The sequence below is a fragment of the Acinetobacter sp. YH12108 genome (assembly GCF_013419055.1).
In the GTDB taxonomy this organism is placed as follows: domain Bacteria; phylum Pseudomonadota; class Gammaproteobacteria; order Pseudomonadales; family Moraxellaceae; genus Acinetobacter.
Window position 1 is genome coordinate 1 of the sequence record NZ_VPAW01000028.1, and the last position, 45,399, is coordinate 45,399.

58 protein-coding genes and 1 pseudogene are annotated in these 45,399 nt (G+C 37.4%); 38 read left to right on the forward strand and 21 right to left on the reverse strand.

Translation table 11 applies throughout. The features are described from left to right. Nucleotides 1-127: 127 nt before the first annotated feature. From FTU46_RS14215 to FTU46_RS14240, 6 genes and pseudogenes are all read right to left on the reverse strand, one after another. Nucleotides 128-1,609 (reverse strand): annotated as a pseudogene (locus FTU46_RS14215) (DEAD/DEAH box helicase); the annotation flags it as partial. Nucleotides 1,610-1,624: 15 nt separating this feature from the next. Then, nucleotides 1,625-3,160, reverse strand: coding sequence for a site-specific DNA-methyltransferase (locus tag FTU46_RS14220; RefSeq protein WP_024160885.1), 1,536 nt, complete (start codon nt 3,158-3,160; stop codon nt 1,625-1,627). 172 nt (nt 3,161-3,332) lie between these two features. Beyond that, a complete protein-coding gene (locus FTU46_RS14225) occupies nt 3,333-3,641 on the reverse strand; it encodes a hypothetical protein (protein ID WP_024160884.1) in 309 nt (102 codons plus the stop codon). 5 nt (nt 3,642-3,646) lie between these two features. Then, a complete protein-coding gene (locus FTU46_RS14230) occupies nt 3,647-4,153 on the reverse strand; it encodes a thermonuclease family protein (protein ID WP_005006141.1) in 507 nt (168 codons plus the stop codon). An 85-nt stretch (nt 4,154-4,238) separates the two neighbouring features. Next, nucleotides 4,239-5,093: a transglycosylase SLT domain-containing protein gene (locus FTU46_RS14235; RefSeq protein ID WP_024160883.1), complete on the reverse strand. Its 855-nt coding sequence runs from the start codon at nt 5,091-5,093 to the stop codon at nt 4,239-4,241. Nucleotide 5,094: 1 nt separating this feature from the next. Beyond that, nucleotides 5,095-5,901, reverse strand: a complete 807-nt coding sequence (locus FTU46_RS14240; protein ID WP_024160730.1) for a hypothetical protein — start codon at nt 5,899-5,901, stop codon at nt 5,095-5,097. A gap of 59 nt (nt 5,902-5,960) precedes the next feature. Here FTU46_RS14240 and FTU46_RS14245 point away from each other — a divergent pair, with 59 nt between their 5' ends. From FTU46_RS14245 to FTU46_RS14260, 4 genes are all read left to right on the forward strand, one after another. Then, nucleotides 5,961-6,383 carry a hypothetical protein gene (locus tag FTU46_RS14245; protein WP_024160731.1) on the forward strand — a complete coding sequence of 141 codons (423 nt, stop codon included), beginning with the start codon at nt 5,961-5,963 and terminating at the stop codon, nt 6,381-6,383. Between the two features lie 80 nt (nt 6,384-6,463). Further along, entirely contained in the window at nt 6,464-7,003 is a 540-nt protein-coding gene (locus FTU46_RS14250; protein ID WP_024160732.1) for a hypothetical protein, read from the forward strand. Between the two features lie 34 nt (nt 7,004-7,037). Continuing rightward, nucleotides 7,038-7,778: a hypothetical protein gene (locus FTU46_RS14255; RefSeq protein WP_044111932.1), complete on the forward strand. Its 741-nt coding sequence runs from the start codon at nt 7,038-7,040 to the stop codon at nt 7,776-7,778. Nucleotides 7,779-7,895: 117 nt separating this feature from the next. Next, nucleotides 7,896-8,642, forward strand: coding sequence for a hypothetical protein (locus tag FTU46_RS14260; protein WP_024160733.1), 747 nt, complete (start codon nt 7,896-7,898; stop codon nt 8,640-8,642). Nucleotides 8,643-8,710: 68 nt separating this feature from the next. On the opposite strand, the gene FTU46_RS14265 is transcribed toward FTU46_RS14260, so the two are convergent. Both FTU46_RS14265 and FTU46_RS14270 read right to left on the reverse strand, forming a co-directional pair. Further along, nucleotides 8,711-9,502, reverse strand: coding sequence for a TraX family protein (locus tag FTU46_RS14265; protein ID WP_043041422.1), 792 nt, complete (start codon nt 9,500-9,502; stop codon nt 8,711-8,713). Then, nucleotides 9,478-10,128 carry a hypothetical protein gene (locus tag FTU46_RS14270; RefSeq protein ID WP_024160879.1) on the reverse strand — a complete coding sequence of 217 codons (651 nt, stop codon included), beginning with the start codon at nt 10,126-10,128 and terminating at the stop codon, nt 9,478-9,480. The genes FTU46_RS14265 and FTU46_RS14270 overlap by 25 nt, the downstream gene beginning before the upstream one ends. 201 nt (nt 10,129-10,329) lie before the next feature. Between FTU46_RS14270 and FTU46_RS14275 the strand changes: the two genes are divergently transcribed. Then, entirely contained in the window at nt 10,330-11,169 is an 840-nt protein-coding gene (locus FTU46_RS14275) for a hypothetical protein (RefSeq protein ID WP_227553478.1), read from the forward strand. 145 nt (nt 11,170-11,314) lie between these two features. On the opposite strand, the gene FTU46_RS14280 is transcribed toward FTU46_RS14275, so the two are convergent. Genes FTU46_RS14280 through FTU46_RS14290 form a run of 3 tightly spaced genes read right to left on the reverse strand, consistent with a single transcriptional unit; the run spans nt 11,315 to nt 14,531 of the window. After that, the gene (locus tag FTU46_RS14280; protein WP_024160737.1) at nt 11,315-12,982 is read right to left on the reverse strand and encodes a DEAD/DEAH box helicase; all 1,668 of its coding nucleotides are present in this window, start codon (nt 12,980-12,982) and stop codon (nt 11,315-11,317) included. Continuing rightward, nucleotides 12,982-13,350, reverse strand: coding sequence for a hypothetical protein (locus FTU46_RS14285; protein WP_005006108.1), 369 nt, complete (start codon nt 13,348-13,350; stop codon nt 12,982-12,984). The genes FTU46_RS14280 and FTU46_RS14285 overlap by 1 nt, the downstream gene beginning before the upstream one ends. Further along, nucleotides 13,347-14,531, reverse strand: coding sequence for a SprT-like domain-containing protein (locus tag FTU46_RS14290; RefSeq protein ID WP_134253125.1), 1,185 nt, complete (start codon nt 14,529-14,531; stop codon nt 13,347-13,349). Before FTU46_RS14290 ends, FTU46_RS14285 begins: the two co-directional genes overlap by 4 nt. Nucleotides 14,532-14,934: 403 nt before the next feature. Here FTU46_RS14290 and FTU46_RS14295 point away from each other — a divergent pair, with 403 nt between their 5' ends. Both FTU46_RS14295 and FTU46_RS14300 read left to right on the forward strand, forming a co-directional pair. Further along, nucleotides 14,935-15,579, forward strand: a complete 645-nt coding sequence (locus FTU46_RS14295; RefSeq protein ID WP_227504916.1) for a type I-E CRISPR-associated protein Cas6/Cse3/CasE — start codon at nt 14,935-14,937, stop codon at nt 15,577-15,579. A 146-nt stretch (nt 15,580-15,725) separates the two neighbouring features. Further along, a complete protein-coding gene (locus FTU46_RS14300) occupies nt 15,726-16,739 on the forward strand; it encodes a hypothetical protein (protein WP_308912460.1) in 1,014 nt (337 codons plus the stop codon). Nucleotides 16,740-16,881: 142 nt separating this feature from the next. Here the strand turns inward: FTU46_RS14300 and FTU46_RS14305 are convergent, their stop codons facing one another. Continuing rightward, entirely contained in the window at nt 16,882-17,070 is a 189-nt protein-coding gene (locus FTU46_RS14305; RefSeq protein WP_024160741.1) for a hypothetical protein, read from the reverse strand. 160 nt (nt 17,071-17,230) lie between these two features. Here FTU46_RS14305 and FTU46_RS14310 point away from each other — a divergent pair, with 160 nt between their 5' ends. Next, nucleotides 17,231-17,575 carry a hypothetical protein gene (locus tag FTU46_RS14310; protein WP_038350037.1) on the forward strand — a complete coding sequence of 115 codons (345 nt, stop codon included), beginning with the start codon at nt 17,231-17,233 and terminating at the stop codon, nt 17,573-17,575. Next, nucleotides 17,575-17,844: a hypothetical protein gene (locus FTU46_RS14315; RefSeq protein WP_038350036.1), complete on the forward strand. Its 270-nt coding sequence runs from the start codon at nt 17,575-17,577 to the stop codon at nt 17,842-17,844. Before FTU46_RS14310 ends, FTU46_RS14315 begins: the two co-directional genes overlap by 1 nt. 79 nt (nt 17,845-17,923) lie before the next feature. On the opposite strand, the gene FTU46_RS14320 is transcribed toward FTU46_RS14315, so the two are convergent. Further along, nucleotides 17,924-18,250, reverse strand: coding sequence for an H-NS family nucleoid-associated regulatory protein (locus FTU46_RS14320; protein WP_024160744.1), 327 nt, complete (start codon nt 18,248-18,250; stop codon nt 17,924-17,926). Between the two features lie 186 nt (nt 18,251-18,436). On the opposite strand from FTU46_RS14320, the gene FTU46_RS14325 reads away from it, so the two are divergent. From FTU46_RS14325 to FTU46_RS14345, 5 genes are all read left to right on the forward strand, one after another. After that, entirely contained in the window at nt 18,437-19,261 is an 825-nt protein-coding gene (locus FTU46_RS14325; RefSeq protein WP_038350035.1) for a hypothetical protein, read from the forward strand. A gap of 227 nt (nt 19,262-19,488) precedes the next feature. Beyond that, entirely contained in the window at nt 19,489-19,917 is a 429-nt protein-coding gene (locus tag FTU46_RS14330; RefSeq protein ID WP_024160746.1) for a hypothetical protein, read from the forward strand. Beyond that, nucleotides 19,917-20,810 carry a hypothetical protein gene (locus tag FTU46_RS14335; protein ID WP_038350034.1) on the forward strand — a complete coding sequence of 298 codons (894 nt, stop codon included), beginning with the start codon at nt 19,917-19,919 and terminating at the stop codon, nt 20,808-20,810. The genes FTU46_RS14330 and FTU46_RS14335 overlap by 1 nt, the downstream gene beginning before the upstream one ends. 41 nt (nt 20,811-20,851) lie before the next feature. Further along, nucleotides 20,852-21,277 (forward strand): hypothetical protein, encoded by a 426-nt coding sequence (locus tag FTU46_RS14340; protein ID WP_038350033.1) that lies wholly within the window; start codon nt 20,852-20,854, stop codon nt 21,275-21,277. 93 nt (nt 21,278-21,370) lie between these two features. Beyond that, nucleotides 21,371-21,865 (forward strand): hypothetical protein, encoded by a 495-nt coding sequence (locus FTU46_RS14345; RefSeq protein WP_024160749.1) that lies wholly within the window; start codon nt 21,371-21,373, stop codon nt 21,863-21,865. Here the strand turns inward: FTU46_RS14345 and FTU46_RS14350 are convergent. Beyond that, nucleotides 21,857-22,117, reverse strand: a complete 261-nt coding sequence (locus FTU46_RS14350; RefSeq protein ID WP_024160750.1) for a hypothetical protein — start codon at nt 22,115-22,117, stop codon at nt 21,857-21,859. The two genes, FTU46_RS14345 and FTU46_RS14350, sit on opposite strands and share 9 nt — an antisense overlap. 358 nt (nt 22,118-22,475) lie before the next feature. On the opposite strand from FTU46_RS14350, the gene FTU46_RS14355 reads away from it, so the two are divergent. Then, nucleotides 22,476-23,012, forward strand: a complete 537-nt coding sequence (locus tag FTU46_RS14355; protein ID WP_038350032.1) for a hypothetical protein — start codon at nt 22,476-22,478, stop codon at nt 23,010-23,012. Nucleotides 23,013-23,116: 104 nt separating this feature from the next. Here FTU46_RS14355 and FTU46_RS14360 read toward each other — a convergent pair whose 3' ends face one another. After that, nucleotides 23,117-23,572, reverse strand: coding sequence for a hypothetical protein (locus FTU46_RS14360; RefSeq protein ID WP_005028529.1), 456 nt, complete (start codon nt 23,570-23,572; stop codon nt 23,117-23,119). 197 nt (nt 23,573-23,769) lie between these two features. On the opposite strand from FTU46_RS14360, the gene FTU46_RS14365 reads away from it, so the two are divergent. The 9 genes from FTU46_RS14365 to FTU46_RS14405 all read left to right on the forward strand — a co-directional run bounded on the left by FTU46_RS14365 (nt 23,770) and on the right by FTU46_RS14405 (nt 29,830). Then, on the forward strand, nt 23,770-23,982 hold the full coding sequence (locus FTU46_RS14365; protein WP_005006071.1) for a hypothetical protein: 213 nt from the start codon (nt 23,770-23,772) through the stop codon (nt 23,980-23,982). Nucleotides 23,983-24,051: 69 nt separating this feature from the next. Continuing rightward, nucleotides 24,052-24,810, forward strand: coding sequence for a Fic family protein (locus FTU46_RS14370; protein ID WP_005006069.1), 759 nt, complete (start codon nt 24,052-24,054; stop codon nt 24,808-24,810). A 144-nt stretch (nt 24,811-24,954) separates the two neighbouring features. After that, nucleotides 24,955-25,518 (forward strand): hypothetical protein, encoded by a 564-nt coding sequence (locus FTU46_RS14375; protein ID WP_057694171.1) that lies wholly within the window; start codon nt 24,955-24,957, stop codon nt 25,516-25,518. Nucleotides 25,519-25,561: 43 nt separating this feature from the next. Next, nucleotides 25,562-26,092 carry a hypothetical protein gene (locus tag FTU46_RS14380; protein ID WP_005006061.1) on the forward strand — a complete coding sequence of 177 codons (531 nt, stop codon included), beginning with the start codon at nt 25,562-25,564 and terminating at the stop codon, nt 26,090-26,092. Between the two features lie 250 nt (nt 26,093-26,342). Further along, nucleotides 26,343-27,185 carry a hypothetical protein gene (locus FTU46_RS14385; RefSeq protein ID WP_033917490.1) on the forward strand — a complete coding sequence of 281 codons (843 nt, stop codon included), beginning with the start codon at nt 26,343-26,345 and terminating at the stop codon, nt 27,183-27,185. A gap of 12 nt (nt 27,186-27,197) precedes the next feature. Further along, a complete protein-coding gene (locus FTU46_RS14390) occupies nt 27,198-27,512 on the forward strand; it encodes a hypothetical protein (protein WP_024160757.1) in 315 nt (104 codons plus the stop codon). 72 nt (nt 27,513-27,584) lie between these two features. Continuing rightward, the gene (locus FTU46_RS14395) at nt 27,585-28,061 is read left to right on the forward strand and encodes a hypothetical protein (protein ID WP_005006052.1); all 477 of its coding nucleotides are present in this window, start codon (nt 27,585-27,587) and stop codon (nt 28,059-28,061) included. Nucleotides 28,062-28,236: 175 nt separating this feature from the next. Then, nucleotides 28,237-29,334, forward strand: coding sequence for a phosphohydrolase (locus FTU46_RS14400; protein ID WP_005028536.1), 1,098 nt, complete (start codon nt 28,237-28,239; stop codon nt 29,332-29,334). 157 nt (nt 29,335-29,491) lie between these two features. Then, nucleotides 29,492-29,830, forward strand: coding sequence for a hypothetical protein (locus tag FTU46_RS14405; protein ID WP_005006049.1), 339 nt, complete (start codon nt 29,492-29,494; stop codon nt 29,828-29,830). A gap of 69 nt (nt 29,831-29,899) precedes the next feature. Here the strand turns inward: FTU46_RS14405 and FTU46_RS16885 are convergent, their stop codons facing one another. Further along, nucleotides 29,900-30,397: a cold shock domain-containing protein gene (locus FTU46_RS16885; RefSeq protein ID WP_087554211.1), complete on the reverse strand. Its 498-nt coding sequence runs from the start codon at nt 30,395-30,397 to the stop codon at nt 29,900-29,902. 152 nt (nt 30,398-30,549) lie between these two features. Here FTU46_RS16885 and FTU46_RS14415 point away from each other — a divergent pair, with 152 nt between their 5' ends. The 6 genes from FTU46_RS14415 to FTU46_RS14440 all read left to right on the forward strand — a co-directional run bounded on the left by FTU46_RS14415 (nt 30,550) and on the right by FTU46_RS14440 (nt 34,623). Further along, nucleotides 30,550-30,984 carry a DUF6573 family protein gene (locus tag FTU46_RS14415; protein ID WP_005006045.1) on the forward strand — a complete coding sequence of 145 codons (435 nt, stop codon included), beginning with the start codon at nt 30,550-30,552 and terminating at the stop codon, nt 30,982-30,984. A 72-nt stretch (nt 30,985-31,056) separates the two neighbouring features. Next, on the forward strand, nt 31,057-31,401 hold the full coding sequence (locus tag FTU46_RS14420; protein WP_257221226.1) for a hypothetical protein: 345 nt from the start codon (nt 31,057-31,059) through the stop codon (nt 31,399-31,401). A gap of 343 nt (nt 31,402-31,744) precedes the next feature. Next, nucleotides 31,745-32,275, forward strand: coding sequence for a hypothetical protein (locus FTU46_RS14425; protein WP_005028543.1), 531 nt, complete (start codon nt 31,745-31,747; stop codon nt 32,273-32,275). A gap of 220 nt (nt 32,276-32,495) precedes the next feature. Further along, nucleotides 32,496-33,137 (forward strand): hypothetical protein, encoded by a 642-nt coding sequence (locus tag FTU46_RS14430; protein WP_033917500.1) that lies wholly within the window; start codon nt 32,496-32,498, stop codon nt 33,135-33,137. A 39-nt stretch (nt 33,138-33,176) separates the two neighbouring features. Then, entirely contained in the window at nt 33,177-33,983 is an 807-nt protein-coding gene (locus FTU46_RS14435; protein WP_257224663.1) for a hypothetical protein, read from the forward strand. A 31-nt stretch (nt 33,984-34,014) separates the two neighbouring features. Next, nucleotides 34,015-34,623, forward strand: a complete 609-nt coding sequence (locus tag FTU46_RS14440) for a hypothetical protein (RefSeq protein ID WP_024160765.1) — start codon at nt 34,015-34,017, stop codon at nt 34,621-34,623. A 44-nt stretch (nt 34,624-34,667) separates the two neighbouring features. On the opposite strand, the gene FTU46_RS14445 is transcribed toward FTU46_RS14440, so the two are convergent. Both FTU46_RS14445 and FTU46_RS14450 read right to left on the reverse strand, forming a co-directional pair. Continuing rightward, a complete protein-coding gene (locus tag FTU46_RS14445; protein ID WP_000422636.1) occupies nt 34,668-35,447 on the reverse strand; it encodes an aminoglycoside O-phosphotransferase APH(3')-VIa in 780 nt (259 codons plus the stop codon). A 100-nt stretch (nt 35,448-35,547) separates the two neighbouring features. Continuing rightward, nucleotides 35,548-36,516 (reverse strand): IS30 family transposase, encoded by a 969-nt coding sequence (locus FTU46_RS14450; protein WP_012308653.1) that lies wholly within the window; start codon nt 36,514-36,516, stop codon nt 35,548-35,550. A 396-nt stretch (nt 36,517-36,912) separates the two neighbouring features. Here FTU46_RS14450 and FTU46_RS14455 point away from each other — a divergent pair, with 396 nt between their 5' ends. From FTU46_RS14455 to FTU46_RS14480, 6 genes are all read left to right on the forward strand, one after another. Further along, complete coding sequence (locus FTU46_RS14455; protein WP_024160769.1) at nt 36,913-38,061, forward strand: hypothetical protein; 1,149 nt, start codon at nt 36,913-36,915, stop codon at nt 38,059-38,061. Nucleotides 38,062-38,250: 189 nt separating this feature from the next. Then, nucleotides 38,251-38,406, forward strand: a complete 156-nt coding sequence (locus FTU46_RS14460; protein WP_005006030.1) for a hypothetical protein — start codon at nt 38,251-38,253, stop codon at nt 38,404-38,406. Between the two features lie 38 nt (nt 38,407-38,444). Next, on the forward strand, nt 38,445-38,870 hold the full coding sequence (locus tag FTU46_RS14465) for a hypothetical protein (RefSeq protein ID WP_024160768.1): 426 nt from the start codon (nt 38,445-38,447) through the stop codon (nt 38,868-38,870). Between the two features lie 330 nt (nt 38,871-39,200). Further along, a complete protein-coding gene (locus FTU46_RS16770; RefSeq protein WP_228160841.1) occupies nt 39,201-40,157 on the forward strand; it encodes a hypothetical protein in 957 nt (318 codons plus the stop codon). A 22-nt stretch (nt 40,158-40,179) separates the two neighbouring features. Continuing rightward, nucleotides 40,180-40,641 carry a hypothetical protein gene (locus tag FTU46_RS14475; protein WP_046127872.1) on the forward strand — a complete coding sequence of 154 codons (462 nt, stop codon included), beginning with the start codon at nt 40,180-40,182 and terminating at the stop codon, nt 40,639-40,641. A gap of 51 nt (nt 40,642-40,692) precedes the next feature. Next, nucleotides 40,693-40,941: a hypothetical protein gene (locus FTU46_RS14480; RefSeq protein WP_033917550.1), complete on the forward strand. Its 249-nt coding sequence runs from the start codon at nt 40,693-40,695 to the stop codon at nt 40,939-40,941. A gap of 134 nt (nt 40,942-41,075) precedes the next feature. Here FTU46_RS14480 and FTU46_RS14485 read toward each other — a convergent pair whose 3' ends face one another. Both FTU46_RS14485 and umuD read right to left on the reverse strand, forming a co-directional pair. Continuing rightward, the gene (locus tag FTU46_RS14485; protein WP_038350012.1) at nt 41,076-42,365 is read right to left on the reverse strand and encodes a Y-family DNA polymerase; all 1,290 of its coding nucleotides are present in this window, start codon (nt 42,363-42,365) and stop codon (nt 41,076-41,078) included. Next, entirely contained in the window at nt 42,362-42,880 is a 519-nt protein-coding gene (gene umuD, locus FTU46_RS14490; protein ID WP_033917549.1) for a translesion error-prone DNA polymerase V autoproteolytic subunit, read from the reverse strand. Before umuD ends, FTU46_RS14485 begins: the two co-directional genes overlap by 4 nt. Nucleotides 42,881-43,869: 989 nt before the next feature. On the opposite strand from umuD, the gene FTU46_RS14495 reads away from it, so the two are divergent. Further along, nucleotides 43,870-44,325, forward strand: coding sequence for a hypothetical protein (locus FTU46_RS14495; RefSeq protein WP_033917523.1), 456 nt, complete (start codon nt 43,870-43,872; stop codon nt 44,323-44,325). A gap of 57 nt (nt 44,326-44,382) precedes the next feature. Here the strand turns inward: FTU46_RS14495 and FTU46_RS16775 are convergent, their stop codons facing one another. Continuing rightward, nucleotides 44,383-44,973 carry a DNA cytosine methyltransferase gene (locus FTU46_RS16775; RefSeq protein ID WP_227504911.1) on the reverse strand — a complete coding sequence of 197 codons (591 nt, stop codon included), beginning with the start codon at nt 44,971-44,973 and terminating at the stop codon, nt 44,383-44,385. A 131-nt stretch (nt 44,974-45,104) separates the two neighbouring features. Here FTU46_RS16775 and FTU46_RS14505 point away from each other — a divergent pair. Continuing rightward, nucleotides 45,105-45,399 (forward strand): transposase (locus FTU46_RS14505; RefSeq protein ID WP_180087618.1); only part of this gene is annotated, 295 nt, incomplete at its 3' end.

Genomic DNA, 45,399 nt, shown 5'->3' on the forward strand with positions numbered 1-45,399 from the left:
AAATGCCTTTGTGCACTGGAAAATGGGATGTTTACCATCGGTTGGATAATGGGAGCCGGATGAGCTGAGAGGTTCATGTCCGGTTCTGCGAGGGGCTAAGGGTGAAATTCCCTTGGTCTACTCACCCTTCAAACGGGACAGAGATCATAGTTTCAGGGATCTTTTGTTTCGTTGCTGTACCATCGCCTCCAAGCCCAAGATTGTACTGAGGTTTAGCGACAATTGTTGCATCAGCCTCCCACTTCTCAAACCCCATATTTTGAATCATGCGATCTTTAAGTAACATCGTAGCTTGTGCAATAGAACTCGAAATGACATGAGCATACGCTTTATTTAACTCGTCATTTTGACGCAGTTTAGCGTATGGCATCCGTAAAACACGGCCTAATAATTGCTCAACATCAGTTGCAGAATTTATGTTTTGCAAACTTGCTAACACGTATGCAAAAGAACAATCCCAACCTTCCTTTAATGCCTCTACAGTGATTACAATCTTGACTTTGCTTTTAGGGCTAAATAGATTTTCATCTTCAAGCTCTTTGGTACCACCAGTAGAAATAGCAATCCAGTCGTTAGTAATATTTTCATATTCACTTAATAAATGTTCTTTAACAACATTTACATTAGCATCACCATTTTTATCCTGAGCTTGTATTAGCAATATTGGTCGGATATATTCCCTTTCATTTTGTGCCAGTACTTCTAGTTTCTGGCGTTGTATTAGCGCATCGCGAATACAATCTTGCCAACTACCAGTATGTTCAGTCAGAACTACAGGAAGTTTAATCATCTCTTCTGATTTTAATTCTGCTGCCGATACTGAATAAAGCACATTATTGTCTTTTGGAGTAGCTGTAAGCTCAATCAAACAACTTGGATTCAACGTTTTTAATGTAGTAAAAAACGTTTTACCACCCCGGTTCTTATGAGCTTCATCGACAATGATGATCGGTCTATGTAAATGAAAAAAGTTAACCAAGGAATGCTTTACACGGCCTATATCACGTTGCGTTAGAAATGTTTGATATTTCAAAGTATCTTCTGATACTCGATCCATGCCTTCAGTTTGGAAGTCAGTAAGGCTCGTAAAATGTTCACTTAATGATTCATCAAATGCATAAGCATTGCGTTGATAAGTCTTTTCCTTGTCGATATTGAACGCTTGAATCGTTGTCACAATCACAATGCATGATTGATTCACATCATGCTTGTTCAAAGTTTGTAGACTTTCAATGTCACATACTTTGATGCGATCGCCGTAATACCCTTGTAATGCTTTTCTATATGGATGTGTAGCATCAGATAACGCCAAAAGTGTTTGTTGGCGAATCATATCTGTTGGTACAAGCCATAGTACAATTGGAGAATCTGTATTTACGTAGTTACGCGCAGCAATCGCAATACTATGTGAAGCAAGTACGGTTTTACCCCCTCCAGTTGGTACGCGTAGACATACACTAGGAATTCCATCTAAGCGATCATTATATTTAATGTCTTCACCGACACACTTATTAAAAGCTTTTTCAGCACCTAATGAGGCAGCTAAAGTTAGGTAGTTCTCTAAAGATTGTAAAGACTGGCTTTGATAGTTTTTTAATTGAAAAGTCATGAGGAACCTTACGTATTAATTGCCATATAACGAATATGGAATCTGTTTAAACTCAATATTTAATTCATCTAATTTGGTTTTACCTAGTCGTGATGCTTCACCAATAATCACACGCTTACCTTCACTGGTATGGCAATCATTGAGGAAGTTTAATATAGAATGTGTGAGTACATTCCCACTATTAGGCCGTCTATCACCTAAAATGCCGTTATATAGTAAGAAATAAGATACGCCGTCATGAACACCTAAGAATGGACTCTCAAGGCTTACAGCACTATTGAATGCTGATTTAGTTTCGAGCCACCAAATATAACTAGCTAGGTCCATAAACTTAACATCAGAATTTAAAAATCCCTGATCATCAAAAACGGCGTTGCCTAGTTTATAAAAACTAAAACCTCCACCACCTTGCCACTCCACGGATTTAGATATGCCACCTTGCTCACCTTCAATGACTTTTTCTAAACGCGGGATAACGTGAGTTTGAGCATGATCACCCATTTCGATACCAATGTAGTGTCTTTCCATTTTGTGAGCTACAGCGGCGGTAGTCGCTGAACCTAAAAATGAATCAAGAACCATATCCCCTTTATTTGTCGCAATATAGAGTATTTTTTCCATCAATCTTTCAGGTTTTGGGCTAGAGAATGTTTCATCTTTTCCATACAAAAGTTGACTTTCTTTTTTTGCCTCATCGGTATGTCCATGATCTTCATGGTTCCACCAAGTCCAAGGCACTACACCTTTAACTTCAGATAAGTATCTAATAATATTAGGTTGTGAATCACCATTTTTACCAAAATATATTCGCCCTTCTTCTAACAATCTATCATATGTTGCTCTTGAAACACCCCAACACCTTCCCTCTGGAGGTCTGAAAGATTTACCTGATGGGCTCACAATTTCATAAAATTGCTCTGGTGTAGCATGTCCAGCTTGCGCTGTCATAGGAATACCACGCCATCTGCCTTTAGGATCATTATTTGGGTTTTTATATACTTTTGCTTGCGTTTCATTCATAGGAACTAGATTACGAACTTTTTTAAACTCCATTGAGTTTTTAGCATATACAAGCAAGTGGTCGTGAGCATCTCCAATAGCTTCACGGTTTTCTCTCGAATATCTTTTTTGCCATACGATGTTTGCTACAAAGTTTTTTCTTCCAAAGATTTCGTCACACATGACCTTTAAATAATGTGATTCGTTATCATCAAGAGTAATCCAAATAGAACCATCTTCAGTTAAAAGCTCCTTTAGTAATTGCAAACGTGGATACATCATTGTAAGCCATTGAGCGTGTTCTAATTTATCATCATAGTGCTCAAAAGCTGATTGACTGTTATACGGTGGATCAATAAAAACACATTTAACCTTACCGCCATATAAAGGTAGTAAAGATTTTAAGATTTGTAGATTATCACCCTGAATAATAAGGTTTTCTTTGGCTGTATCGGTATCACCAAATGATTTCTGGAATTTTAAAAGATGGAATGGAACTTGGCTTGCTGTTTCTTCGGCTTGGTTACGATTAACCCAATCGAGTAAAGGCATAAAAATCACAATTATAGGTTTAAATTAATAACCTATTATCAACTATTTATTTATTTTATATCTATAAGAATGATGAAAATATTTAATTTAACCCATTAAAAAACCACTAAATAGCTTAGTGGCTTGTTCTGTTTTGGTGATTAATTGGATTCCGTGGATATGACAATAGATGTCATATAAAACCTTCTTTGAACTGTCGCCCTTCCAGCGACTCTAAGTGCATTTCAAGGAAATCTATTGCCACTTCTGAGTAATTTGCGTTGGCTGAACAATTCACCAACTTTTCATCACAAAGACATTTTCCCAAATTTGCCAACTGAGTAACCAACTCATTTCGTACAGAAGCCAAGCTGAGAGCTTCAATCTGAGCTTGCAGTTCTTCACTGAAAAACTGCAGTTCCATACGATTACCACATTGTTGTTGCAGTACATATTTATTTAATACCGCTACGGCTTTAGCGGTATTTAATTCACCGTTCATCAATATTACTTATTGTGACGGTACTGGCTTGGATAAACAGGGTTTGGATCAGCCCATAAACCAAGGCGTTGAGAACGTGCGTTGCTTTCAGCACTCAAAATAATTTTATCTTTGAGATATTCACGATAAGCCCATGCATAGCCATCTTTAACTTGCTTATAGTTAACACTATTCACGATGTTTAAGTTAGGCACTTGGTTTGTACGCATCTGAAAAATGGTACCAAGAGTACGACCGTAGCGGTCCTTACTATTTTCTTGCACATACACAATCGTTTCATGCAAGAAACTGATGTTCTGACGCGATTTCTGACCAAAAGCTTGACTCTTTTCTGGTGCATCAATCTGGTTGAAGCGAACACGGATCTGCTCATTGTTGTTGTTTAAAACGGTGATAGTGTCGCCGTCAGAAATACGTACAACTTTGCCAACAAAATCGGCTTGAGCTGCAGTAGCAACAACAGACATGGATAAGGTTAAAGCTAAACTTTTTAAAGTTGTATTAAGGTTCATTTTGAATCCTTAGTGGGTAAAGAATAGGTAAATTATATCGCATTACATAACTGGAATTTTTTTCTTAAAAAATATATTTAGCTGATTAGTTAGGATTTATCCCCTTTCTCTCAAGCCAGTTTTTCCATTGAAGTGCATACGCAACTAAACCAGGTTGTTTCGCCGTGCCATTGCGATATATCGCATTAAAAGATGGCGTCCATGAATGGTAAGCAGCTGCTCTAACCCAAAAATCGGTTGACGGTTTTGTGGCTAATCGATTTCGCAAGATCTTGGCTGCAAGTCGCGCATTCAGACATCCATCAGTACGCACATAATGGCTGTTATAACTTTCAAACATACCGCCACGTTTAAAGTGTATGGTATTGATTTGGAATTGCCCCATATCCAATGAAAGGTTTTTGTTTTGCACTGTTTGTCCATTGGTACCACGCTCTTTGCTATGTATACCCAATAAAACATACAGCGGAACACCTTCTGACCGCGCAGCATGAATAACACAACTCAAAGTAGCGACTCTACCCGGTACGGTTTGATCGTAAGATGCACTCGCTTGATTGTATTGCGTAGTTGGATAGGTATAAGTAACAGGACGGATATTCTGGCGAACGGGTTGTTGTTGTGGTGCTGGTGCTTGCTGGCCACTAGGTTGTGGTCCATTTTGTGCAACTGCCGTGCGCTCAGTGCTAGTCGAAGTTTCTTCAGTTTTTTTCGGTGTGTACTTCACGCCCAAGTAACGACTCGTAAAGCCTCTTTGCTTTGCTGGCGCCGTTTCTTGCTGAGTGTTGGTCATGACCTGAAATGGTCGATATGGTGTACTTGATCCATTAGAATTGACATGGTTTGCATATGAACCTAGAGCCTCAGAACTTTGAGGCAATTGAGCATAAGCAACGCTTGATCCTAATAGAGTCGCAAATAGCGTTGGTTTTAACAGCATATTAATCAGCACCTTTATCGTTGTTGTTGAAATTGTCGATTAGGTGCTGTTTACGGTCAGCTAACTTATTCAGTGTTTCAACTGGCAATGGGTTTTTGCCGTCATACCACGATAAGCTATATTTTTTTGGCGCATAGCGGAACCATGCCAAGAATGGCGAATTCGGTAAGAATAAAAGACCAGTACGGACTTGCCATGCACGATAAGCTGAATTGATGCTAACCATGTATAGATAAAACACCAATAATACACCTGGTACAACAAGCATTGGATATAGCGCTTTAAAGAACATATAAACTACGTACAAGCCTGTAAACATAGATAATGCTAAATACAAATAAGAAGAAAACTGATGGTTTTTAATAAGCTTGTCTATTTCATCATTACTCATTGAAGCTAAACGTTCTTGCCCTCTTGGGTAGTGAGTATTAGCAATGAGTTTTTTCAGTTGTTTAAAATTGTTAGGTGCGACAATTTCATATTCACATAAAGGGTGTGCACATACCCAATTCACGTTGCCTTTATAAGAACGTGGAATCCTGTTGTCATGCATTAAAATCGATTTACCGCATTCGGGGCATGTTGGCGACAGCATTGATCTAATATTAGATAAATGCGGTAAAAACCCTTTTCTAGCTGAACTCCAGTGGCTTTTACGCCCGAAATCAAAAAAGACTCGCTTTAAAATACCTGATTTACGGGGTTGATTAGCTTCAATTGCCTGTTTAATGGCAGCTTCATCTAAAACCTCATTGGTAATATTTACCTTTTGTGTAGCACTATCAGAACTATTTTTATCTGAAGACATACTTTTACCTACGGACTTTTATTATGTAGAATACGTTATTATATTAAAGGATTTTCAACGTGTCTAAAACCCTTTTTAACTTCGCAACGGTTATTTTAATTTCCACCCTTTTAAGTGCCTGTAATAACTCTAATACTCCAAATGAACAAGATCCATTAAAAGGTCAAGAAAAGAAGTTTTTAGACGAATCCGCAACGAGTGAATCAAAAGAACTTGTGTTTTATGACTTGGTAGATCCTAAGAAAAAAGACCAACCTATAAAGGCTGAAGAAGCAAGTGCTTCCGAGCCTGAAGCCCAAGAACAACAACCTGAAAAGGCCTTATCTCCTGAGATTCTTGAAGCGATTCGTGAAAATACAGAACGACAAGAAAAAAAGGAAAATGCACTCAGAACAATAGCTGAAGCTAAGCGTATTGAAGAATTATTAGTAGGTAAAGATCGCAGTAGTGATGATGGTTATACCTATAACAGTGATGAATAATTGATATATCAATGGTTTTAACCAATACAAACTTATTATTTTAAGTTAAAATGATTTTAAATTTTTTGGTATATACGGTTATGTTTAACAGTGCTTTTAAGAAACATAAAATAAAAATATGTTTTGGCTTGCCAATCATAATTGTGGTTTCGATCTTAATATTCAAAATCTACTCCTACCCCTTTAAGCCAAGACTCTTAAGCCCCGATTGGATTGAAAGTCGCTACAATGGTTGGGAAGTTGAACATCATGACTTATGGATTGCTACAATTGTGGATGTTGTTGGTCCAAAAACAGTAAAAATTAGAAATCAAAATGGAGAAGAAAAAATTATGGATCTTCTCTATATAAATGCTTTGCAATCTTCGGAAAAAATGAAAAACCTCTATATCAATAGCTTGTCCGGTTATGTTGGCCAACAGCTATTTGTAAAAGGAGATCCAGACAAAGCGCGGTTTAATGGCGTCTTGATCGATGGTAACGGTGAAAATATCAATCTAAACCTAACTTATGTACCAGGTGCGGTATTGGATATGTCATCAACTGCATACATTCATGACCGAGAAAAGCAATTAGTTCCTTATTTCGCGAATATCAATTCAGAAAATAGAACGTTTTAAGTTATAAATTAAGGGATATTAGAAAGGCCAAGCTATGCCAGCACCATTATGTTTCCTCACACTGGAATTTACCGCCAAAGTCAAGAATCCAGTTGATGTGCCTGACATTATTAAGTCGTCTATTTTGACGCGTATTAAAAAGTGCCGCACATCATCAATAGAACAGGCTCAGTATCTTTATAATGCTGAAGAGAGCTACTGGAAGCCAAAAAAACAAGTCACTGAAGAAGCAACTCAATATCATGGCATCACCAATGAAGATTTATTAACGCAAGACTCAATCAATGGTCTAAAGATTAAAAACTATGTTGTGTATTGGGCAAACGTTTATACATTTAGAATTTTGCAAAAAAGCAAAGTGAAGTTTTTTAATCACCGCTTTATCTTTTTAAACAACTTAATCAACGTGATTGGTGAAGATGGTTCCCTACCCATGACAGAATGGGCACGTTTAGCCAGTGCAGCTTCGGGAAATAATGAATTTCCAGAAGAGATACTGACTAACACTAACAATAAGGTCATCTGTTTGACCGTTATATTTGATTATATTTCTGAAAAATTAACATCACTTTATGGTTTGGATCTAAATAAGCATTACGATCTGGTTGCTGCAGTACAATACAACAGTGCTATCAAAGCTAAGAGTCAAAAATCATTAAAGGTTCATAAGCTTATGCGTGATGATTTTAATGAGTTTAAATTGCTTTTAGACAAAGGCATGGAGATTAAGAGAATTAAAAAGGAATATTTTATAAATAATAACTACCTCCCTTAAACCTAAAAGCCACTTTCTTAAAAGTGGCTTTTTTACGTTAAACATAAAATAAACTATCACTAAAACCCTTTTTTAAAATATAATACTTTTAATTTCTATTTTAACTGGTGATACATTGTGAGTTTAATTAAGAAGCAAAAAGACATTCTATCTCACGACCCTCTTGTTTCAATTTTTAGTAACAATGACCTTTTAACAATCTCAGTTGATACGGATTCTGAAGATTTGAATCGTCAACCTAAAAATATAAAAATCCCGAATGCCGATCTTAAAGAGTTAACAATACAAATCAGTGGTTTTGATACTTTAGAAAACAATGATGTTGGTCGTTATTTCACTTGTTCTGGTACCGTAGAGCTCGTTAATACACTAGGTAATGGTGAAGAAAAACGTTTTGTATTAGCAGAGCCAAAAATCAAAGTAAACGTGGCTAAAAAAGGTCATTTACCGCAAACAGAACAAATTAAACAATTGGTTCGTAATGCGTGGATGGATGCATTTAGCTATGGTTGCCAAAACATTAACCAACCTTACCACTATGAAGATGAAACTTGGTTTGAACGCTTCAAAGGTAGCATTATTGGTAAATTTGTACTGATCGTACTTGCCACTTTCTTTGCTGCTTTCATTGGTTTGGCTATTTTTGGTTATGCTGCTGGTAAAAAACAACAGGACCCAACATTAGAAATTGCGAATCAAATTGCTCAAGATCCTGAAGCATTAAAGCAATTGCTGAATCAATATGATCAACAAAATAACCAATCTGGTGCACCTACTCCACAAGCATCACCAGAACAAGCAGCTGAGCAAGAAAGACAGCAAGAAATTAGCTCATTCGGTTTAGATGCTGGATCTAGCGAATAACGCTGATTAAGCAATAAAAAAGCACCTTAGTCATAAATACTTTGGTGCTTTTTTTATGCCTAAATTTATTATGCAAATTTAAAAAGAATCCAAATGATGACGAGATGTACTGGATAGAACCAGTACGCCCACTTCCCCACTGGCGGTAATTCAAAAGGTATATTCATGTGCTGTCCTTTCAGTAGGAATTGTGCACCAATACACGTTGCAATGGCGCTACTGACAGCAAATGAGAATGCCAAAGAATATGTAGTCATATCCGTATAGTAGCCACCAATCAACCAGTTGAAAATGTTGGCCAATGAAGTGAGCAAGACGCTGATCATTAAAAAGTATTTCTTAGAATGAACGTTGGTTGTTTTAAAGAATAAATACAGGAATACAATTAATAAAACGCCCCACACGCTATACATAATAAAATTAGATAGCAATGTGATCACGACTAACAGAGAGACAAACTGCAGCGTTGCATATTTATGTTTAGATTCCCCTAATACAACAAGCAAAAATCCTAAAAGCAACGTAGGCATGACGTTCAGAGTTGTAAATGGCTCTTGGTTGAATAGTTGATACGGTACTTCTGATAGCACACAAAACAACGCCAAATTTTTAAAATAGTTTTTTAATGTATGGGTTTTCTTTTTAGAAATAGCTTGGTTCAAATTGAATGCAAGCATGATACAAAAAATAGGAAAAGCCCAACGGCCAATCGTCCTCAACAACAGATTATATTGAGGAAATAATATTGATGCGTGGTCAATAACCATGGTCACAATCGCAATCCACTTCAATAGATCCAAGGCTCTATTGCGATCTCGCACGGCGCTTTGGCTAATTACAGCTTCTTGTAGATGAACCATGTGTTATTTTTCGCTAAAGGGTTTGTATAAGCATCACTACGCTGTTTTCGGGTGTTGTTACGATTATCTAAGATCTCAATGCTATTCCAACCTTCGGGATAACCGAGCACCAGGCCAGAGTTATAAAATCTCGTGCGATGACGCTCTTCATCGCCGGCATAAAACAAGTACGCACGAATATCGTTATACGGTCGATGCCCGACCAATACGTTATCTTCATCACGATCAAAGTACTCATAAATTAAATCCGTATATTCACGATTGAAGTATCCGCACTTCTCAAACAGATCTGCACTTGAACGAAAAGTAATAGATTCCTTGGCCAGTGTTTTATTTAAAATCATGCGAGTGACATTACGAGCAAACACGGGCAAATTAAAATGCACAGGCAAATGAATTTCATTTATTTCGGACAAATCAATAGGATCACCAAAAGGATTAGAAAGTTCTAATGCTTTTTGATAAAAGTCCATCCATTGTGCAAGATATTCATCAACAAACTTTTTCTCACCATAATAAATTGGTAATCCATCAACCGTTAAAAGGTTTTGTGGAGGAAAAATATTGTTTCTTAAATCTAAGATGCTTTGTTTTAATTTTGCGATTTCGATTGGATCACTAATCATAACAACTCACTCGAATTAGAGTATTAAAATAATTATATAGGGTTTTAATTAATTGGATATAAGTTTTTAGCTCAGTAAATAAGCATTTTTGTTGTGTGGCGAATTAGAATTGATAAAAAATTTAAAAGAATATTTATTCTAGGAATTATTGATACAATGTATCTAATTTCTTACGAATTAGTATATACAATTGGGATTACTATGCTTACCCCTGATCGAATAGACAAACAAGTTAATTTGGCTGGAATTGACCAGTCGTGGACCAATTTATTAAATCACTTGGACATTGATAGTCATCCTGAATACAACATCGATAAAACTCAGCCATGGTACTTGGCTAATTTTGTAGATTACCTACGCCTACTCAACTTTAAGTTTGATGAATTAAATCTAAGAGAGATTCGTGCAGTAGATTATGACTTGGTAGATTGGTCATTTCTTAAATCTAATCGCCTAAATGGTGCTGAGGTGTTTAAGGACCTAACCATTTATCTGCAGAAACCCAATTTTGTTACGCAATATCCTAAATGTGTACCCATCAATGCTGATGTTCGCGATCGTAAGCTTGCAGAGGTCATTTATGATTACTACAGACGCTTCTTACCGTTTTTCTATTCATTCATTAAATTAATCAGATCAACGCAGCGCTTATCTCTAGAACGTAAATTACCCGTGATTGATAACTTTATGTCTAATTTTGGAGATCTTAGTACTGGTGAGTTTTATTCAAATATTCCATTTGATGATGCAGAGCTCAAAAGGATTTTGAAAAATGGCTTTGAAAAATATAGAGAGCATAAATCAGAACAGCGGTATAGCCGTGCCATCGCAGAGCTAACACCGATGTTTAAAGCTTTGTCTGAATACTTAAAGATTGTGTCTACGGTTAACTACGTGGATCTAGACCTTATTCACTTCTTACACAATGCATTTTTGGGTAAAAACTTTAATGTTTATTCAGATCTATTCGCTTTGGATAAAGAACCTAATTTGTTGGTCAATTTAAGTTGGACATACACAAAAGCATTTCAATATTCATAAATAGCACCATGGTAGTTTATGTGCATCGGCTATATCAAAAGGAAGAAGAATATAGCGATCTTTTAACGAAAGGGCCTGGTCATACCGAAGTTTTGTAGCAGAATCTCTAAAACAAGCTAGGTAAAGTTCAGTCATAAAGTTTCTCTTAAGCTACCTTCTTATTCAGTATGTGTTCGGCTAAGCGCTTGATACCGCCACCGTCCGTAATTAAATGTTCAAATAATTCGCCATTCGGGTTTTTAACTCCTTCCAACTGGCCTTTTTTGATGCCTAAGACATCAGAAATAATTGGATCTGAACCCGAATCAGCCAACAAGTAATATGCCGAGATCTGTTTGATTTGACCGTCACGGTCTAAGCGACCAATACATTGATCATGAACACCAGGCGACCAATCCAACTCACCAAACACAAATGTTTTGCATTTTGAGTGGTACTGCAAGCCATCAAGCCCGGCAGATGAACGTAATGAACTAATGAAGACTTTACTTTCATCATTCAAGAATGCTTGTTTAGATCGTTCCTTAGCTGCAGGTCCTTCCGTACCTGTATACATAACAGGATTGAATTCAGCCAAGCGTTCTAGCCAAATGTTGTACACATCTCGATGCCAACCATAAAGCATGACTGATTCACCAGACTCAACAAGCATACGCACGAACTCAGCGACATACGGCGCTTTGGCGATACCTGTTGCTTGGCGCATCATAATATTGAATTCTTCTGTCGCACGAAGCTTTTGCCCTTGGAATTCTTGAGTAGAGCTTAAAATTACTTTTGCCAGTTCCATTGCCTTGCCCTTAATTTGATCCAGTACTTTAGGATCGCTTTCGACATATTGAGGGATGATTTGTACTGGCGGTAACTCTCGATTTACATCTGCTCGAGTACGGCGCAACATTAGACCTTCATCACGTAAAAACATCCCGAACGCTTTAGGATCATTAATACGTTTTTCGTGTGAACACCACTCACGAGCGAATTCGGTAGCGGTACCTAAGCTATCTGGACGCAATATTTCAATGATGTTGTAGAATTCATCACCGTAGTTATAAATCGGTGTAGCTGATAGACCGAGGCGTAATTCAGCTTGGTCACTAATGAGTTTAGCAGCGGAATACTTTTGCGATGTATAGCCAGTCCGTAACTCTTGGATCTCGTCAAACACTACGTACTTAATCTTTCCGGCAAGATATTCAGCCCAACCGTTCAACTTTGAATAACTGGTGATAATGACATCGGGTGCTGCTTCACCCTCTTTGTGCAATGGATAAGGCGATGCTTTCTTTAGGATGTGACATTTTAGGTGCGGAGCAAAGCGTTCAATTTCATTCTTAATTTGCATTGGAAGATGTGTCATTGTCACAAAAAGCGCCGGGAGCGATTCAGGTAGAATCATCGGACATATTCCACTCGCTGTTTTGCCAAGGCCCAAATCATCCCCCAAGAGCAAACCTTTAACATTAAGTAGTAGATCTGCAGCTGCTCTTTGATACTCATATGGAGGCACGGCAAGATCAAATGTTTTGATCGGACGTTTATAGTCCATCACATCCAAAATATCTTCTTTTAGCGACACATAAGCCTTAGATTGCGCTTTCATGTATTTAAGATCATCAACATGCATTGGATAACGTTCAATAAACCAAAGTAGGTCGTGACAATTAGACGGCGTATCGCTTAACTCAATAAATTTTGATGCATGTTGGCTGACTTGTGGGAATACACGCTTAAGTCGTGTTTTAACATGTGGTTCACATTCAATGTGCCAGTTTTTTTCTTGACGAGAAATGGTGCCGTAAGATTTAGACATTAGAAGACCCCCACTAAAATACGATGGCGGTAAATAAATTTATTGTTCAGTTGGATTGGAATGTTATTCACCCAATACGGTGTACCAACCACATAGAGCGCTTTTATGCTGTCATGGCTTAAATAGCGATTGATCTGACGCAATAATGCGTTACGTGCACCATCTATTTTTAATTCAACACCCACCTTGCCGACATCAAGCTCAACAGTAAAATCAATGATGTCTTTATTTGATAGACGAACCTCACGTTCATACGGAATCTCATTGGCAATAAACATTTGCTCAATCGCGAGTTGTAAGTCTTTTTCGTTATAAAAACGGTATTTGTGTGAAGAAAACAGAATTCCAAGCTCTTCAATCGTTTTCATTCTGCATCCCCTTGGTCAGCTTTAGCAGCCTTTTTGTTTTTCTTCACCTGGCTTTTATCAATGGATTTTGATGGTACCAGTTCAACTTCACATTCAGTACACGATAATCTAAAAGTAGGACTACACGTTGCACCACGGCCACACTCAGGACACGCAAAAGATGCCCTAGTCTGTTTCTTAGGCTCAGGCTCAGGCTCTTCAAAATTGGCTAAACCAAGCTCTTGATAGAGTGTTCCACCGATCATAGTTTCTTTGAGTACAATAAGCTCGTTATCATCGCCGTTTGGTTGTTCACCCTTATAAAGTTTAACAACCTTAGGTTCTGGTATTGGTTTGTCGTCATCATCTAACGGATCTTCATCAAAAGCCGTTGGATAATAACCGCCAAGGTTTGCACCGGTATTTGATATGTCGATTAGTCCGATCGCTACATCAAAGGGATTCATTGTAGTGGGAGTCGGTTCCTCTTCTTCATCACTTGTTGGGATGGCATATCCAGTGAGGGAATCTGGTGCTTTTGCCGGTTCGGCAACTGGCTTCTCTTTTTTAGGTGATTTCAAAGCTGAATTGATTTCATTGCCAAGTAAGGCAATATGAAATAGCTTTGGAGAAGCAGTCGGAATGGACTCCAACAACTGCACTTGCTCTTGAATCATTTCAAGACTTGAAATCGTTTTGGGTGCGTACTTGTCATACCATTTGATGATACGCCCTTCATCGACAAGCTCATTGCACACTTGAATAAACAAGCCATCAGGTGCAACGATTTCGGTCATCTTCTCGCCTGTCGTGCGACCTTCTTTTGTGCCGTCATCAGTCATAATCAAACCGATCTCAAGCATAAATGCCGCAAACTCAGCATTGTGATATGAGCGTTTAGATGGCTCACCAAAAATGCTTTGTTTCATATGACACATCTCATGTGCATAGCATTTAAAAATGTTAAGCAATGGTTGGGTGCCAAAGTAATCAGGGTTAAGGGCCAGTTCGTGCGTATACGCCGTATCATCTTCTGTCGAAGCAAATCTATTCTCAGACCAATAACCGGTATTTTTGTTGATACGTTGAAGCGTAATCAAACAATCTGGTAATTCATTTTTGAATAGCCTTTCATTGAAACGGTCATACACCAACTGCAGTTCTTCATAAAACTGCAACGTAGTTCTATTCTTTATGTTCATTTTTCAGTCGTCCAAACAGGATCAAACTAGGTGTGGATTGTACAAAACAACGTTTAAAGTTTACGCACAGCTTAAAATACAGTCAATAGTTTAAAATAATCAGCAAAGCATATATTTTTTTAAAAAAAAATTACAACACAAAAAATAAGTATCATTAAAGTGTAGGTTTAATAAATTGTGGTTGGTTTTCATAATATGAGTGTTACGCTTTACTTCCACACAAAACTGGTGTTCCTATATCAATTTTGAGGGTTTTAAGTATATTATAAGCCACTTTTGTTAAATGCACATAGAAGTTACTTTTAGCGTTTATAAATGCTGAATAATACCCTTATTGTCAATAAGGCGCTATTTAAAGGCAATGGTTCTTAATAATGCTGTTTATAGAAAACTGGATATCGAAATGAGTCTGAATAACATAAAACTAACAGCCAATTGTTTTGCCCTTACACATCCTGAAAATGAAAAGAACTTGTTCAAGTACATTTTTAGAGAAATGTTTAAACGAAATAAGGTCGAGACATTCTGTTCCGCAAAAGTCATATTTTTTACAGATGGCAAGCACATCTATTTAAGAACGTGCGTATCGGACGTCAAAATCCCAATGGCCAAAGAATACATTGAAATTTCGCACGGTCAGCAAATCACTGGAAAAATCATGGTTCCTCTTAACCGTGAATGTAGCTTTAACCGCCAAGAAATTGAAGAATACATTTCGGTCCACGGCGAAAAACCCAAAGGCAATTCAGGTAAGAAGCGTAAAAATCTAACTGGAGATGAAGCAGCCGAATTCACCAAAAACGCTCTTAGTAGCAAAGGTCTATTGGATGTCACTATAATTGAGCAACAATGTGGACCACAGCTCAGCATTTTGAATATTCCAGTCCAGACCATAGATATTTCATTTAGTGCGACTGTTGGTGATTTAGAGCTATTTAAAACAGCATGGCTCAATGGTATTGGTCGTGATAAAACCTACGGCTTTGGAATGATCCGCTTAGATGGTACTTTGTTTACACCGCCTTGTAATAATAGTGCTCACGCCTAATCGAAAGGACTTTTAAAGTCCTTTTTTAAACGAAATTTTTTCAGATATTGATCTGATATAGATCCTGGTTGCTCAACATGAGAAATAAAGATTTAGATCCAAAGATAGGAATACCACTTAAAGTCATCACAGCGCGATTAGAACATGTGAAGTTTAACCTCAATGGCTTAATGAAATGTGTAGAAGCTTATGCGATCGCACGACAAAACAGTAAAGATCCGCACGAATGCCTAATCAGTGGTGATGAATGGACATATGCTGCACTAGATTGTCGAGATCCTATCTGGCGTGAACGAATGAAACGCACCAGTACCATTATGGGTGTTCAAGCCACTGGCCAAGAAATTCCACTCTCATTTATCAATCAGCTACCTTGCAACATTGGTGAAATCATTACTCTTGGCTCATGGAGCCTAACCAAAAATATTTATCGGTTTGAAGATCAAGTCATTCAAATGCTTGTAAAGACCGAGTACAACCGCAGTATCCCCGGTTTCCTATTAAACCTACCTGATATTGCGATCTACGTTCAAACCGACAATGCCAATCTCTACGTGCAAAATGAACAAGTGGTCGGTGTTATTTTTGCGAAAAACACGTTGAACGATCGCAAGGTGCTATTTACCACGGTATATACCGATACTGGCTTAGCAAAAACCATTACCATGCACTTCCCTGATGATGATGATTTTGAATCAACTGTTGAGGACTGCATGACCGATTTCATTGATACGTTTTTTGATGAAAAGAACTTGCCAGATGAACAAGAAATTAACACGTTCATGGAACTGCAGAAGAAGCTAATCAATTTGATTCTATGGTTCAGCCAAAAAGAACCAGATCTCAGACCATTAACACCAGAAACAACACAAGCCAGGCCTAAATTAGAGCTGATTAAGCGTGAATTGCGTTTATTTGAGGCCAATAAGTACAAGCCGACTATTGTTGGTACCGAAACAAATAAAAAGATCAATGAAGCGATCCTAAAGCGCGATGAAGATCTAAAGTCTGGCAACTACAAAGGTACCAAAAAACCACATCCACGGGTTCCTCACTGGAACTTTTACTGGTTGGGCAAACGTGGTACCAAAGAAAAATGGGTTAACCATTGGATACCATTTCAGATTGTTGGCGGTGTGCCTAAAGAAAAAGGGCTCTAAGGAATAAGTTATTAATTACGCAATGGTTGGGTAGTCTAAAAAATATTGGATTCCAACACTGATTCCGTAAAGCCAGTAAAAGCCCCATGAAATAAGAAAGAGCCCTATGTTGGCTCTTATTTTGTTTTTGTAAATCTCAATTTTAACGCAGCGTGATTTTCACTTTACCAACACACTTTTTGTTTAGTGGGCGATTATTACTATCTACCCGTCTCAAATAGCCACATTGACTACAAGCAAAAGTATCATTACCTGAATCATTCGTAAATTTAAGCCAAATGTGACCATTGCCATCGTCTATATCTGTTTTAACGTATTTATCTAGATTCATGCTTAAACCTCTTAATAAGCTCACTCGATAATAACAATAGTTTTGCTTAGATAGTATTTTTCCAAAAGGAATTATTAGCAGATTTTATATGTTTTTTAAGAAAAGTTTTTGAGCGCTTTTATTTATTAAAATTGAATTATTAAGCAAGGAGTTATAAAGCATGGCTAAATCAATAGACCAGTTATGGAGTGAATTACAGCAGATTCAATTTGATGAATCTAATTCCTTACCATGCGAATTCCATATCTGGAATAAAGGTACATATCGCTATCAGATCCTAGATTGGTTTGAAGCAAATTCTGAAAATGGCGTATTAAGCTTGCAAGGCAAAACCCATAAAACATTATGGGAAGAGTTTGGCAACACCCCGATAAACAATGATGATGAAATCGAAGAAGACTTTCATCTATGGGGCAAAGGTACAGACCGCTTCATTATCTGGCACTGGTTTGATGATCAATTAGAACACGGTGTAATTAGCTTAATTGAGAAAGGAGTTGCGTAATGGGATTATTTACTTGCCCTCACTGTAATAGTGATATTGATACTAACGATAAAAAGTCTGGCCATCAGGTGAATGATGTAATTCAAGAAACCTTTTGTTCTGTTGACTGCAGTATTGAATATCTGGTGCATAACTCACAAATGATTGCAGTAGATCAATACGGAAGTTTGCCATTAAGCAATGAAAACCTGAATGAATTCATTGAAGCATTTTCTAATGAGGGTGTTGAAGATGATGTGTTAGAACACATCAAAGCTGAACTTTGTTAAGTAATCGCGCACCTGCTCTAAACAACACTGACAATGGCATTTAAAAAAAGGGCTTAAATCATTTAAGCCCTTTTAATATTTATACGATAAGAAAACTTTCTAATGTTTTACCAGATTCAATCTCACGATTTAACCAGGATGGACGTTTACCACGACCGGCCCACACTTCTTTGTGGTTATTCGGGTTGCGATATTTAGGATCTGCTTTAACCACTGGCTTTTTATTTAATTTACGATTTTCGCCGTGCTCATTTAATTCAAGAATAGTTAAGCCTAATTCTTTTGCGATCTCAAACATTTTGAGATAACCGTCATCAAGTTTCTTATTCTCTACTACAACAATTTGGTTTTGTGCCTTTTTAATTAGGTCTTCTAACTGGTCTTTACTTAGGTTTTCAACTTCCATAACTAATCTCGAAAATTTGGATATATCAAATATACACCAGTGCGTTTTGTTTACAACCGCATACGGTACTTTTAATTGATTAAAATATTCGACTTATTCCATGGCTATTCTAATTTTTAAGCATAAGTTATTCCCACTTTAAATCCATTAATCTAAAAATACATTCAACCTGTTAGGTAAATTAATATGCACAAGTATCTCATGATGAATCTTGCGATTAACGAAACATCAGCACTACCAATTGGTATCCGTATTTGTGATTTTAATATCGGCTTATATGCCTCTAAGAAAATTTCAGAAGTGCCAGCTTTAATGGCATTGGTTAATTACACCCTGTTTAAGTATTCAAGCTATGAGAGTGAAGAACTTGAAGACATTGAAACCTTATTAGAAGAACATGATTTTAAAACTCGCTATGACTCTTGGGAAATCAGCGGTGATTCTTTTTACGTTTTAGGTTTTAAAGAAATTACAAAAGACGAGTTTGAATTATTGCAAAAACTTGACCTGTTGACTGTGGTAGACGAATACAACTACCACCATAAACTTTTGTCGAATCATGGTGAGCATAAGTTTGACGAATATTTCAAAAACTTTAACGAGTCTAAAGAGCAAGAAATCTTGAAGCAGTTTAAAGACATTGCATTCAACCTAAAAAGTGATGCCCCTTTAAACTCGACATTTGCTCAAGACGTTATAGAGTTGCTGACTACCTACAAGTTTGGTACAGCTTTAGAACCTATCGACAGCACTCACAGCGATACAAGAAACCGTTTCTACTTTAGCCATACGCTTGAGGGTGACTTCGCATCTGGAGCTATTCAGGTCATTATTTCAAATTACAAAGAAACTGGCGTCAAAAACCCTTATTCAGTGATTGAGCCTTTAAATCTTGAAATTATGCTTGAAGATGAACAATGTTTTGATGATGAATATGCAAATCTCGTTGTTGAATGCGAGTATGTGTTTAATCTTATTAAGACCGACTTATACACCAACACTTTTGAATAAACCAAGCCTTTAAGAGAGAAATCTCTTAAAGTTGCGCTTAAAAACGTAAACGATGTTTTTTTAATTGATTAAAAAAGGTTTTGAATTTTTAGCGCTGCAATGGCGCTCGTCATTATTAATTCTTTCTGGATGCTTAAATAAGTATTTTTTAAAAAAACTTTATCCGTTCATATTCTTAATATAATGAAACCAAATCAAGCAAATAGCTTAAAACTTGGAGAAAGCTCATGAATTTAAACCCTAATTTTTGCCCGATCGATTTTAACGAAGTTTACGGCAGTACTGACAATTTACCTTTGTTCTTGGTTAAAGCGTCACGCCAGGATTCTAACGATGACGAGCATAGTGAGTATTTCTTCATTCGAGCACCTCATGAGCACCGTTTAGCTTTCTTCCTTGCTCACATGTTCAAATCACATGTAGATAATGCCCTTTTGACCTTGGAAAACTTGGCTGAAGAAAATTATCAAAATATCCCTGAATTGGAAGAGTTGATGTCTTCATATGGTGTGATTGATGGCGTTGGCGTGGATACACTTTTTGATTTCCGCGCTAAGGAACTCACACTTGATAAAGCGCTGGAGCTAGTCGAATTCATTGAAATTAACCCACTCAATACTGATATTGTGGGCTCACTATTCTTGGAGGCACTTTAATGAATAGTAGCTTTATCTTAATTAATGAAGCTATGGCGCCTATTCGTAAGAATACGGCGCTTTTGGAAACCCTGTTATCTATGATCAGTACTGCAGATCAAGACCACGGCGACCAAAGCCCAAGCTTTCACATTAATATCCATGCTGGCATTGAATTGCCTAATCATGAAATTGCATATACCACTTTAAAAGGTTTTGCAGAGCTGACCGAAGATCATAATCTTTGTATCTATATGAATCCTGAGCTGTCAGAAAATGGCTTTATGTTGCTATCCACTCAAAACGTGGTACCTGATTGCTATGACAATTCTATCTTTGTAGATCTGTCGAATCAGTTATGCAGTTTCTTCAATCAAGAAGTACAGCAGTTAAACGATCAAGCGCAAAAGGCGTTAAAGCTGTTGTTACAGCATAAAATCAATGGAACAGCGATTCGCACGTTCAACCCTGAACAATTGCAGATCTTACAGAAAATCGCTGCATTAGATAGCTTCATGCTCGATGACCAGCGCGATTGGTTTTACTTTTCCGAAGTGGCCATTGATAACGCCTATAAAGACATGAAAAAAGGTTTAGAACTGTTGGTTCTCAACGAAGATATTAAGGATGCACTTAAACAGCTACTTGATGCAAACAACATGGAGTTTTGTGATTTACCAATACTCGTGGTTTTGTATCCCCTACTGGTTAAGTCTGAAGAAAATAACGAACTGGTACAGGCTTGCTTAAGTCATCTCATTGGCAACAACTTAATCAATGAGCCGTTTATTGCTGGTGTACAACTTGAAGCTGGTGCATTTAATAGCGAAATAAACACCTATACTTTATTGCCACACATGAAAGCAGTAAAAGAATTGCTGATAGATATTGAAGCAGATCTCACAAAAGTTTAACCGTTTTACCTGAGCTAATTGCTCAAAACCTTGGAGTTGTTATGGATACTATTGTTCGCGTTAAATCAGTTGGTGTTTTAGGTCTATCATCTAAAATCACGACATTTGTAATCGACATCGAGCTTGATGGCGGTAAATTAAAAATTGAAGATCAATTGCTTCATTTTAAGAATACTTTACGTACAAGCTATCGAGAATATGATGAAAGTTTAGCGATCGTAAACAATAAGGCTATACTTTCCAATTTAGATAATGCAGTAAAACCAAACGAATTGCATGCTTTAGTTGATGATTATATCGACTCAGTTTGGGTAACAGATGCCAATAAAAACACCACTAAACAGCGCCGTGCGTCACTTGGTTTGCACAATCCAACGATAAAAGACAAAGGTGTTTTGAAAGAAGCCCTTTTAAGTGAAGTGAAATTAGCCTACAAAAACTATATCAATCAGAACGTAGAAGCCTGATCAGATCGGAAGTATGTTGCGACCAGCATACTTCTTTTTTTTTGAACCTTAGCCTAGAATCATCCAATATCATCGCTTCATACCAAGAGAATCATGCCATATCTCATATATTTAATGTTCCTTGCGTTTGCAAGCGCCGTAATTTTAGTGGAAGAGGCTTATGGTCTTAACATCCAATTATTTGCAATGGGGATTGTCGTCATCATTGGACAATTGGCAATTTTTTGTTTTATCAACGCAGCGATTAACATCAACAATGAAAAACAACATCGCAATGCCGTCAAAACCTTGCACTATGGCGCTTCATTTTCATTAATTGTGGTCACTACACTGGTCTATTTATATAAGTATGTGTTGCACAAACAGGAATATTTGACCATGGCGATTTACTTTTTAGGAACGTGGTTTGCCATCACCCTTTTTGACTCAGTGTTTAAGTTAGTCAAAGTTGGTATTTTTAATAGCAAGAAAGATAGTGCTGAAGTTGTGAACTCAACGCGTAAAGTGACGGTAGTTACTTTAGCGATCTGTATGATTGGGTATTACTTATTTAGCAAATATGCATTAAATATTAACGTACTAGACTAGGCATCTTGTAAACAAAACCGCACCTAATACACAAGCGCAATAACCAGCAAAAAAGAACATCCTTTTAATTATTGCGCTAATCTTTTCCGTCACAGTACCGTTATGAACAATAAAAACTATCATAAACATTAAAGCGATCGTGCAGAGGAATAAGGCAAAAACAATTAAATAAGTAAAAGCAAAGTCAAAGTTTAATACCACTGGAAAACCAATAGATACCGCCATTAAAGCTATTGTACTTGATGCATTCATATCTTAAAGCCCATCTAGCAACTAGCTTAATCGTAGCGATAAATAAGCTTTAAAACTGAAACTTTATTATTGAGATTGGTCAATGCACATTAAAAAAATGTGCTTGGTATATACCAGAAAGCAAAGAACCAGACGCAAAACGCCTGGCTCTTTAAAATTGAAAGGTGAATAAAAAAACACAAATCACTTGAACGCATTTCTTATTCAAGGTCAGTTTAATTAGATTTCTTGCCATTGTCTATGTAATGTAAACGTGGACAGCATTAAAACAATCTATATTTTTTGAAAAAAGTTTTGAAAAGGTACAGTGAAATATAATGAATGTATGGGCTCAATGCTCACCATTTGGAGAAATTATATGAACTTTAAAATCTTATCTAAAACAAAAGTTGTTGGTCTACAAGAAGATTCTCTCACCTCTTTTCAAAATTTTATGTTTGAAAATATTGCATGGGATAGCCAAGTCCGTGCTGATTATTACCAGTCAAATAAGAATACTGTACTGCTGGAGCTACCAGTACGTTTACGCCGTGACATTCAAATCGAAAATATCAACGGCGCTTTAGATGCACTAGTTGATTTTGAGCTGATCTACAAGCAAGACCAAGGCAAGTTGGTATCTTCATTGGTCGTTGATACGCAGTACTTGTTATGTATAAATGATCAGGATATTGATCTTTGGTCAATCGACAGCGAACTCAGTTTCTTACAAGAAGCTGACCGCAATCACCTTAAGAAGCTTATGCGTCATTGCGATGATCGTTTCCATGCGTGGATGCGCGAGATTAAGTCTTACTTCAATCGTTTGACAGTACAGCCGTTGCATCTTGATATGCAGATCAAAATACGCAAGATCGTAGGCTATACAGCGGTGCTACCTAAGACCTTTCCATAAGGTTTTAGGTGTCAGTATAAAAACAAATAGACCGCAATTAAGCGGTCTATTTGTTTTTGCCTAAAACGGCGTTAACAGATCTATGTAATATTTAGCCCTTAAAACTATTGGCAAGTATCTGAATAACGCTCAGCACTTCCAAAGAATGATTTACCCTGATTGTCCACGATGTCTACATACAGATCTGGTTTAACTGGAGCATTGGCGAATACAGAGCAATAAAACGGATGAATCTTTTCATTCACAAAGCGGTTTAAAGAGTCAGTTTCATCAGAAGAGTATTTATCTGCAGTTTTGCTAGACATCTGAACGTTCATATTAAAGTGTTTTGAATACTTCACTTTTTTAAGTACCGCACCAGTTTCAATCTGGTACGGTGTTTTAGTGTTAAGTAAACGCTCAACTTTACGTTTGTTTTCAGCAGTAGGAGAAAGCGCAACAGCAGATTTTAAGCTGTTTGTATTCAGGTTATTTAAAGAACTATTAGCTAAAACAGCGCACGACATAGACACTGAGATTATTGCAACTGCAAATAGTTTTAGTGTTTTGAATACGTTCATGTTTAACGACTTTCCTGTATATACTTAAATTATATACTTAATATACGATATTTGATTTTTTTGGAATTTTAATCTTATTTGATTTTGTTAATCGGTATATACCAATAAGATTGTTTATACGCAATTTAGCAAGAATCGCCCCCTTGTTTGGGGTTACAATTATTGTAATTTACAGATTGTTGATACAGGAAACCGATATGTCTGAAGAAGTAAAATACGAAGACCGTGTACGTGCTGCATACCGTTCTGCTCAAGGCAATGTAGCTCAAGAGTTCTCCCCTCACATTGTTAAAGCATGTGAAGCATCATCAAACGCACGTATGGAGCGCTTAGCAACTGGTCAAACAACATTTGACGAGGAAGAAGCTGCATTGATGAAGAAATGGAATGCACTTAAAAACAAAGCCTAATGATCGCGAATACAACCTAATCTAGCTTACAGCGGATTACCAAACCCAATCACTCATAAGTAGAACAATATGGACGATAAACTTGAGTTTTATTTAGATGCGAAAGACATCTTATCTCAACCTACCAGTTGCCAAGCGCAAGGCGACTATAAAAAGGCACTGGAAAAAGAAATCACGGAACATCGAATAGCGAAAATGGAAATTTCGCCGTTACGTGGCAATTACGATCTCGACCACCTCTCTAAAATCCATGAAAAAATCTTTGAGCATATTTACGATTGGGCTGGAGAAGTGCGTCTGGACGACATTTCTAAACGTGCGATCGACCCGAACGGTAATTATGAAATCGGTCATTTCCTAGATAAAAACCTGATCCCTGATGAACTGAATAAGTTCTCACAGGCGGTTAAAGAAAAAGACCACCTGAAAGGTTTGGACAAAGACCAGTTTGTGCAAGAGTTCACTCAGCTTTATGCCAAGTTAAATGAAGCTCACCCTTTTGAAGAGGGTAACGGTCGCGCTGCTAAACTGATGATGAACCAGCTGGCGAATGATGCTGGTTACACCATGGTATATAGCAAGGTCGCCGTATCAGATTGGAACTATGCGTTTAAACGTTCACTGACAGATCAAGAGCTTTATGTCGGTGAAAACTATGAAAACCTAGAACCGATGGAACAAGACCTCTCTTACCTTTTAAAAGTCATGGACAATATCATTGAACCATACGATCTAGTCCTGAAGCTTGAAAATACTGAAGAACAAGAGCAAGAACAGGAAAATGACCAGGATAAATCAAATGATGATGATTCACCGAGTTACGGATAATTAGATTAATCTGTATACGATAGCTTTTAATTGATTAAAAGATTCTTGAAAAAAGAATCTTTTTTTTGAGAAAAATTTATAATGAAGTGACTCAGATTAAAATAAAACCTTAGGAAAATATTGTCCGAAACTTGGAGATGAATAATGAATAACGCAGCACATCAATTTGCAAATAAAGTGGTCGCTCAATACCAATTTACAAACGGAAGTGATTCAAGTCTGAATCATTTAATTATCGGCAACAGCACCGCAGAAATTATCGACACCTTAATTTATATGCTTTTCTCAAGCCATGCTGAAACCTATGACGATGGCGTTGTTTGGTTTAAATCAGTGGACGCAATTAATGTTGAGAAGTCTTACATTACTTACAACAGTCGAGAAAGCTGCATTTTTGCTTATTTTGTGTTTGATAAAAATCCATTAATGCTGAAAACAACCGCATTGCATATTGATAATGTTTGTTACTTTGGATGTGAAAGTGACACCACCAATAAAACCATCGAATTTTTAGAAAAATTCAAAGTTCGTGTATCCCTTGCTAAAGAGTGCCACAAGTTCAAATTCAATACTGAGCATCATGAAACCTTGATGCATGAAACCATCAAAACCTTAAAAACTATCTATGAAGAACATAACGACATGGATGCCGAAAAGTTATCTCAACACCATGACACAACTCATTTAGTTAACACATTTCTTGCTTAAACGTACACCATACAATAAACAAAACCCGAAAAAGGATATAACAATGCTATTAGGCGCTTTAAAACAATCTCTAAGCTCAGTCATCGACATGAACCGCTACACCGCCCTTTGCTCACATGTGGAGGGTGAAAACTTGCCGTTATGCGCTCAATTTCGTGTACTTAAATATATCTTTGGTGTGCATGGTCTAAGCGCACTTAAAAATTACAAAGAAGTTGAACACATTGACGAAGCCTTTTTGAAAAAACACTTCCTACGCATGATGAACTATGACTTTGAAGCAGTCATATACCTTGCTATGGTCGGCATGCGCGAACTTATCTTAGAAGCTGATGCTTTTGACCATGACGGCGAACAAAACACCCAAAATGAGCTTAAACAAGCATTCCAATACGTTTCAGAAAATGACGTTCGTAATTTTGCTTATGTCACTCACATGGGCTATTCAGAAAAGTATTTCAACTGGAATATCATTCGCCACCAGTCTAAAGATGAAGCGGATAATCCCCTCACCTTTTGGTTATTTAAGAATGCAATGTATTCACTATTTTTCAACTTAGCCAATCGGGAATAATGCCCCAACTCATTAAGAGTATTTAAGTCCGAACTTAAGTACTCTTTTTTTTGCATTAGAAAAATAGACCGGTATATACGCTGTCTAAGCATGGCTTAAAACGTATACGATGATTTTAATTGATTAAAATATTTTAAATATCCTTTACGTGTTTTAGGTCGGTTAATTAATTCCAATAAAGTTATTCATTAGTATTTTTTAAATAAAATGACTCTATCGAAAGCAATTGCTTAAAACTTGGAGTCCTCTAATGCATCAACTAGATAAGCTAAATCATTTAAAAAATATCATCAAGCAAGTACCACATGAACGTTTTGATCTGGATTTATGGCGCACGATACCTGGTACCGACAATATGACTTTTGCTCAACTTATAAATAGTGATGCTAATTGTTGCGTTATAGGTTGGGCGACAGCTGATGAAACATTTAAAAGACTTAACTTCATGATGTTAGACGGCGTTCCCCTTTATGCACCATTCCGTGCGAATACTGGTGAGCCATTCACTTATGAAGAACTCAAAACAAATGTTGTTTATCGCGGTTCTGAAGCAGTACGTGAGTTTTTTGGACTCAATTATGAAGATGTCGATCATATTATTTTTGAGAGCAATTACGCTTTTGAAGACCCAATCAAAGACGAGATTATTGATCATATCAACCATGTTATTGATCGTGTAAACATCCGTCCACAAGACCTTGACCATTTGTTATCTAGCTCAATTGTTGCACTGGATAAAGAAGTCCGTGAGTTCACTTTAAATGATGATGAAGTCCGTGAAATATCTGTTGTGGTTGATTGCTTCAATAAGTTTTTCCCCGATGGTGCTTATCTTGAGTTTGTTGCTACGGTCAACGTACCAGGTGATTGTGATCCACTGGAATACATCGCCAGCAATTACAACATTAAAGAGCCATTAGCTTTCGTTCCTAAGCCGAATGAAGCATTAGAAGAATATCTGGAAACATACCCGATCGAACATCTCATGCATAACTGGCAAGAGGATTTCATTTCGCCGTATGACGAAATCATTAATCAACGTTTAACGCATATCGCATTGCAAAATTTAAATAGCGCAAAAGTAGTTCAATAAGGAAACCTACCCATGACAATTGAAAATCCGCAACTCGTCAGTGCCATCAACGAACTTGGCTTTTACTTGCCACAGCAAGTACAACAGATACCGAACACCACAGAAGCCGGTTTTCGTGTGTATGTGATCGATACAGCAAAACATACCAACATCGAGGCACTAATTAGTGCTATTGAGAATGTCAGTATCACTTCACAGCCCTTTTCTTTTCAAGATGATTACGACATGGGCGTGTTTTTTGAGGGATTTAGTTTCTTCTTGCCTATGCTCATTACACAAGACAGTGATGCACCTTTACCACTGTTCTTAATTCAACTGGATTTGTAAGTCCAACAGCGGTACGTGCGCCAGTATGTACCGCTACCCCTTTTGGCACACCGCCTAAAACTTGGAGCAGATATGAACAAAGCAACGACCGTTGAGCGTTTAGAAAAGCTGATTGAGCTAGTGATCGAGGTCATTCCTGATGAAAGCTTTGATTTCGACATTTGGCGTGATTATGACGCAAGCCATACAGAACAACACACCGATTTCTTTTCAGGTTTCACCACTGAAGAATTGTTAGATAAAAATATTGTAGGATGCCTGATTGGTTGGGCTACGTCTGTCGAGTATTTCCAAAATCTAGGTTTCAATTTTCATGGTTCTGTTGGGCCAATCTTCATGTATGAAAAAATACTCAGCAATGAAGAGCTAAAAGATGCGCCTGTTGTCACTGTACCAGTCGTTTACCAGTGGAAAGCAGTACGTGAGTTTTTTGGCATCACTCAGGAAGATGCTTTGGTGATGTTTAGCTATGACAATTACGACCAGGCCAAAATTGATAAGGACACAATGATTCGATTTATTGAACGCATCATCCAAAAATATAAGTAACCACCGAAACGGCGCAATGCCGTTTTGCTAGGCGTTATAACCGCTTACGATGGATTTTATTTGATTAAAATATCTCGATATTTTTAAATTTTGAGAAAAGTTTTCCCCTGGTACACCCCTCTATACTTAATCCATAGCAAGCAAGGCACAAAGCCTTAAATCTGGAGTAAGTCGAATGAATACAGCGCATAAGTACGATGATCAAGTCATCATCCCCACAATAGCCGGGCAACTGGAGTTGCTGTCTGGTACCGATCTAAACAAAGAACTGGCTGAGCATGTTTTTCATGAAGCACCAGACATCGATCTAAGTATCTATGACATTTTTATTGTCTGCTTAAGTGGCGGTAAGGATTCGATTGCAGCGTATTTACGCTTACTGGATGCTGGAGTAGATAAAAGCAAAATTGAGCTTTGGCACCACAAAATTGATGAAGAAAACCAGCCGTTCATGGATTGGGTGTTCATGGAAAACTATACCAAAGCATTCGCTCAGGCATTCGACACACCATTGTACTTCAGTTGGCTCGAGGGCGGTTTCCTTGGCGAAATGCTCAAAGAAAACAGCTACTCAAAACCCCACTTCGTAGAAACACCAGAGGGCTTAATTAAGCTTGAACGCGATAACAACCGCAGTAAACCAGGCACACGCTTGAAGTTCCCACAACAAGCAGCCAGCCTCATGACGCGCTGGTGTTCTTCAGCGTTAAAGATCGATGTCGGACGCAGAGCATTGAACAACCAAGAACGTTTTGACGGCAAGAACATTTGTTTTATCACTGGTGAACGCCGTGAAGAGTCACCAAACCGCAGTAAGTACAACCAGCTAGAACCGCACCCATGCGACCGTAGAAGCGGTAAGAAAGCAAGACGCGTTGACTGGTGGAAGAACGTGCTTCACTTCACTGAAGAGCAAGTATGGGCGTTACTGGAGAAGTACAAGGTTACGCCACCAGTGCCATATCGCTTAGGTTGGGGCCGTAGCTCATGCATGACCTGTATCTTCAACAGTCCTAAAATCTGGTCAACCATCAGCACCTACTACCCTGAACGCGCTCAGCTGATCGCTGGTTATGAACAAAAGTTTGACTGTACGATCAGTCGCTCAAAGATCGATGTCGTCAGTCTGAGCAATCGCATTGAGCCATTCGACATTCAGGATATGGAAGCACTGGTACAGTCCAAAATTGAAAGTTATTACCTACCAGTGTTCACGGATAACTGGACGGTTCCACCAGGCGCATTCAACAAGGAGGGTTGTGGATCGCTGTAAATTAGGGTGCCATTTGGCACCTTTTTAGGATGAAAACCGCAAGCGATGTTTTTTAATTGATTAAAAATGGTTTGGAATAATTTTGTTTTTGAATAAGTTTTTGACACCACCTGTCAGCATAAAATGATTTTAAACCAATCAATATGAGATGATGTTTATGACAACTTTAAACGAAACAATGCAAAAGTTCTGTAAAGCTAAGGCAATGATGACCTATTTAATGTCTGATGATCCTATCATTGATGAATCTGTCAGCCGTTACGAAAATTGGGCATTGGCTTATGACCTTTTGGTGAGTATTGGACATCTGGATCTAGAACAAGTTGAGCAGATCTGGAATGAAAAAACCCATACCAATTTTACGCTTTGGGGTGTAGTTGGTGAATGCTCAATAGAAGAAATTGTATCGTATGTGACAGAAGAATATGACGCTCAAGCTGTCACACTGGCGCAGATTAATGAATTACAAGACGGTAAAACACTGGCAGAAATCTAAAATCAACCTAAGGAATGAGTTATTAATTAAGTATTAATAGCTCATTTTTTATTGTCTGAAACTATACAACTACCACCTTGAATCATTTTCACAGGCATCGCCATCGCCGTCACCATCCATCATGGTATCTGGGCAGTTTTTCACAAACCAATCAGCTTCTTCTTTAGATCGCATTTGAGAGCAATGCTTACGACCATCGCATTTATAGGCTACTGGCTTTTGATATATAGCATTTGTAGTTTGATTATCTTTATATAGATATTTCTTTAATTGAATGCTACCTGGATATGCCACCCCAATAGCTATGCTAATAAAAATTATCCATAGATATATTGGCAATGGTTTTTGCTTGTCTTGCGTTTGTTCATGGTCGGAATAGTAAACATGGATTGCCCTATTTTTATTTTCTTTTTTAACTACCTCGAAATAAACCTCTCGACCTGGTATTGGCTGTTCACCTTTCTGAAAATCCTTAATATGGAAAAATACATCACCAAAATTACTCGTGGATATAAAACCAAAACCACGCTCAATATTATAATTTTTAATTGTTCCTGTTAGTACCACCTAAAACCTCAAATATATATTAAAAGCTATATTAATTATAATTATTAAACCTGAATAAATACTATCTTTTTTTTAAAAAAAAGTTTTAAGGTTTATGGATTTATTATAATTAAAACATCAAAAGCAATTGCTTAAAACTTGGAGTAGCTATTATGAATAATTTTTTCGCTGGTGCTGAAGTCATCACTGTTTTTTCTTTACAAGACGCTTTAGAAGAGGGCGTGATTCTTTGCCTTAGCGATAAAGAAGAACATGCCAAAGATTGCAAACAGTTCTATAAGTTCCCTGTTTATATTACAAGCAACTTGTATAACAAGCACCTGACAGCTGCAAAAGCAATTTTTCCGAATGGTACGGAAGCTGATGCTGAAAAAATCAATGATTTAATGGGATATACCATCTTTGATATGTTGAACATGAGCGTTCGTGGTTCAGTTGCACTTAATGACCAAAGCGTTAAGTTTAAATATGCTCTACAAGATACACCGCATACCTTTTCTGACACCTTAATCACCAATATTGCTACGGTTGGGCCTGGCGTGAATGGTGAGCCTATCATTACTTTTATGATGCCTGAAGACCAATAAACACAACACCTAGCATTGACCAACCAATGCTAGGTTTTTTGAGATCCGAACGTTCATTGAGAGGTATTAAAAATGCAAATGGCTACTATGAAAATTGACAACCTTGACCTATTCGGCTTTGCAAATATGCAAGCAATAGAACAACAAAGAGAAAAAAACGAATTAAAACGTATAGAAACGATGAAGCTTGTCCGTTGTGACTGGTTTATCGCCGTGACATCTACTGGAGAGCTGTTTAAGTACAGTGAAAAAGTACCAGCTAAATATAAGGCGTTTAAAGGCATTAAATTATTCAAGTGCTGGAATGAAGCTACCGCGGATCTCGTGTTAAATGCCGTAAAAGGCCAATCAAGGGTGATCATTACGAAATACCAGACGTTAAAAAAAGCAAAAAGTTTGCTGTTAATAGCTGGGTAAGAAACATTGATCTAAAGTTTCTACATTTGCCAGTCGGTCAACTCACCAACCTGTACAGGGAACATCAAGAGCGTTTAAGACTGAAGCGTGAAAAAGCCAGACTTAAAGAAAATGAAAACACGTATGACGTAGAACCGCACTAATCACACCCACCAGGAATAAGCACCCATAGCTTATTCCTTTCATAAGATGATGGCCGTAAACGGTGTTTTTAATTGATTAAAAATAACTTGAAATCATGAGCCTATCAGCCGAAATACTTTTACTGAAAAGTTATACAGGCCACATGCACCGATATAATGAATACATCAAAGCTCATTGCTTAAAACTTGGAGATACGACAATGCAACTACAAAAATTTAATACTGGTACTGCTAATGTGCGCCACTTGCTACAAAGCTTCACCCAAGCGTATGACGGTTTACCAAGTTGCGTCATCAATGTGATTGGCTTAGCAACCAAAGCAGATCCGCAGTTTATTTTTAACATTGAACTGGATGTCGTTTTATTTCACCAACATAAGTCACAAGCCTACTGCATTGAAGTCAATGCACCGTTACAGGTTCAAGCCATCGCAGACGCTCACGAATCATTTAGATTCAGTCCTGATGATTCTCATGCATTGATTGAGGGCGAAGTCATGGATGTGGCGATAAATTTACAACACCAAGCCATTAATGACATGATTCAATATGATTTGCTGTCAGATGCAGAACTGGAAAAGTTCAATACATGGAATAAAGGTTTCGCCAGTGCATTACTGACTGAATGTTTTGAAGATGTCGCAGATTTTAATGCGCTGCATAGCTCACATTTTATGGCGAACACTGTTTATTTAAGACTGATTGAGTACTTTAAAAACAACCTGTCATAAGAAACCATTAAACAAATAGAGGGAGATCCAATAAAGGTCTACCCTCTTTTTTTATGCCATTAGATTTAATGACGTATACGATGTTTTTTAATTGATTAAAAAAATATTGAAATTTTTCATTGCCAGTTCCATAAGTAATTTGAGAAAAGTTTTTAAGGGATATTTCACAGATATAATTAATTCATACCTAAGCAATTGCTTAAAACTTGGAGTTGAAGATATGAAAAGCGTACTTGATTTTTTTACAAACCGTTCTAAAACATTAAACATTATTGTGAATCCTGAATTAAATACAGGTCATTCCCTTGCTGATTTTTCGTATAACGAAGAATTGCATCAAGACCTTAATGTATTAACGGTTATTCCGCGTGATCATTACGGAAACTTTCTATCTTTAACCCTTGATGATTGGGGCGTGATTACTTCAAAAGTTCAATTCCCTGAACATCTTGATTTTAATCAATTACTCAGCATTTTTTGGGAAACACAACCCATTTTAGTTGTTACTGACATCGCACGTTCAGAAGTGCATGACAGCGACTTTTTTCAACAAAGCTTGGTCAAGCAAGTCAATCTTGCATATAGCCGAGATATTGCCAGTGAATATGCACCAGAAGATGTTCACTACATCTCTCAATCTTTTGATTTAGATAAGCTGATGCGTTGCGGTGTATATCTGCAAGGTCATTGCTATTCAGCTCATGATTTCGTCATTAACAACCATAACCTATTTGAAAAAGACAGCTTGATTGTGCCTGTTTTTAACATCCACTCGACACAAAAAGAACTGCAACAATTTTTAGTATTTGATCTGCAAGGTAAGTTTTTGGATTGCGTTGTTGGCACTGAAGTTTTGTACTAAGGAATATTGATCATGTCTAAAAAATACTTATTGATTGAATTGAGCTACGAAGCACCTCTCAACACCAGTGCTGATGCTGTTTTGCACAATGTCTATATTGATATTAATCACCCTGAAAATCTGGCGATGTTTAGCGAGTCTTGCAAGAATCGCCATGAAATTAATGAAAACCTACCCATTTGCCAGTTAATCACTTCATGGGTTCGATTACTAGGGATCTTCACCATTCTGGACAATACAGATCAGGACAAAGAAACCCCTGTTCTCATTCAACTTGCTGACGGCGGTACTTTATCTATCGATGGTTGGGAAATTCTCGACCAAGAAACCAAAGATAGACGCTTGGCGTTAATGGACATTGAGCCAGATGAAGAACAAGACGTAGACGACCCTATTTTGTTCGCTCATGAGCATTCAGACTCAATCACACTCACCAAAGTCGAAAAGCCAGTAGCAGAAAGTGTATATGTCGCTACGCGTAACTCTTACAGCAACAACTTTGATTTAGTTCTTGAATGTATCTTGAATCCTGAAAAATATTACAGCCTATATCAAGGCTCATATGATGGCACTCATGTTCAAGTGATCCTGAATGACTTGGCACTACTACCATCATGTAAGACACATAAATCAGAAATTGGCGACTATGTAACATGCAATGTACTGGAGCTGTTCAAAGGCTCAATAGATGCGTATGGCGCAGAAAGTGAATTTATTGATTCATTCGTGCAACTCGACATTACACCGTACTTAGATAGCACACTGAAAATGGACTACACCGAATTGCAGTTTAGCTACCAGAGCAACGATCTCATTGCATTTTTTGGGAATGATCCATGTTCTTAACATGGATCTCTATAGAATAGGAGAAAATACAATGTCTGATCATATCTATAATTACATCATCGGCAGAATCGACAAAAGCCGTAAAATTATGGTTCTGGTGAACTACGAATCAAGATCCAATCTGGTGACTCAAGCACAGTTAATGAAAGTCCAATTCCCGAACCTCAATACCTTGAGAATGTTCCTGAATGACTTTGAGCCAACGGAAAAACATGTTATCCATTACTCGAAATACAGTAAAGAAATGCCATCAGGTGCAGATGGATATTTCCTATTTTCAGAACATGACCAACAATGGAATATTTTTGATCCAAAAGTTATAAATCGGTTTGTTCACATACACCAAGAAGCACCAGAGTTCGATAACTACCAAGATTATATCTGTTCTTGTGAAGTCAAAAACTCACCTACACTTAAAGCAAAACATAAAAAACAAGCATTTGTGCAGAAGATGATCTTCACTTCATTGGGTTTTGAGCGTTATTGCCATCATTGCAATGGCTATGAACCACTGGATCGCTTTTATTATCATTCTGATACCAAAACCTATGAAGCAGTTTGCAAGCCTTGTTATGTTCCTCATTACAAGCCTTACAAAATGAAAAAACGTATGACCAGTACGGTTGAAGAATATATTTAATCATTAACTAGAACTCAAAAAGTATTTTTAGATAATGCTTGGAATCAATTCAATTCATCAAGTTTTAAAAAATAATTCCTTTTGTCAGGTCTATCATTTTTTAAATGCTTTAAAAATATTTTCGCAGTTTCCTCCGATGCATCCTCTCTTAGGCAACGTTCAACAAAGGATATATCTACAAATTCATCTGCTAACCCAGCACGACCAAGATCTAAAAAATAAATTTCATTGAATTTATCTATAAAAATATTACTATCCGTGATATCGCCATGAGAAAAAACCAATCTTTCTTCAACACGAGTCTCGGTTAACTCATTCCATAGACTTAGGTAAGTTTTATGGTCTCCCCATAATTCAGTGTCAAAATCATCTTGATCTATATCGTCAAGGAGTTGGTTATCAATAAAAAATTTTGACTCTTTTAACCGATGATCAATGTTTGAAATAAATGGACAATCAATAATAGCAATTGAATTTAACAGATTGAGTGCCTCCTTATAGATAGCAAGCAATTCTTGGTCTGTTAAAAAAAGCGCTGAAATTGGTTTTGCATTGATCGCTTTAGTGATCATGAATTCAAACTGCTCATCCTGAAAAGTCATGATGAGTTCAGGCACCTTTAATTTCTCAGAGAGCCAACTCAACATTTTCGCTTCACGAGAGACACTGTATGTGGTCTCTGTATATAAAGTGCTAGATCGCTTAAGAAAAAAAGTTTCATTATTTCGATTAAAAGAATAAACATCCGATGGCGACTGACCAATTTTATTTGGCTCTAAAACGCTGTTTCCGATAAATTGTTGAATAATATTGGGCAATTCCATCAAGTTTTCCTTTTATTCAGCATTAAAAACCCCGCAAATGCGAGGCCTAGTAAATAGATGATCTTAATTTGGTTCACTGTAGCAAAAATATGGGGCGAATTCAAACATGAGGTGCGACAGTTTCAAAAGCCATATGATAATCAACAAGCTGAGCAAATTTCTCTAATGGTGTAAGCCAATCTAACGCCTTTCTAGGACGAGTATTCAGTGACATGGCAACTTGATTTAAATAATGCTGATCTGCCTGATTTAAATCAATCCCTTTAGGTAAATATTGCCTAATTAAACCATTCATATTTTCGCATGTGCCTTTTTGCCAGGGTGAATGTGGGTCACAGAAATATACATCTATGCCTAAATCTTCTTCGAGTATTTTATGTTCTGACATCTCACGTCCACGGTCATAGGTCAACGTTTTACGCAGTTCTGCAGGTAAATATTTCAGAGCTTCAGTTAAAGCCTTGCGCACTGATTCTGCCTTTGCATCAGGTAATGTTGCCAAGATACAGAGCCGTGTATTTCGTTCAATAAGTGTTGCTATCGAACTTTTATTGTCTTTACCTTTAATTAAATCAGCTTCCCAATGACCCGGTATTTTTCTTTCTTGAACTTCGGCTGGGCGCTCATGAATAGTTTTAATATCCTGTAATATAGAATCTTTTTTAGGTTCACCGTTAGCTTTTCGCTTTTTATTTTCATGACGTAGACAGGATAATAAGTCTTTTTTCAACTCACCCTTGGGTAATGCTCGTATCGTTGAATAAATCGTTGTATGGCTTACATTCATTGTTTGATCCAAATCAGGAAATGTCTTTAAACGCTTTGCTATTTGCTGAGGAGACCATAAACAACGGATCGCTTCAACAATAAATTTCCAGAGGATTGAATCGATTTTGAGTTTTCTGTGACCACGTCTACGTCTAGCAAAAGTGTTATCAGAAGCATATTGAGCTTGATAAACGTCATTGATGCTATTTCTTTTAAGCTCACGATAGATCGTACTAGGATGTCTTTTAATAAGTTCAGCAAATTTTCTGGCTGAAAAGCCTTCTTTTCTTGACTCAAGCATTAATGCAGTACGATCTTCAAAGTTAAGATGATGGTATGACAATTTTATATACTCCATAAACCCTTTAAATTAATTAGGTGGTTTATGTCGCACTTCAAGTTTTACTCTGCCATGGCAACTATTAATTATTGCCATCTTTTTTTGATATAGATCTATGTAATCAGGTTATTTTAATATGTGAGCCTTATTTTATTTAATTAAATATAAATAATTGATATTAGTTTTATTCAACGTATACGGTGATTTTAATTGATTAAAATATTTTAATTACTGAACCACTACCGTTGTTAAATTCAGCTTCATTAATATTTTAAGGAAAAAATTATAAACGCCACTTAATAACTATTATGGAATCTCAGATGTAGAGCACACGGCTCAAAACTTGGAGATTTTAAAATGTCACATTTCACAGTTGCAGTAGTTACCACCCCTGATGGTGATGTTGTAGATGCCCTAGAACCATTTTACGAATTTGAATGCTCAGGCATTAAAAACAAATATTGCATTTCAGAATCATCATTGGACGAAATTAAAGACCAATACGAATCGACAGAAATCACTTTGATGAAAAACTCAAAGCCTATCATAGATGATGGTGAAGAACGCTATGCGTTTCTTGACGACCCTCGTTTCGTGCGTGATGCAACAGACTTCGAGCTTGATGCCATCAAAAACAACAAAGGTGATATTTTTGCTGACTTCCCGAACGGCGGTAAACATTTATCAGTGGTACAGGTCAAAAACGATGATGGTACGTACTCAAGTCGCATTCGTGATTTAGGCATGTTCATTCAATGGCATCAAAAAGATGTGCCATGTACTGAAGTGTTTGAGCTTCAACAGTTCATTAACTGGTATAACGAAAAAGTTACGCCGACTGTTTTGACAGGTGAAAAACCTGATGAAAGTTGGACAGAATGGATAGAGCTTGATGCTGACGGTAAAGTGGTCGATTACTTCACCACCACCAACCCGAATCCGAAATACGATTGGTATGAAATCGGAGGACGTTGGAAAAACATGCTGTTGCGTCTTGATGGACGAAAAGTGGATAGCTGTCCGATTGGTGAGCTAGATTTTGAAACCGAAATCAACCGCTTAAAAACCGAAGCTAACCGTGTTTATGACTATTTTGAGAAGTGTATCGGTGATGCTTCACGTACTTGGCGGTCATGGGCTGATGTTTGGTCTGATGAATCAATCGAATCAGTGAACGATAAGCGTAATTTCTATCATAACCAAGATGCAATCTTATTAATGAAAGCCAGTGATACGGATAACCTGTTTGGCATATTCGGACATGAATTTGATGAATTTTTGGTGAGCCGTGAAGAATTCCTAGCTAAAAAATCAGCAAACCCATTCGGTACGTACTGTTTCTTAGATGCTACCACTGATGCAGAAATCGGAGATTGGACAGGTTCAGAATGTGGATTGTTTGGAGAAGACTTATACAAAGAGGAAAATTGGGAATCCAAAAACCAAGCATTGCTGAAGAGCTTTCCAAGCGACTATATAATCACGATTGTTGATTGCCATATCTAAAACCCAAACAGGGATAAGCGTAAACCCTTATCCCTTTTCTTTTGGGCATTTTTTAAAACGCATTCGATGTTTTTTAATTGATTAAAAAGGTTTTGAATTTTTAAATTTTAAATTTTAAGAAAAATTAAACAGCTATTGCGCTTTGTATAATGAATATAGATTTAATCACTATCCTTAAGGGCTTTTAATATGTGGAATACATTAGTTTTAATTCGTAAAACCGCAACGTCAAAAGAAATAAAAGACAAAGCTGATATGTATTTAAGCCAGTTAAATACTGCAACCATTTCAGCATCTCTTAAAGCTGAAATACTCTCTTTTATCGAATCTGTTTTAAACGATTAATCAACTTAGGCTCAACGCCTACAACTTGGAGAAACCCCATGAATTACTACAACACATTCACCATTCCATGCAATTTTAAAGTACAGCACATTGAAGATGGTCAATTTGTCGTGTTTTTTGCTGATGGCACTCAGTTAAGTTACCAGATTGAAAACACCAGCAAGGTTAAATGGATTGAACCTGAAGCATTCAGCTTAGAGCAAGTACTCCTAAGCTCAAAAGAGCCAATCAATGCCGATGATATTGACATCATTAAGTATGCTTCATACCGCTTAATTGCTGACACGCCATTGATTGATGATGATGGTAGCAATCCTGAACCTGATTGCCTTTACTGCAAAAAATCTAGTGACACTCTTAACAGCCTCATACTTCAAGTCACTGAAGCACATACCCTCCCATGTTGGCTACTGACATCAAACGGCGTTCATATCCTAGATATTAATGAATTGACTGAAGCTTAATAACAACAACCAGTGAAGCATGTCTATTGCTTCACTTTTTGGCAGTTGAAAACCGCATTCGATGTTTTTTTAGTTGATTAAAAAAAGGTTTAGAAATTTGGTTGTGGCCAGCGCTAGATCTGGCGCACCAGGATCAATGCTTATTTGTATGGTTCGTTAATTGCTTCCATCATTCTAATAGCATCCTCATTACTATTTTTAGCTGCTATCTGTTAAAAGTCGCAGCAAGGACCAGTAAAACAATAATAAATAATTTTAAAAAAGTTTTTGGGTTAGGTTCTATCTTAAAATAAACATATTGAAGCAGAAAGCTTAAAACTTGGAGTTGAAATGGTTTCTATTAATGAATTACTGAACAAAAACCTTGATCGCAAATATGGTCCAATTGAAGCGCATGAAGTTATAGAACTTGTTCGTGTAACTCGTGCGCCAGAATCCGTAAATAACCCTTCAATGCCATCAGTTAGAATTTCTACTGCAGATCTGCACCATATGGTTGAACAAGCTAAAAAGTTCAATTTGTGGGAAGAATGGTCCACCAAGGTTTTAGCAACTGAGTTGCCATACAACCCTTATCTTAAGCCAGTGTTTACAGGTCATAGTTTCCCACGTTCTAGCATGTCTACTGACAACTACGAAGCATTAGTACGCTCTACGTTAGTGCCGGTGCTACTACCTGAAGATAAAAAGTCTTTTATCAACCTGAATGACAAAGTTATGTCATTTAACAACCTCATGTTTGATATGCCCGATGCGATGGTGAACCATCTCATGACTGGTAAAAAACTTTGGCTATATGCAAAAAATGGGCAAGTGGTCTGGTATACCCGTGCTGAGTATGAGGCGCAAACCAAGTGGAACCAGGCTGAACAGGATGCTAAGAAAAAAATTACTGCATTGTTTGAATTATTCAATGCGCTGCAACAAGCTAAACCGATCTTTGATGCTATCGATCAGAAGAAAAACTTCAGTGCTTTACCGTTCAAATGGTTCACTGGTGTAAAAATTGTAATGTCAGGCTTGTCAGCTGGATCATGGGGCGATGGTGAAAAATCAAATACAGTGACTCACTTGGTTTTTGATGAAGACTACTCAGGATCTAAATTGGTTCGTGAGAAAAACCAGTACTTGTGCTCAGCTGGAGGCTTATTCCCTGCAGATGAAGCAAAGAAAGAATTCAAAATGAAAGTAGGTGAAGTTACCGTGGACACGGTACCGCACCTTGTTACATGTAAAGTGTGCCTAAAACGTATTTTTACGCAACTTGCATTAACTCAATCTAATTAATCAAATTTATAGGGTGTTCATCATGAATAACAAAACAATTGCCAAAAAAATGATTAACCAAGTTAAATCGGTTATCACTGACCCTCAAGCAAAAAGCTTGTTGGCTGCTTATCACGTAGAGACGTCATTTACCCACTTCTACGAAACACACAGCCACATTTACTTGGTTGGTAAAGACATTACTGCAGTCATGGCCAAACATTTTCCATACTTCACGTTTAAGACTCGTGATAACAAGAAAGCCCGTCACGGTATTGGCGATGGCTCAATGTCTGATTGCTTAAACAAGCTGCGCCGTGTGTATCGCTTAGAAATCAAAAAACCGATTAGCGAGAAGTTTATCGCTGAAGCTGGTGCACCGACTTTCACAAAAAGCCAATCTGTAAGTCCTGTTGCTTATTTGATTGATGAAGTTGTGCAACAAGAAACAGCGCCGATCGCACGATCTGACGTTCAAAACAGTTTCCAGGATCTTTTCAATTGATTTGAGGCTTATATGAATATGCATACGACTCAAAAGAGTGAGAGAGACAAAATGACAAAACGCTGTTCTGTTGATGTGAAGTCACCCTGGTTCTTCATAGAGGACCAAATCCCAAACAAAGATGGCACGGCGTTTATTGTGTGGGATGAATTCTTAGACCATGAAATTAAACCTATCCGCTGGAGCGATAAGATCCGTGACTATGCTTCAGGTGAAGTCGAATGGAGTGGAAGCTTCTTATTTTGGCGATATGATGATGGTACACCAGCTGAATCACCAAGAAGCTATCAGCAATCTTAATTTCTTATATTTCCGAGGGTGTAGCCAATTGATTTTGAGATTTGATCAATCTCTTTAAGGCAAAGGTTTGATTCCTTGAATGCCAGTTCGAGTCTGACCATCCCCGTCATTGCCAACAAATTCCCTCAAATGAATCAATTGAAGACAATCATACCAGCCTCACTAAAATAGTTACGGCTTTGACGTTCTGACTTAGGTTCCCAATCTCTATTTTTCAGATTACATGATCCAGCAGCAATTTTAGCCTTGCCAAACTTACTTTGAATGTTTTGAAACGCCGTCATTAACGCTTGCTCTTTTTCAAGCTGCTCTACGTCAGTTAGTAGGCCGATCGTGCGATGTTCTTCTTTTATCAATTCACACAACATCACGCCACATTTCTTAAACTCTATCCCCTCTTTGTACAATTTATCAATCAGTGATGTGGCAGCTTTAACCAGTTGCATCAAATTGTTTGTAGGTTGGGTAAACGTGTATGTTAACGACTTGCTGTAATACGGTTTTGACTGGTCAAATGGGTTGGATTGCAAGAAAACAATCAGAGATCCGCATAGCTGGTGTTCAGCAACAAGCCGATTGAATGCATTATGGGTATATTTGCTGACGGCTTCTTGAAGAATTGAGAGCTCAGTAATTTTCTGGCCGAAAGATTTGCTCGAGACAATCTGTTGTTTCGCCTTAGGTGAACTTTCAAATTCAAAGCATGGCTGGCCAAGCAATTCTAAAATCGTACTTTGCATATTCACATTGAAGAGTTCACGCATTCGATTCGGGTTGGATGTTGCAAGATCCAGCACACTTAAAATCCCCATGTCATTAAGCTTTTTAGCGTACTTTCGCCCTACACCCCATATTTCATCAACTGGCATGCTTTGATAGTAGCTTTCGACATCTACCAGGCTCATTGTCACTAAATTACAGATTCCATTTAATTCTGGATTCTTTTTGGCAAGGTTGTTGGCCATTTTACTTTCAGTCAGTGTTCTACCAACACCCACGCACGTTGTTAAGCCAATAAACTTATATACTTGATGCCGAATCTCCCGTGCCATTTCAGTAGCATCAAAGTTTTTAGTAAATTGAGTAAATTCTATAAAGCCTTCATCAATGCTGTAAATGCTGTAACAGCTTGGATCTACAAAACCAGATAATATTCCATGAAAACGGCGTGACATTTCGCCATATAGCGCAAAATTGCTCGATAGCACATGAACGTTATGTTTATTGATGATGTCTTGGACCTTAAAGAGTGGCGCACCCATCGGGATTTTTAAGAGTTTAGCTTCAGCGCTTCTCGCGATGATTGTTCCATCATTAGAGCTTAAGACAACGCATGGTTTACCCTTTAACTTAGGGTTCCAAAATGCTTCCATCGAACAATATGCCGAATTTATATCAACATGAATAAATACCCGGTTTGTCATTTTCGTGCGTCTTTAATGATGTAAGTCACTACGCCCCACACAATCAATTCCTGTTCAGGTTTTAGAAAAATATGTGAGTGCTCTTGGTTTTCTGCTTTAAGCCAAACTGGAGGGATAGATTTTGCATCTGGACCAAAAATTTCATTAATTTCACCAGCTGACATTTGCTTGGTGATCATCAACCGCTTAACGGTAAAGTCTGTTTCTAGCTGAGCAACAATAATATCTAGATGCTTGGCGTCTAAGCTTCTATCGATTATGAGCTTATCGTTAATATCTATACCGGCATTTAGCATGGAACGAGAGCCTACTTTACCAATAAACGTAGAGTACTCATTGGTGATCAGCATTTCGTTGAGATCGACCGACTTTTCAATAAAATCTTGTGCTGGTGATGCAAATCCAGCCGACAGCAGCTCTAACGCCACTGGAATGCGTTTAGGTGCACCAGGAGCAAGAGCTTCAATTTCAACTAAATCACCAGCTTTAAGCGGTATTTCTGATTTTTCTGACATCTCAAGACCGGTGAAAGAATATATATACCAATTCTATTTCTTGCATGTCTGATGATCAATCAAAAAATAAAAACCAGTAGGCATGCCACTTGCCTACTGGTCGTATTGGAAGTTCAAAATTGACTTAGATCTTAGAAAAACTCAAGTGATATAAGGCTGTTGCGCGTACTAAATTTTGACGCGGTGATTTTGGTTTCCAGGCCTGGTCAGACCATGGCCAGAGATCAGGAACCGACTCACTTGTATATGCAGATGGTTTAGAGGGAATTCATCGCATAAACAGATTGAGCATTTAATAGCGTTGAATGTTAAATATCTACGGCAAACTGCTTTCAGATTCATGAATTGGGTTTGTTCAAAAACAGCGTTATTAATTAAAAACTAAAACGCCTTTCCACATGTACAAAACCAGTAGAATAAAACCAATAAGAATATGCACTTCGATAATGACTATTAGCCAGCTTCTGCACATATTGAATAAATACTTAAAGAACGATGGCGCTTGGTGTTTATATTCGTTTTCTTCTTCGTAGTCATCTGTATTGACATGGTTCCAAAACGGTTTCTCTTTGGTTTTACACGGGTTGTCATTATCAGATTTAGACAAAATTTTTACCTTTTATAACCTAACCAATTAGATAATTATATTAAATCTATTAGCCACAAAAACTTTATCAAAAAACTTTTTTTCGTTAATTTATTTGTTTAATGCACTGATCAAATTAAATGTGAGTGACTTGGACCTATCTAATCGTATGAAACTGAGTGTTACTGAAGTTGGACATCTATATTCACTTGAATACACAACCAAGATTGAAGTGCTGGAAGAAGCATTTTTAGCATTAGGACTTTGGATCTTCAGGTTATTTAATTAACTTCTACCCTTTTGACCTAGCCTAGCTAGGTTTTTTTTTGAAAAAATTTTAAAGCCCAAACAGTCTTTAAAATGAATACATCAAGCTCATTGCTTAAAACCTGGAGTATTCAAGATGTATCTACGCTACACGATGTTTAAAACAGATGGAGAAAAAGTCCTTAGTTCGCACGGCATTGGGTTAAGCAACTGCTTTATTTACCATGCAGCGGAAATACTCTACAAAGAGGTTCAAAATTCTGCATCTTTTGACCGTTACATTGAGAGATTATCAAAGTGTAATACGATCAAATACAACCACGAACGACACGGCGACAAAGCACGTATTGTCTATTTTGCACCTGAAGATCTAACGCGTGTCTCTTACAGTACAACATATAGCGAACGGGTTGAAAATGCCAATATCGATAGCTTTGACTTGATTACCCTGTACGCTGAGTACAAAACTATTTTTAGTTGTATCTATTTTGATATATCAACGAATACCTGGTCTGTACGTACATACACTGATGTATTAACATCAATGGGCATGTTAAAGCCACCAGTAGCACAGTTAGCATTTGCAATATAAGAGCCCCTGAAAAGTCTTATACCCACCTAGCATTGACCAATCAATGCTAGGTTTTTTTTACGATGCAATTTGATATTTCATTTCATGTTTAAAGTTTGCTTTGACAAGTGCATGGGATAGATCTGGAGGTACTGAGTTACCTACCATTCTGTATTGCTCAGTTTTCGTCAGCTTAATTTTTTGGTTATTTTCATCTACACCATGAGTAAAGATGTAATTGCTTGGAAAGCCCTGAGCCTTATACAACTCAAATGGTTGAATCATCCTAAAACCAATGTCTTCAATATAATAATGTTCATTATTGATTTCGATTAAGCCGAAACGTTCAAACAAGTCATTCTTAAAGTTGAATTGCCCGGTAAATTTCAAAAGTAGCGCACGTACTTCCGCAAACTGATTCACGGTCGTTAACGTGTGAAATGGTTCTGATAGCTCTTGGCCAGTGCACCCCTTTTTCATTTTAGATAGGTGACACACGTATAGCGCATGTGTACCGCCTTTTGTTTCTGCTGTAATTGTACGTAATGGCTCATTTATTGGCATGGATCTACGACTTGAACCATTGGCACACTCAGTAAGAATTGGCGCCACATTGTCCACGATGTAAGGTTTTGGGTTGTGAACGATATATTTTAAAATCCCCCTCACAATTCGCTCTAATGTAGCTGGTGCTAAAGGTTTTTTACGCTTGAATATGCTTAGGGTGTGTTGACACTTTTAGTTTAAAAAAATAGCGAAGTAGTAAAATCAAATCGCCAAACCCAATTTTACTATTCGCTATGCCTCGTACCATGCTGACAGATCAACCCTGGCAAAAGTTGAAAGTTATTCTGCGTAATTTATCCATTCACCACAACTCAAATTTACGCAATTTTATTGAAGCTATTCTCTATAGAATTAGAACAGGCTGTCCGTGGCGAGATATTCCTTCTTGTTTTGGTCATTCCAACTCTATTTTCAAACGTTTTAATCGTTGGTCAAGCAGCGGTAAGTTACTTAGATTATTCAAATTACTAGCCTCATGCCCCGATATGGAGTGGATTTTTATTGATGGCTCTCATGTACGTGCTCATC

What these genes read in the sequence shown, in the direction of transcription:
- FTU46_RS14460 (WP_005006030.1), top strand. Translation starts at nt 38,251, where the DNA reads ATGTGGAATACATTAGTTTTAATTCGTAAAACCGCAACGTCAAAAGAA.
- FTU46_RS14415 (WP_005006045.1), top strand. Translation starts at nt 30,550, where the DNA reads ATGAATAATTTTTTCGCTGGTGCTGAAGTCATCACTGTTTTTTCTTTA.
- FTU46_RS14365 (WP_005006071.1), top strand. Translation starts at nt 23,770, where the DNA reads ATGTCTGAAGAAGTAAAATACGAAGACCGTGTACGTGCTGCATACCGT.
- FTU46_RS14425 (WP_005028543.1), top strand. Translation starts at nt 31,745, where the DNA reads ATGCAACTACAAAAATTTAATACTGGTACTGCTAATGTGCGCCACTTG.
- FTU46_RS14430 (WP_033917500.1), top strand. Translation starts at nt 32,496, where the DNA reads ATGAAAAGCGTACTTGATTTTTTTACAAACCGTTCTAAAACATTAAAC.
- FTU46_RS14230 (WP_005006141.1), bottom strand. Translation starts at nt 4,153, where the DNA reads ATGAACCTTAATACAACTTTAAAAAGTTTAGCTTTAACCTTATCCATG.
- FTU46_RS14255 (WP_044111932.1), top strand. Translation starts at nt 7,038, where the DNA reads ATGCCAGCACCATTATGTTTCCTCACACTGGAATTTACCGCCAAAGTC.
- FTU46_RS14335 (WP_038350034.1), top strand. Translation starts at nt 19,917, where the DNA reads ATGAATAGTAGCTTTATCTTAATTAATGAAGCTATGGCGCCTATTCGT.
- FTU46_RS14280 (WP_024160737.1), bottom strand. Translation starts at nt 12,982, where the DNA reads ATGTCTAAATCTTACGGCACCATTTCTCGTCAAGAAAAAAACTGGCAC.
- FTU46_RS14295 (WP_227504916.1), top strand. Translation starts at nt 14,935, where the DNA reads ATGAGTCTGAATAACATAAAACTAACAGCCAATTGTTTTGCCCTTACA.
- FTU46_RS14440 (WP_024160765.1), top strand. Translation starts at nt 34,015, where the DNA reads ATGTCTGATCATATCTATAATTACATCATCGGCAGAATCGACAAAAGC.
- FTU46_RS14305 (WP_024160741.1), bottom strand. Translation starts at nt 17,070, where the DNA reads ATGAATCTAGATAAATACGTTAAAACAGATATAGACGATGGCAATGGT.
- FTU46_RS14400 (WP_005028536.1), top strand. Translation starts at nt 28,237, where the DNA reads ATGAATACAGCGCATAAGTACGATGATCAAGTCATCATCCCCACAATA.
- FTU46_RS14360 (WP_005028529.1), bottom strand. Translation starts at nt 23,572, where the DNA reads ATGAACGTATTCAAAACACTAAAACTATTTGCAGTTGCAATAATCTCA.
- umuD (WP_033917549.1), bottom strand. Translation starts at nt 42,880, where the DNA reads ATGTCAGAAAAATCAGAAATACCGCTTAAAGCTGGTGATTTAGTTGAA.
- FTU46_RS14345 (WP_024160749.1), top strand. Translation starts at nt 21,371, where the DNA reads ATGCCATATCTCATATATTTAATGTTCCTTGCGTTTGCAAGCGCCGTA.
- FTU46_RS14270 (WP_024160879.1), bottom strand. Translation starts at nt 10,128, where the DNA reads ATGATTAGTGATCCAATCGAAATCGCAAAATTAAAACAAAGCATCTTA.
- FTU46_RS14355 (WP_038350032.1), top strand. Translation starts at nt 22,476, where the DNA reads ATGAACTTTAAAATCTTATCTAAAACAAAAGTTGTTGGTCTACAAGAA.
- FTU46_RS14495 (WP_033917523.1), top strand. Translation starts at nt 43,870, where the DNA reads ATGTATCTACGCTACACGATGTTTAAAACAGATGGAGAAAAAGTCCTT.
- FTU46_RS14420 (WP_257221226.1), top strand. Translation starts at nt 31,057, where the DNA reads ATGCAAATGGCTACTATGAAAATTGACAACCTTGACCTATTCGGCTTT.
- FTU46_RS14385 (WP_033917490.1), top strand. Translation starts at nt 26,343, where the DNA reads ATGCATCAACTAGATAAGCTAAATCATTTAAAAAATATCATCAAGCAA.
- FTU46_RS14485 (WP_038350012.1), bottom strand. Translation starts at nt 42,365, where the DNA reads ATGACAAACCGGGTATTTATTCATGTTGATATAAATTCGGCATATTGT.
- FTU46_RS14225 (WP_024160884.1), bottom strand. Translation starts at nt 3,641, where the DNA reads ATGAACGGTGAATTAAATACCGCTAAAGCCGTAGCGGTATTAAATAAA.
- FTU46_RS14315 (WP_038350036.1), top strand. Translation starts at nt 17,575, where the DNA reads ATGGGATTATTTACTTGCCCTCACTGTAATAGTGATATTGATACTAAC.
- FTU46_RS14380 (WP_005006061.1), top strand. Translation starts at nt 25,562, where the DNA reads ATGCTATTAGGCGCTTTAAAACAATCTCTAAGCTCAGTCATCGACATG.
- FTU46_RS16770 (WP_228160841.1), top strand. Translation starts at nt 39,201, where the DNA reads ATGGTTTCTATTAATGAATTACTGAACAAAAACCTTGATCGCAAATAT.
- FTU46_RS14395 (WP_005006052.1), top strand. Translation starts at nt 27,585, where the DNA reads ATGAACAAAGCAACGACCGTTGAGCGTTTAGAAAAGCTGATTGAGCTA.
- FTU46_RS14285 (WP_005006108.1), bottom strand. Translation starts at nt 13,350, where the DNA reads ATGAAAACGATTGAAGAGCTTGGAATTCTGTTTTCTTCACACAAATAC.
- FTU46_RS14290 (WP_134253125.1), bottom strand. Translation starts at nt 14,531, where the DNA reads ATGAACATAAAGAATAGAACTACGTTGCAGTTTTATGAAGAACTGCAG.
- FTU46_RS14390 (WP_024160757.1), top strand. Translation starts at nt 27,198, where the DNA reads ATGACAATTGAAAATCCGCAACTCGTCAGTGCCATCAACGAACTTGGC.
- FTU46_RS14375 (WP_057694171.1), top strand. Translation starts at nt 24,955, where the DNA reads ATGAATAACGCAGCACATCAATTTGCAAATAAAGTGGTCGCTCAATAC.
- FTU46_RS14310 (WP_038350037.1), top strand. Translation starts at nt 17,231, where the DNA reads ATGGCTAAATCAATAGACCAGTTATGGAGTGAATTACAGCAGATTCAA.
- FTU46_RS14465 (WP_024160768.1), top strand. Translation starts at nt 38,445, where the DNA reads ATGAATTACTACAACACATTCACCATTCCATGCAATTTTAAAGTACAG.
- FTU46_RS14370 (WP_005006069.1), top strand. Translation starts at nt 24,052, where the DNA reads ATGGACGATAAACTTGAGTTTTATTTAGATGCGAAAGACATCTTATCT.
- FTU46_RS14250 (WP_024160732.1), top strand. Translation starts at nt 6,464, where the DNA reads ATGTTTAACAGTGCTTTTAAGAAACATAAAATAAAAATATGTTTTGGC.
- FTU46_RS14235 (WP_024160883.1), bottom strand. Translation starts at nt 5,093, where the DNA reads ATGCTGTTAAAACCAACGCTATTTGCGACTCTATTAGGATCAAGCGTT.
- FTU46_RS14480 (WP_033917550.1), top strand. Translation starts at nt 40,693, where the DNA reads ATGACAAAACGCTGTTCTGTTGATGTGAAGTCACCCTGGTTCTTCATA.
- FTU46_RS14325 (WP_038350035.1), top strand. Translation starts at nt 18,437, where the DNA reads ATGCACAAGTATCTCATGATGAATCTTGCGATTAACGAAACATCAGCA.
- FTU46_RS14275 (WP_227553478.1), top strand. Translation starts at nt 10,330, where the DNA reads ATGCTTACCCCTGATCGAATAGACAAACAAGTTAATTTGGCTGGAATT.
- FTU46_RS14350 (WP_024160750.1), bottom strand. Translation starts at nt 22,117, where the DNA reads ATGAATGCATCAAGTACAATAGCTTTAATGGCGGTATCTATTGGTTTT.
- FTU46_RS14475 (WP_046127872.1), top strand. Translation starts at nt 40,180, where the DNA reads ATGAATAACAAAACAATTGCCAAAAAAATGATTAACCAAGTTAAATCG.
- FTU46_RS14445 (WP_000422636.1), bottom strand. Translation starts at nt 35,447, where the DNA reads ATGGAATTGCCCAATATTATTCAACAATTTATCGGAAACAGCGTTTTA.
- FTU46_RS14320 (WP_024160744.1), bottom strand. Translation starts at nt 18,250, where the DNA reads ATGGAAGTTGAAAACCTAAGTAAAGACCAGTTAGAAGACCTAATTAAA.
- FTU46_RS14220 (WP_024160885.1), bottom strand. Translation starts at nt 3,160, where the DNA reads ATGCCTTTACTCGATTGGGTTAATCGTAACCAAGCCGAAGAAACAGCA.
- FTU46_RS14455 (WP_024160769.1), top strand. Translation starts at nt 36,913, where the DNA reads ATGTCACATTTCACAGTTGCAGTAGTTACCACCCCTGATGGTGATGTT.
- FTU46_RS14340 (WP_038350033.1), top strand. Translation starts at nt 20,852, where the DNA reads ATGGATACTATTGTTCGCGTTAAATCAGTTGGTGTTTTAGGTCTATCA.
- FTU46_RS14450 (WP_012308653.1), bottom strand. Translation starts at nt 36,516, where the DNA reads ATGCTTGAGTCAAGAAAAGAAGGCTTTTCAGCCAGAAAATTTGCTGAA.
- FTU46_RS14405 (WP_005006049.1), top strand. Translation starts at nt 29,492, where the DNA reads ATGACAACTTTAAACGAAACAATGCAAAAGTTCTGTAAAGCTAAGGCA.
- FTU46_RS14330 (WP_024160746.1), top strand. Translation starts at nt 19,489, where the DNA reads ATGAATTTAAACCCTAATTTTTGCCCGATCGATTTTAACGAAGTTTAC.
- FTU46_RS14265 (WP_043041422.1), bottom strand. Translation starts at nt 9,502, where the DNA reads ATGGTTCATCTACAAGAAGCTGTAATTAGCCAAAGCGCCGTGCGAGAT.
- FTU46_RS14240 (WP_024160730.1), bottom strand. Translation starts at nt 5,901, where the DNA reads ATGTCTTCAGATAAAAATAGTTCTGATAGTGCTACACAAAAGGTAAAT.